Annotated in this window: 34 protein-coding genes; 19 read left to right on the top strand and 15 right to left on the bottom strand. The window is 68.3% G+C overall.

The features are described 5' to 3' along the window. The first annotated feature begins 102 nt into the window (after positions 1-102). The 5 genes from SYV04_RS41585 (at position 103) to SYV04_RS41565 (ending at position 12,225) form a co-directional block, all read left to right on the top strand. On the top strand, positions 103-1,491 hold the full coding sequence (locus SYV04_RS41585; RefSeq protein ID WP_321551663.1) for an ammonium transporter: 1,389 nt from the start codon (positions 103-105) through the stop codon (positions 1,489-1,491). 278 nt (positions 1,492-1,769) lie between these two features. After that, on the top strand, positions 1,770-4,037 hold the full coding sequence (locus tag SYV04_RS41580) for a M28 family metallopeptidase (RefSeq protein WP_321551662.1): 2,268 nt from the start codon (positions 1,770-1,772) through the stop codon (positions 4,035-4,037). Positions 4,038-4,132: 95 nt separating this feature from the next. Beyond that, complete coding sequence (locus SYV04_RS41575; protein ID WP_321551661.1) at positions 4,133-8,593, top strand: trifunctional serine/threonine-protein kinase/ATP-binding protein/sensor histidine kinase; 4,461 nt, start codon at positions 4,133-4,135, stop codon at positions 8,591-8,593. A gap of 72 nt (positions 8,594-8,665) precedes the next feature. Beyond that, positions 8,666-10,783, top strand: a complete 2,118-nt coding sequence (locus tag SYV04_RS41570) for a tetratricopeptide repeat protein (RefSeq protein WP_321551660.1) — start codon at positions 8,666-8,668, stop codon at positions 10,781-10,783. Beyond that, positions 10,771-12,225 (top strand): M48 family metallopeptidase, encoded by a 1,455-nt coding sequence (locus SYV04_RS41565; RefSeq protein WP_321551659.1) that lies wholly within the window; start codon positions 10,771-10,773, stop codon positions 12,223-12,225. The genes SYV04_RS41570 and SYV04_RS41565 overlap by 13 nt, the downstream gene beginning before the upstream one ends. Here SYV04_RS41565 and SYV04_RS41560 read toward each other — a convergent pair. Continuing rightward, positions 12,222-12,884 carry an oxidoreductase gene (locus SYV04_RS41560; RefSeq protein WP_321551658.1) on the bottom strand — a complete coding sequence of 221 codons (663 nt, stop codon included), beginning with the start codon at positions 12,882-12,884 and terminating at the stop codon, positions 12,222-12,224. The two genes, SYV04_RS41565 and SYV04_RS41560, sit on opposite strands and share 4 nt — an antisense overlap. A 22-nt stretch (positions 12,885-12,906) precedes the next feature. Continuing rightward, the gene (locus SYV04_RS41555; protein WP_321551657.1) at positions 12,907-14,691 is read right to left on the bottom strand and encodes a DUF885 domain-containing protein; all 1,785 of its coding nucleotides are present in this window, start codon (positions 14,689-14,691) and stop codon (positions 12,907-12,909) included. Between the two features lie 107 nt (positions 14,692-14,798). Here SYV04_RS41555 and SYV04_RS41550 point away from each other — a divergent pair, with 107 nt between their 5' ends. The 3 genes from SYV04_RS41550 to SYV04_RS41540 all read left to right on the top strand — a co-directional run bounded on the left by SYV04_RS41550 (position 14,799) and on the right by SYV04_RS41540 (position 24,314). Further along, positions 14,799-15,971 carry a dipeptidase gene (locus SYV04_RS41550; protein ID WP_321551656.1) on the top strand — a complete coding sequence of 391 codons (1,173 nt, stop codon included), beginning with the start codon at positions 14,799-14,801 and terminating at the stop codon, positions 15,969-15,971. A gap of 118 nt (positions 15,972-16,089) precedes the next feature. Next, positions 16,090-21,417, top strand: coding sequence for a trifunctional serine/threonine-protein kinase/ATP-binding protein/sensor histidine kinase (locus tag SYV04_RS41545; protein ID WP_321551655.1), 5,328 nt, complete (start codon positions 16,090-16,092; stop codon positions 21,415-21,417). A 113-nt stretch (positions 21,418-21,530) separates the two neighbouring features. Continuing rightward, the gene (locus tag SYV04_RS41540) at positions 21,531-24,314 is read left to right on the top strand and encodes a YncE family protein (RefSeq protein WP_422724027.1); all 2,784 of its coding nucleotides are present in this window, start codon (positions 21,531-21,533) and stop codon (positions 24,312-24,314) included. Positions 24,315-24,356: 42 nt separating this feature from the next. Here SYV04_RS41540 and SYV04_RS41535 read toward each other — a convergent pair whose 3' ends face one another. From SYV04_RS41535 to SYV04_RS41525, 3 genes are all read right to left on the bottom strand, one after another. Continuing rightward, positions 24,357-25,820: a glutamate synthase subunit beta gene (locus SYV04_RS41535; RefSeq protein WP_321551653.1), complete on the bottom strand. Its 1,464-nt coding sequence runs from the start codon at positions 25,818-25,820 to the stop codon at positions 24,357-24,359. Positions 25,821-25,822: 2 nt separating this feature from the next. After that, the gene (gene gltB, locus SYV04_RS41530; protein WP_422724026.1) at positions 25,823-30,388 is read right to left on the bottom strand and encodes a glutamate synthase large subunit; all 4,566 of its coding nucleotides are present in this window, start codon (positions 30,386-30,388) and stop codon (positions 25,823-25,825) included. 211 nt (positions 30,389-30,599) lie between these two features. Next, the gene (locus SYV04_RS41525) at positions 30,600-31,601 is read right to left on the bottom strand and encodes a WD40 repeat domain-containing protein (protein WP_321551652.1); all 1,002 of its coding nucleotides are present in this window, start codon (positions 31,599-31,601) and stop codon (positions 30,600-30,602) included. Between the two features lie 131 nt (positions 31,602-31,732). Here SYV04_RS41525 and SYV04_RS41520 point away from each other — a divergent pair, with 131 nt between their 5' ends. Then, positions 31,733-32,953, top strand: a complete 1,221-nt coding sequence (locus tag SYV04_RS41520) for an alanyl-tRNA editing protein (protein ID WP_321551651.1) — start codon at positions 31,733-31,735, stop codon at positions 32,951-32,953. 4 nt (positions 32,954-32,957) lie between these two features. On the opposite strand, the gene SYV04_RS41515 is transcribed toward SYV04_RS41520, so the two are convergent. Next, a complete protein-coding gene (locus tag SYV04_RS41515) occupies positions 32,958-33,854 on the bottom strand; it encodes an alpha/beta fold hydrolase (RefSeq protein WP_321551650.1) in 897 nt (298 codons plus the stop codon). Positions 33,855-34,039: 185 nt separating this feature from the next. On the opposite strand from SYV04_RS41515, the gene SYV04_RS41510 reads away from it, so the two are divergent. The 8 genes from SYV04_RS41510 (at position 34,040) to SYV04_RS41475 (ending at position 43,190) form a co-directional block, all read left to right on the top strand. After that, positions 34,040-34,375 carry a ribosomal maturation YjgA family protein gene (locus SYV04_RS41510; protein WP_321551649.1) on the top strand — a complete coding sequence of 112 codons (336 nt, stop codon included), beginning with the start codon at positions 34,040-34,042 and terminating at the stop codon, positions 34,373-34,375. Between the two features lie 63 nt (positions 34,376-34,438). Beyond that, the gene (locus SYV04_RS41505) at positions 34,439-34,924 is read left to right on the top strand and encodes a hypothetical protein (protein WP_321551648.1); all 486 of its coding nucleotides are present in this window, start codon (positions 34,439-34,441) and stop codon (positions 34,922-34,924) included. A gap of 12 nt (positions 34,925-34,936) precedes the next feature. Continuing rightward, complete coding sequence (locus SYV04_RS41500; RefSeq protein WP_321551647.1) at positions 34,937-36,283, top strand: Sir2 family NAD-dependent protein deacetylase; 1,347 nt, start codon at positions 34,937-34,939, stop codon at positions 36,281-36,283. Positions 36,284-36,879: 596 nt separating this feature from the next. Beyond that, positions 36,880-37,728 carry an FAD binding domain-containing protein gene (locus SYV04_RS41495; RefSeq protein ID WP_321551646.1) on the top strand — a complete coding sequence of 283 codons (849 nt, stop codon included), beginning with the start codon at positions 36,880-36,882 and terminating at the stop codon, positions 37,726-37,728. After that, positions 37,721-38,191: a (2Fe-2S)-binding protein gene (locus SYV04_RS41490; protein ID WP_321551645.1), complete on the top strand. Its 471-nt coding sequence runs from the start codon at positions 37,721-37,723 to the stop codon at positions 38,189-38,191. Before SYV04_RS41495 ends, SYV04_RS41490 begins: the two co-directional genes overlap by 8 nt. After that, positions 38,188-40,557: a xanthine dehydrogenase family protein molybdopterin-binding subunit gene (locus tag SYV04_RS41485; protein WP_321551644.1), complete on the top strand. Its 2,370-nt coding sequence runs from the start codon at positions 38,188-38,190 to the stop codon at positions 40,555-40,557. Before SYV04_RS41490 ends, SYV04_RS41485 begins: the two co-directional genes overlap by 4 nt. 34 nt (positions 40,558-40,591) lie before the next feature. After that, positions 40,592-41,887, top strand: coding sequence for a M20/M25/M40 family metallo-hydrolase (locus SYV04_RS41480; RefSeq protein ID WP_321551643.1), 1,296 nt, complete (start codon positions 40,592-40,594; stop codon positions 41,885-41,887). Positions 41,888-41,909: 22 nt separating this feature from the next. Further along, the gene (locus tag SYV04_RS41475) at positions 41,910-43,190 is read left to right on the top strand and encodes an MFS transporter (RefSeq protein ID WP_321551642.1); all 1,281 of its coding nucleotides are present in this window, start codon (positions 41,910-41,912) and stop codon (positions 43,188-43,190) included. Positions 43,191-43,201: 11 nt separating this feature from the next. Here the strand turns inward: SYV04_RS41475 and SYV04_RS41470 are convergent, their stop codons facing one another. From SYV04_RS41470 to SYV04_RS41430, 9 genes are all read right to left on the bottom strand, one after another. Beyond that, positions 43,202-43,819: a nucleoside deaminase gene (locus SYV04_RS41470; RefSeq protein ID WP_321551641.1), complete on the bottom strand. Its 618-nt coding sequence runs from the start codon at positions 43,817-43,819 to the stop codon at positions 43,202-43,204. 62 nt (positions 43,820-43,881) lie between these two features. After that, a complete protein-coding gene (locus SYV04_RS41465; RefSeq protein ID WP_321551640.1) occupies positions 43,882-45,306 on the bottom strand; it encodes an MATE family efflux transporter in 1,425 nt (474 codons plus the stop codon). Between the two features lie 264 nt (positions 45,307-45,570). Next, positions 45,571-46,845 carry a chymotrypsin family serine protease gene (locus SYV04_RS41460; RefSeq protein WP_321551639.1) on the bottom strand — a complete coding sequence of 425 codons (1,275 nt, stop codon included), beginning with the start codon at positions 46,843-46,845 and terminating at the stop codon, positions 45,571-45,573. A gap of 167 nt (positions 46,846-47,012) precedes the next feature. After that, entirely contained in the window at positions 47,013-48,113 is a 1,101-nt protein-coding gene (locus SYV04_RS41455) for a Hint domain-containing protein (RefSeq protein ID WP_321551638.1), read from the bottom strand. 71 nt (positions 48,114-48,184) lie between these two features. Then, positions 48,185-49,588 carry a hypothetical protein gene (locus SYV04_RS41450; RefSeq protein ID WP_321551637.1) on the bottom strand — a complete coding sequence of 468 codons (1,404 nt, stop codon included), beginning with the start codon at positions 49,586-49,588 and terminating at the stop codon, positions 48,185-48,187. Positions 49,589-49,711: 123 nt separating this feature from the next. Beyond that, positions 49,712-50,857, bottom strand: coding sequence for a hypothetical protein (locus SYV04_RS41445; protein ID WP_321551636.1), 1,146 nt, complete (start codon positions 50,855-50,857; stop codon positions 49,712-49,714). A gap of 247 nt (positions 50,858-51,104) precedes the next feature. Further along, the gene (locus tag SYV04_RS41440) at positions 51,105-51,974 is read right to left on the bottom strand and encodes a hypothetical protein (protein WP_321551635.1); all 870 of its coding nucleotides are present in this window, start codon (positions 51,972-51,974) and stop codon (positions 51,105-51,107) included. Between the two features lie 83 nt (positions 51,975-52,057). Continuing rightward, complete coding sequence (locus SYV04_RS41435) at positions 52,058-52,882, bottom strand: Hint domain-containing protein (RefSeq protein ID WP_321551634.1); 825 nt, start codon at positions 52,880-52,882, stop codon at positions 52,058-52,060. A gap of 249 nt (positions 52,883-53,131) precedes the next feature. Continuing rightward, positions 53,132-54,061, bottom strand: coding sequence for a Hint domain-containing protein (locus SYV04_RS41430; protein ID WP_321551633.1), 930 nt, complete (start codon positions 54,059-54,061; stop codon positions 53,132-53,134). 648 nt (positions 54,062-54,709) lie between these two features. On the opposite strand from SYV04_RS41430, the gene SYV04_RS41425 reads away from it, so the two are divergent. Together SYV04_RS41425 and SYV04_RS41420 are read left to right on the top strand one after the other, a co-directional pair. Beyond that, positions 54,710-56,062 (top strand): choice-of-anchor A family protein, encoded by a 1,353-nt coding sequence (locus tag SYV04_RS41425; protein ID WP_321551632.1) that lies wholly within the window; start codon positions 54,710-54,712, stop codon positions 56,060-56,062. 308 nt (positions 56,063-56,370) lie between these two features. Beyond that, positions 56,371-57,671 (top strand): serine/threonine-protein kinase (locus tag SYV04_RS41420; protein ID WP_321551631.1); only part of this gene is annotated, 1,301 nt, incomplete at its 3' end.

Genomic DNA, 57,671 nt, shown 5'->3' with positions numbered 1-57,671 from the left:
TTTTGTCCTTGTTTGGTGGGGTTTAGTATTATCAGCACTTGAAATAAGGCTATAGCGCTCCCATAATGCACCGCGTCGGCTCTTCCGCAGGAGGCGGGCAGCATGAAGAAGTGGGCGGCGATGGCAGTCCTGGTAGGTGTAGGTGTGTTGGGCATGCTGGTGACGCCTCAGGCCCAGGCGAAACAGGGCGGGCCCATCAACACGGCGGACACGGCGTGGATCCTCACCGCGACGGCGCTGGTGCTGCTGATGACGCCGGGCCTGTCGTTCTTCTACGGCGGCATGGTGCGGCTGAAGAACGTGGTCTCCACGCTGCTGCAGAGCTTCATGGCCATGGCGGTCATCAGCCTGCTCTGGGTGGTGGTGGGCTTCAGCCTCAGCTTCGGTGACAGCTTCCACGGGCTCATCGGCGATCCGCGCACCTTCTTCATGTTCAGCGGCGTGGGCGGCGAGACGCACCCGGATCTGGCGCCCACCATCCCGCTGCTGCTCTTCGCGCTGTTCCAGCTCAAGTTCGCCATCATCACCCCGGCGCTCATCACCGGCGCGTTCGCCGAGCGCGTGCGCTTCAAGGCGTACGTCGTCTTCATGGTGCTCTTCAGCCTCGTCATCTACGCGCCGCTGGCGCACTGGACGTGGCACCCGGAGGGCTTCCTGCGCCAGTGGGGCGTGCTGGACTTCGCGGGCGGCACGGTGGTGCATATGTCCGCGGGCTTCGCGGCGCTGGCCGGCGCGCTGGTGCTGGGGCGGCGGCAGGTCCACCGCGAGAATCTCAGCCACACCCCGGCCAACCTGCCGTTCGTGATGCTGGGCACGGGCATGCTGTGGTTTGGCTGGTTCGGGTTCAACGCGGGCTCGGCGCTCAGCGCCTCGTCCACGGCCACGCTCGCCTTCGCCACTACCAACACCGCCTCGGCCGCCGCCATGCTGGGGTGGATCGCCTTCGACTGGCTGCGCGGCCGCAAGCCGGGTGCCCTGGGCGCTTGCGTGGGCGCGGTGGTGGGCCTGGTGGCGGTGACTCCCGCGGCCGGCTTCATCACCGTGGGCCAGAGCATCATGGTGGGCCTGGTGGCCAGCTTCGTCAGCAACGCGGCCGCGCACTTCAAGAGCCGCACCGCGGTGGATGACACGCTGGATGTCTTCCCCTGCCACGGCCTGGGCGGCGTGGTGGGCATGGTGCTCACCGGCGTGCTGGCCAAGGACGTGGGCCTCCTCTACGGCGAGACGCGCACCTTCCTCATGCACATGCTGGCGCTGGTCGTCGTCTCCGCCTTCTCGTTCATCGGCTCCTACCTGCTCTACAAGCTGGTGGATCGCATCGTCCCGCTGCGTGTCACCGCCAAGCACGAGGAGGAGGGGCTCGACCGCAGCCAGCATGACGAGACGGTGGGGGAGACGGCTGTGTTGTCCGCGCCGCCTCCGGCCGCGGCTTCGGTGGCTACTTCCTCCGAGCCCGCCCGTCCTGAGGGATCGCTCCCGGTGCCGGCCTGAGGCCTCCCCGATGGCCAGTCCTAACCGGTTAGAAGTCGTCACCAGTTCTAACCGGTTAGAAGTCGTCACCAGTTCTAACCGGTTAGAAGTCGTCACCAGTCCTAACCGGTTAGGAGTCGTCACCCGTTCTAACCGGTTAGGAGTCAGATAAAGGGGCGGATTCCAGCCTTGCTGGAAGTCTCGGGCGAGACATGGCGGGGCACCCTGACTGAGGCTTTGATGCGCGCACCGTGACGGTGCATGCATCTTTCCAGGAGACGGACGTCAGGCGTTGGGTCGTGGCTGTGGTCACCCTCGTGGGGGTGTACGCGCTGGTCACCTGGTCGCGCCAGCCGCCGTCACCCGTTCCCGCCGACGCCCCACCCACCGTCTTCTCCGAGGCACGCGCGGCGCCGCTCCTGCGCCACCTGGCGGCGGACATCGGCTCCCGTCCCCAGGGCAGCTCCCGCGACGCCCAGTCGGCGGAGTACCTGGCGCAGCGCCTGCGGGAGATCCCCGGTCTGGAGGTGCAGGTCCAGGACGCGCAAGGCGCCCTCGTGGGGCCGGACCGGGCGGTGGCCTACCGGGTGCGCAACATCCTCGCGAGGCTGCCCGGCCGTGAGCCCGGCGCGGCGGTGCTGATCTCCGCCCACTACGACAGCCACGCGGATGCGCCCGGCGCTGGAGACAACGCCGTGGCCGTGGCCGCCGCGGTGGAGGTGGCCCGAGCGCTCGCCGCGGGGCCCCAGCCGCGCCATGACATCCTCTTCAACCTCAATGGAGGCGAGGAGTACGGGCTGGTCGGCGCCGACGCCTTCTTGCAGCACCCCTGGGCCCGCGAGGTCCAGGCGGTGATCAACCTCGATGCTGCGGGGCCAGGTGGCAAGTCGCTCCTCTTTCGCGCCACGCCCGATGCCGCCGGGCTGCTGAAGACCTACGCGAGCAGCGTGCCCCATCCCTTCGGCTCCGTGGTGGGGGAGGATCTATTTCGCGCGCAGCTCGTCCCGTCCGATACCGACTTCCGCGTCTACCGCGACCGCGGGCTGCGGGTCCTGGACTCGGCCTTCATCGAGGACGGCTACGCCTACCACACCCCGCTGGACACGCCCGAGCGGGTGACGCCCGGCAGCCTCCAGCACGTGGGGAGCAACACCCTGGCGCTCGCGCGCGCGCTGGCGGAGCAGCCGCCGCCTCCGAGCGCCCAGGCGGAGACCTCCATCTATTACGATCTGCTGGGCGGGGTGATGTTCGTCTACTCCGCGCGCACCGCGCTCGCGTTGGCGGGGCTCTCCACGCTGGGCGTGCTGGGAGCGCTGCTCGTCGCGTGGCGCCGCGGCGGAGTCTCCCCGAAGGCAGTGGGGTGGGGTGCGGCTGTCACCCTGGCAGGGCTCCTCGCGGGGCTGTGCCTGCCGGTGGCGCTCGCGCTGCTGGAGGCGTACCTGTTCAAGCGCCCCCACGGCTGGTATGCGACGCCATCCCTGGCCTGGCTCGGCTTCGGGACGCTCGCCCTCGTGGGCCCGCTGGCGGTGGCCTCCGCGTGGGTGCGGCGTGCCGAGCGGCGCGGAGTCCCCGGTGCGGCGCAGGCCCTGACCCTCTGGGCCGGAGGGCTGCTGGTGTGGGCGCTGCTCCAAGGGCTGTTGGTGGCGCTGGGCGCGGTCGTCGCCTACCTCGCGTGCTGGTGGCTGCTGCCCGGAGCGTTGGGGCTCGCCGCCGCGTGCCAGTGGCCACGCTGGCGCGCTGTGCTGGCGTGGGTCGCCTTCCTGCCCGGCGCGCTCCTCACCGCGCAGAGCGGGCTGCTGCTGCTGGAGCTCTTCATCCCCGTGGCCGGGCGCTCGGGGCCCGTCATTCCGTTCGATCCCGTCATCGCGCTCCTGATCGCGTTCATCGTCATCAGCGCGGCGCTCACGGGCCTGCCCGCGCTGCTTCCTCAGCGCCGCCTGGGACGCGCCGCGCTGGCGCTGTCCCTCGTGGCGGTGCTCGCCGCCGGGGTACTGGCGCTGCGCTCCCCCTACACCCCGGAGCGGCCCAAGCGGGTGACGCTCACGCACGCCGACGAGGAGGGCCAGTCCCGCCTCTGGGTGGATGGTGCGGACTTCCTCGAGCTGGAGGGACTGCTGCCCGGGCTGAGTACCTCTTCTCGGCACGGCACCGCGCAGCAGCATCGAATCTCCGAGAAGCCCACGGGCCGCCAGGCGCCCTCGCTGGAAGTCATCCCCGCGGGGGAAGGGCCAGAGGGAACACGCAGGGTGACGCTGCGGTGGCACGGAGAGTCCGGCGAGCGGCTCTCGCTCTTCATTCCGCGCAAGGCCCTGGCGGGCTGGTCGCTCACACCGCCCCTGCCCACGCTGCCCGAGGATGAGCGGACCTACACGATCCACGCGTTGATGAAGCCGGATGTCTCCTGGGAAGTCACCCTGTTGCTGCGAGGCGCGGCGCCCGTGAAGGTCCAGGTCCGCGAGCTCGCCGAGGGCGAGCGCACGCCCGCACTGGAGTCGGCCCGTGCCGCCCTGCCTTCCTGGGTGACGGCCGGAACGCGGATCGTCTCCCTGCGCTCCCTGTCGCTTTGAGCTCATAAGGGAGTTGCGCCGGCCGACCCTGGATTGCATCCCTTCTCACCCGAAGGGAAATACGGGATCATCCGTTCTTCACATCAATTCCAAACATGCAAGAATTACCCGGTGCCACCTCCCAAGACGGTCCGCACGCTCCCACGAGCCGGTTCCAGCTCCCGCAGCGGCTCTATGGGCGAGACCCTCACCTGGCCGTGCTGCAGCACGGCTTCGAGCGGGTGGCGCGAGGCGGTCGGCCCGAGCTGATCCTGGTCAGCGGCTACTCCGGCATCGGCAAGTCCTCGGTGGTGTACGCGCTGCGGAAGCCGGTGGCGGAGCGGGGAGGGAGCTTCCTCAGCGGCAAGTTCGAGCAGTTCCACCGGGACATTCCCTACGCCACCCTGGCTCAAGCCATTCGCGAGCTGACGCAGCAGTTGCTGGAGGGGAGTAGTGAGGAGGAGCTGGTGCGGTGGCGCGAGCGGCTGCGCGAGGCCTGGGGCGCGCAGGGCCAGGTGCTCGTGGACATGGTGCCGCAGCTGGAGCTCCTCGTGGGCAAACAGCCGGCGGTGCCGGAGCTGCCCCCCGGCGAGGCGCAGCACCGCTTCAACCGGCTGTTCCAGAAGTTCCTCGGCGTGTTCTCCACGCCCGGGCACCCGCTCGTGGTGTTCCTGGACGATCTGCAGTGGGCCGATCTGGCCAGCCTCCGGCTCTTGCAGCACCTGCTCACCCACCCGGACACGCCACCCCTGCTGATGGTGGGCGCGTACCGGGACAACGAGACGAGCCCCTCACACTGGCTGGTGCAGATCCTGGTGGCGCTGCGGAAGGGAGGGGTGCGGATGACGGATCTGCGCCTCGAGCCGCTGAGCCGGGAGCACGTCCAGCAGTTCGTCGCCGCCACGCTGCCCGGCGCCGCGGAGAGCACGCTGGGGCCTCTGTCGGCGCTGATCCACGAGAAGACCGGCGGCAACCCGTTCTTCCTCACCCAGTTCATGTGGACGCTGCACCAGGATGGGCTGTTGGCCCGAACGCCCGGGGGCGAGTGGCGGTGGGATGCCATGGGCGTCCGGGCGAAGGACTACTCGGACAACGTCGCGGAGTTCATGGCGAGCCGGCTGCGCCAGCTCCCCCTGCGGACCCAGCACCTGCTGCAGCTGGCCGCGTGTGTGGGCACCACCTTTCCGTTCCAGCTCCTGGTCATCCTCTCCGGGCAGGTGCCGGGTGAGGTGGAGGCGGGCCTCGAACAGGCGCTCCGGGAAGGCATGCTGATGCGCGAGCGCCCGGAGCAGTACCGGTTCCTGCACGATCGCATCCAGCACGCGGCCCACGATCTCATTCCCCCCAAGGAGCGTCAGGCCGTCCACCTGCGCATCGGCCGCCTGTTGCTGGCCAGCCTGACGCAGGAGCAGGTGCGCGAGCAGATCTTCGATGTGGTGGGGCAGTTCAACCTGGCGAGCGGGTTGATTCATGACGCTCAGGAGCGCCACCGCGTCGCGCGACTGAACGCCGAGGCGGGCTGGAAGGCGCGCTCCTCGACGGCGTTCCGCTCGGCCGCGGACTACTTCGCGGCGGCCTTCGAGCTCCTGCCGGGAGACCCCTGGCAGACGGACCCGGCGCTGGCCTTCAAGGTCCAGCTGGACCGGGCGCACAGCGAGTTCATGAGCGGCAACGCCGCCGAGACGCGCCGCCTGGTGCGGGAGCTCCTGCCCCGGGCCCGGACTCCCGTGGAGCTGGCGGCGGTCGTCCGTCTCGAGAGCGAGATCTACATCACCGCCAACGAGATCCCCGCGGCCGTCACCTGTCTGCTGGAGTGCCTGGCGCGGTTGGGCATGCCGATGTCGCCCCATCCCTCCCGGGAAGAGGTCATCGCCGCCAACGAGGAGGTGTGGGCCCTGATGGCGGGCCGGCCCATCGAGAGCCTCATCGCGCTGCCCCTCATGACCGATCCGGACATGAAGGCGGTGATGGACGTGCTCGGCGCGCTGTTCACTCCGGCCTACTTCACCGACGAGAACCTGCTGATCCTCCACCTGTGCCGCATGGTGTCGCTGAGCCTGCGCCACGGCAACACCGAGGCGGCCGTCAACGGGTATGCCTGGTATGGCCTGGTGCAGGGCTCCATCTTCAAGCGGTACGAGGAGGGGCATGCCTTCGGGGTGCTGGCGTGCGATCTGGTGGAGCGCCACGGTTTCTCCACTGCGCGGGGCCGGGCGCTCTACAGCCTGCAGCTGACCAACTACTGGATCAGCCCCATCTCCCTGTCGCTGGAGCTCGTCCGCACCGCCTTCCACCACGCGCTGCAGGGCGGCGACTTCCAGATCGCCTGCTACTGCAGCTGCCACATCGTCACGGACCGCCGCGTGCTGGGGCACCCCCTGGAGGAGGTCTACCAGGAGTCGTTGGCGAGCCTCGACTTCACGCGTCGGGCGGACTTCCAGGCCGTGGTGGACATCCTCCTTCATATCCAGTGCTACGTTCAGCAGCTGCGCGGGCTGTCGCGCTCGTTCGACACGCTGAGCAACGAGCACTTCGACGAGGAGGCCTTCGAGGCCAGGCTGACGCCCCAGCACATGAGCACCATGCGGTGCTGGTACTGGCTCATCAAGCTGCAGTCGCGCTTCATGTGCGGCGCCTATGCGCAGGCGCTGGAGGCTGGCGATCGGGCCGCCGAGCTCATCTGGGCTTCGCTCGGCCACATCCAGCTCCTGGACTTCCACCTCTACCGGGCCCTGGCGCTGGCGGCCTGCTACCCCGAGGCCGCGCCCGAGCAGCGGCAGCGCTACCTCGAGCAGATGCACCAGCACCACCGGCAGCTGGCGGAGTGGGCGCGCCACTGCGGCCCGAACTTCCATGCGCCCGAGCAGCTGGTCCTCGCGGAGATCTCCCGCGTCACCGGCCGCACGGAGGAGGCGCTACGGGCCTATGAGGAGGCGATCCAGGACGCGCGCACCCACGGCTTCATCCAGAACGTGGGCCTCGCCAGCGAGCTGGCGGCGAGGTTCTGGCGCGAGCGCCATGTGCCCACTCTCGCCGATACCTACGCCCGGCAGGCTCGGGAGGCCTATCTGAAGTGGGGCGCGCTGGGGAAGGTTCGCCACCTGGACTCCCAGTGGCCGAACCTGGCCTCGCTCACGGCCCTGCGGCAGCCGCTCACCGACACGGGCGCGTTCCAGGCCGACGCGCTGGCCGTGCTGAAGGCCCAGCAGACCCTCTCGGGGGAGCTGAGCCTGGAGGGGCTGGCCACGACGCTGGTGCGGGTGGCCACCGAGGGCGCGGGAGTGCAGCGGGGCGCCCTGTTGCTCGCCCAGGACGGCAAGCTCACGATCGCCGCGATGGGAGGGCCCGAGGGCGCCGCCGTGCCCCAGGCAGAGACGGCGCTGCCCTGGACCGTGCTCGCCTACGTGCAGCGCACCGGGGAGTCCGTGCTCATCGCGGACACCTCCCAGCCGCATCCCTTCTCGGCCGATCCCTGCTTCACGGGGGGCCGGATCCGCTCGGTGCTCTGCCTGCCGCTGATGCGCCAGGAGGCGCTCCAGGGCGTGCTGTACCTGGAGTGTACTTTCGCCCCCCACACCTTCAGCCCCGCCAGCCTGTCGCTGCTGGGAAACCTCGCCGCGCAGGCCTCCATCTCCCTGGAGAACGTCCGGCGGCATGCCGAGCTCCAGCGCTCCGAGGCCGCGCTGCGCCGCACCAACGACGAGTTCGCGCAGCGCCTGGAGGAGCACACCTGGGAGTTCACCCAGTTCCAGTCCCGGCTGTCGGACGTCATGCGGCAGGCGGGAACGGGCGAGCTGGCCGCCAACGTGCTCCACAACGTGGGCAACGTCCTCACCAGCGCCGTCCTCAACTTCCACATGCTGCGCGAGAAGCTGGGCGCCTCGCGCATGGGCCGGCTGAAGCAGATCACCGAGCTGCTCGAGCAGCACCAGGGCAACCTGGCGGACTTCCTGACCCGCGATCCGCGCGGCCCGCAGCTGACGACCTACCTCTTCAGCCTGGCCGATGAGCTGCTGCGCGAGCAGGAGGCGCTGAAGGAGAGCGCGGGCAAGCTGCACAAGCACCTGGAGCACATGCGCTCCATCCTGCAGATCCAGAAGTCCTATTCGCGCGACTCGCTGTTGCCCGAGGAGTGCGAGCTGTCCCAGCTCATCGAGGATGCGCTGAGCATCCAGCTGCCCGCGCTCGAGATCCAGGGCATCACCGTCACCCGAGAGCTGGGCGTGAAGTCCAAGGCGCGGCTGGACAAGCACCGGGTGCTGCAGATCCTCATCAATCTCATCACCAACGCGCGCAGCGCCATGAGCGAGCAGTCCGAGGGCCAGCGTCACCTGACCGTGCGGCTGGAGGCGCAAGGGAACACGGCGCGCATCCAGGTGGTGGACACCGGCAAGGGCATCTCCGAGGAGCACCGCGGGCGGCTGTTCTCGCAAGGCTTCACCACGCGCGAGGAAGGGCAGGGCCTGGGGCTCTACTCGAGCGCACAGACCGCGAAGTCGCTGGGAGGGCGCCTCTCGCTGGAGAGCGAGGGGCCGGGAAAGGGCGCCACGGCCACGCTGGAGCTCCCGCTCGCCTAGGGTGGCCCCCTTGGCAGGACCCGGCGGGGAGGCGAAGCTCTTGCCCCGTCGAAGGCTCTCACGGAGCGAGTGATGATCATCCAGGATCCGGCGGGTGTGCTGCAGCGCATCCCCGAGCTGAAGCCCTTGTGCGAGGACGCGGGGGTGCGCCGTGCCGTCGAGCGGGGAGATCCGTTCCGGCTCTACCGCGCGCTCTTCTGGGCTCGGTGGCTGGGGCGGCTGCGCTCACACCGCGCGGTGCTGGATGCGCTGCTGCGCCAGCGCCGGCTGTTCGCGCGGCCGCTCAAGGGCAGCCCCTCGCTGGGCACCGTCAACGGGTTTGGGATGACGCTGCTCGGCAGCGCGGAGCCCGATCCGGAGGATGGCACCTCCATCGCGACGCACTGCTTCGTGGCGCTGTTCGCCATTCCGCTGCTGCCGCTGGGCGCCTATGTGGTGCGGCCCTCCGAGGAGAACAAGGGGCTGCAACGCGGCTGGACCCTCTTCGCCCGCGTGCCGATGGGGGCCTTTCCCTGGCTCTACGGCCGGGCGGTGGCGCTGGGGGTGATGGCGCTGGTGGGGCTGGGGGCGGCGCGGGCGTTCCATGCCTCGCGCTACCAGGACGTGCGCGTGGTCAACGGGTTCCAGGAGCCCCTGCGCGTGGAGATTGGCGGGCTTACCCAGCTCGTGCCCGCGGGCGGCATGCACGTGCTCTCCGTACCCGTGGGAGCCCAGAAGGGCCGCGCGGTGAGCGAGGGCGGGGTGGAGGTGGACACGGTCGAGATCAACGTGGCCTCGGGCCACGATGTGCTCGCGTGGAACATCGCCGGAGCGGCGCCGATCTTCCGCGAGACGGTCACCTACCAGAAGGTGCTCAGCCAGGCGCCGTCCCCGTACAAGCCGACGTTCTTCTGCGGTGAGCGGGTGGTGGTGCTCGACAACGTGAACGACGCCTTCGTCCAGCCCCCATCCTCGGTGCAGATGTCGAAGCATCAGGCGAGCGTCAGCCGGACGCACGTGGACGTGGTGCGCGAGCGCCGCAACGCCCTCGAGCTGTGCATGGCGGTGCTCCAGATGGAGGAGCGGTTTGGCGATGCGCTGCCATTCACCGAGGCCGTCGCGCGTCTGGCGAACTGGGAGGACGGGCCGGCCACCCTCGCCGTCCAAGTCGCCTTCGCGAAGACGCCGGCCGAGGCGATCCGTGTGGCCCGGCGCGCGCTCGAGGCCCGACCGGACAGCGTGGAGCTGCACCGGACCTACCAGTGGGCGCGGGAGAACGCGGGTGAGCTGAGCGCGCTGCGGGAGGAGTACCGGCCGCGTGCCGAGGCCCAGCCCGACTCGGCCACCGCCCAGTACCTCTATCGGCGGCTGCTGCGCGGGCCCGAGGGCCTGAGCGCCATGGAGGAGCTTGCCCAGCGCTTCCCGGACGATCCGCACATCCTGCGGGCGGCGGTCTACAACCGTTGGCGTGCGGGTGACTGGGAGGGCACGGTGAAGGGGTGGGAGCAGCTGCGCGGCCTCGATCTCATGTCAGCGGTCGATCTGGCCAAGGCGGAGGCGACGGCCCTGGTGGCCCTGGGGAGGCGAGGCGAGGCGCTGAAGCTGCTGCGGGAGCTCTTCCAGGCGGAGTCCAGCGAGCAGGACTCCCTGGCGGAGCTCTACGCCCGGGTGGCTCACGTGGAGAAAGGAGAGAGCCCCGACACGCTCATCACGGCGCTCGAGGCGAGCAGTCAGCTCGAGGAGGGGGAGAAGCTCTGGGACCTGCGTGCGCGCTCGGAGCTGCCCCTGGTGGGGGCCCCGGAGGGGGTGGCCGCGCGTCTGGTGTACATGGTGAAACAGGATCCCCAGGCGGCCCTGAAGCTCGCCGAGCGCCTCAAGCGCACGGAGATTCGCTGGCTGAACCAGGGCACCTGGGGGCTCACGTACGGAGAGGCGGTGCGCACGGGCGCCACCGTCGTCGAGCAGGTGCTGGGGAGGACGACGGGGATGAACCCGGACAGCCAGGAGCTGTTCCGTCGCTTCGTCCGCGGGGAGGCGGTTCGCCTGGAGGAAGCCGAGCTGGATCCAGAGCTGCGCGCCGCGGCCTGCTTCGTGCGCTCGCGCAACGCCACGCTGCCGGCCGAGGAGCGCCAGAAGCTGGTGGAGCAGGCCCGGCGGGAGGATTGGTTCCAGGGGACGGTCACCGAGGCCATCGCCACATGGGCACCGTGAACTCACGGGGCGTCACCCGGCGCGCGCTCCTGACGCTGGTGCTGTGGGCGGGCTTCTGGGCCATGGGGGCGGCGGTGGTCGCAGCGCTGGCGTGGGTGCCCGTGGCCGAGAGCCGCTACACCGGGGGCCTGGGGTGCTCCGGGGCCCTGGCGGGCGCGGGCGCGCTCACGGTGCTGTGGGCGCTGCGGCCGCGCTGGTGGTTCCAGAAGCGGGGGTCGGACATGGCCTCCCTGTCCCCGGAGCGCCTCCCGGAGCTGTTCTCCCTGGTGGAGGAGGTGGCCCGGCGGGTGGGGACGCGGGCGCCGCGCAAGGTGTTCCTGGTGGACCAGGCCACCGCCTTCATCTCCATGGAGCGGCGCTGGTGGGGCCTGCGGCGCGAGGCGGTGGTGGGGGTGGGCCTGCCGCTGTTCAGCTTCCTGTCGCGCGAGGAGCTGGCCTCGGTGCTGGCGCACGAGTTCGGCCACCACGTGGGAGGCGACCTGACGCTGGGCCCGTGGGTGTACCGCACGAGGGTGGCCATCGCCTCGGCGGTGGAGAGCCTGGAGGACTCGGCGTTCTTCCTCGACGTGCCGTTCCGGCTCTACGGGCAGTTGTTCCTCCGGGTGTCGAGCGCCGTGTCGCGCCAGCAGGAGCTGGCCGCGGACGCGCTGGCGGCGCGGACCTGTGGCGTGGAGGCGACCGGAGAGGCGCTGCGCAAGGTGCATGTGCTGGCGCCGCTGTGGGGCGCCTACCTGGGGCATGAGGTCATCCCCATCGTGGAGCGCTCCGTGCGCGTGCCGCTGCTGGAGGGGTTTCGCGGCTTCCTCGCAGAGCAGTCCCGGCGCGCGGAGATCTCTCGGGATCTCGAGGAGGACGCCTTGCGCCCGCCGTCACCCTGGGACTCGCACCCGCCCGTGGAGGAGCGGCTGAAGTCCCTGGGGCACGCGGGGCAGCACGAGGCAGGGCGCTCGCCGCTGGAGGAGCTGAAGTCAGGGAGCTGCCTGGAGCTGTTCGGCGGAGAGGCCAGCGCGGAGGAGTCCTTCTACGAGCACATGACGCGAGGCGGGCTGGTGGCGCTGCGGTGGGAGGAGCTGGGCGAGAAGATCATCCTGCCGGAGATCGCCAAGCAGCTCACCGGCAGCAGCCTGGATCCGCGCCGCACGTCCCTGCGCTCGCTGCCGGCGATGCTGAAGGAAGGCGCGGCGCTGTGGGACAAGGTTCGGCCCTCGGGGCTCGACATCCTCTCTCCGGAGGCCAAGCGCCTGCGGGCGCGCCAGTTGTTGGTGCAGTGGCTGGCCGCGGCGCTCGCCGAGCGCGGCTTCGAGCCAGAGATACGCCCCGGGGCCAACCTCCGGGTGTACCGCGAGGACGGCTTCGTGGAGCCGGCCGTCGTGGTGGAGAAGCTGGCCTCCGGAGCGTGGTCGGACGAGCAGTACGAAGCCTGGAGCGGCCCGCTCGACTAACGGCCGGCCCCGCCGAGCGTCTGCAGCTCGCCCGAGGGCACCACCCGCACCCCGGCGGGGGCACTCTGCGCCAGGGCGAGCATGGCTTGCGCGACGGTGCGGGCCTCGATGGGGCGACCGCCGAAGGGGCGCAGCAGTGGGCCGAGCACCTTCGACACCAAGATGGCGGCGTGCTCACCGGTCCGCTTCTCGGCGCGATCGCCGAGCAGCAGGGAGGGTCGGAGGATGACGAGGGACTCGAAGCCCACGCCCTGGAGGGCCGCTTCCACCTCGCCCTTCACCCGGTTGTAGAACACGCGCGAGCGCGCATCGGCCCCAAGCGCCGTCACCACCAGGAAGCGCCGGGCGCCCGCCTTGCGCGCCGCCTGGGCGAAGGCCAGCACGGCGTCGTAATCGACGGCGCGGAAGGCCTCCTGGCTGCCCGCCTTCTTGATGGTGGTGCCAAGGCAGCAGAAGGCGTCGTCCGAGGCGGGCAGGGCCTCGGCCTCGAGCCGGGCGAAGTCCACGGTGCGCTGGGTGAGCTTGGGGTGCTCTTTGGGCAGCGGGCGGCGCCCGAGCGAGCACACCTCCCGGTACGTGGGGCTCTCCAGCAGCGCGTCGAGCAGCAAGCCGCCGACGAGCCCGCTCGCCCCGGCCACCAGCGCGGTCCGTGTCTCCATGTCGCCTCCTGTCTCCTGGACTCTACTTGGTGCCAGAGGCCTGGGGCTCGCTGAACATCAGCTGGCGGAGGATGGGGATGGGCGGGTAGCCGTAGGAGACGGCCTGGTCATGGAAGCGCTGGAGGGTGAAGTCCTTGCCCCACTTGGCGCGGGCCTCCTCGCGCAGCTCCAGGATCATCTTCTTGCCCAGCGCGTAGACGAGGTAGGTCGGATCCGAGGTGCCGCGCCGCGCCTCACGCTCGGCGTTGACGCGCGTCATATAGGCCTCCTCCTCGAAGAAGCGCACCGCCTGCTCGTACGTCATGCCCCGGGTGTGCAGGGACAGGCCCACCACGTAGCGGGCCAGGCGCTGCAGGTAGAGCGCCAGCTGGTTGAGCCGCAGCTTGTCCGCGTTGAGGCCGGAGCCGCCGCCGTAGCCCGCATCCAGCATCATCTGCTCGGTGTACAGGCCCCAGCCCTCGCTGAAGGAGCCCGAGCCCAGCATCCGCCGCACCTTCGAGTCCACGCGGCGGGTCCACAGGAACTGCACGTAGTGGCCCGGGTAGGCCTCGTGGATGGAGACGATCTGCAGCGCGTAGCGGTTGTAGAAGCTCATGTGCTGCTCGACCTGCTCGGGCGTCCACGAGGGCTCCGGCGGGGTGACGTAGTAGTAGGCCTCGGTGGCGCGGGTCTCGAAGGGGCCGGGGATGCTCATGCTGGCGAAGGAGAGGGCCCGGTTGAACACGGGCGTCTCGGCCACCTGGGCGCGGACCTCGCTGGGCACGGTGATGATCTGCTTGTCGATGAGGAACTGGCGGATCTCCTCCAGCATGGCGTTCGTGACGGGCACGAGCTCCGCGGGGGTGGGGTGCTCCTTGCCCAGCTCGCGGTAGACGTCCATGGCGTTCTTGCCGGGGGTGATGCGCGAGGCCACCGTCTGGAACTCGGCCTGCGTGCGCTTGAGCTCGGCGCGGCCCCAGGCCAGCAGCGAGTCGATGTCCTCGGTGACGCCCTCCTCGTACTGGAGCTTCTGGCGGTACACCGCCTCGCCGATGGCGAAGTCCCCGTTGGAGCGGGGCAGCAGGTCCTCCTTGAGGAAGCGGATGTAGCCGTCGATGGCGGCCAGGCAGCGCGCCTGCTCCTGCTTGAAGGCCTCCTGAAGGGCGGCGTCCTTCACGGGGGCGAAGGCCTGCGGCAGCGTCTCCGCGTAGAGGGTGCGCGTGCCCATGGCCTGGCCGATGGCGATCTCCGTCCAGAGCTTGGGCGGGTTCTTCAGCGTGGCCTGGCCGACGGCGAACACCTCGGGCACGCGCTTCATGCGGCTCACGGCCGAGCGCATGCGCTCCTCGAGCGGGGCGAAGTCGCGGTTGATGAGCTGGAAGACGCCGCCCGAGGCGGTGAAGAGGTAGGTGTTGGGGTTGCGCTCGAAGCCGCGCACCACCTCGGCATCGAGGATTCGGGCGCGCAGGTGGTTCTCGAGGATGTCGTAGTCGGCCTGGTCGAGCGCGGGGAGGGCGGAGCGGTCCACCTGCTGGGGCAGGGCGGCCAGCCGGGCCTTGAGGGCGGCGAGGTTCTCGGCGCGCTCCTCGACGGTGAAGCCGCGCAGCTCCCCGTCATACGTGTGGATGCCGGCGAAGGTGGCGAAGGTGGGGTTGCGCCGGAACTGGTCCTCGAAGTGCGCATCCACGAAGGCGCGCAGGGCCACCTGCGTGGGAGACAGCTCCGCGGAAGAGACGCCGGCCTGGGAAGGCGGGCGGGAAGAGGTACAGGCGGAGGACGACAGCAGCAGGAGCGCCGCGAGGGCAGACTTGACACGGAGTGTGGACATGGAGCCTCGGGGAAGAAAAGCGCCGGGAGCCTCGCGCATTCGTTCGGGGTCGACAAGGCAATGCCTTGCTGGGAGATAAGCTCCGCTGATCTGCCCTGGAGGGCCCGATGAAGAAGCGAATCATCCTCGGCGTCATCGCCTTTCTCGTGGTGGGGGCCCTCATCGGACTCGACGTGGCCGCCACGAGCGCGGGGCGGCGGATGAACAAGGTCTCCCGGAAGACGCCCTACACCCCGACGAAGCGTGGGGCCGCGCTGCACTCCGGGTTGTTCCTCGCGGATCTCCACGCGGACCCGCTGCTGTGGAACCGGGACCTGAACGAGCGGGGAGCGTGGGGGCAGGTGGACGTGCCCCGGCTCATCGAGGGCAACGTGGGCCTCCAGGTCTTCAGCGTCGTCACCAAGACGCCGAAGCACATGAACCCGGATCGCAATGACGACACCACGGACGAGGTCCGCCTGCTCTCCATCGCCCAGCGCTGGCCGGTGGGGGCCTGGTTCAGCCTCGAGTCGCGAGCGCTGCACCAGGCGGAGAAGCTCGAGGAGCTCGCGGAGGACTCGGACGGGAAGCTCACGTTCATCCGCACCCGCCAGGACCTGGAGCGCTTCCTGGCCGAGCGCGAGAAGGATCGGAAGAAGGTGGGCGCGCTCCTGTCGCTCGAGGGCATGCACGCGCTGGAGGGCCGCGTGGAGGCGGTGGATGAGCTCCACGAGGCGGGCTTTCGGATGTTGGGGTTCGCGCACTTCTTCGACAACGACATGAGCGGCTCGGCGCACGGGGTGAAGAAGGAAGGCCTCTCGGAGCGCGGGCGCGCGGTGGTGAAGCGCATGGAGGAGCGGGGAATGACAATCGATCTGGCGCACGCCTCGCGGAAGACAATCCAAGACGTGCTGGCGATCGCCACCCGGCCCGTCGTCGTCTCCCATACGGGCGTGAAGGGCACGTGCGACAACAACCGCAACCTCAGTGATGAGCAGCTCCGGGCGATCGCTCGCAATGGCGGCGTCATTGGGATTGGCTATTGGTCCACGGCGACGTGTGGGAACAGCGCCAAGGCCATCGCCCGGGCGGTCCGTTACGCGGTGTCGGTCGTGGGCGCCGACCATGTGGGATTGGGCTCGGACTTCGATGGCGCGGTCACGACGCCGTTCGATGTCGCGGGGCTGGCCGAGCTGACGGACGCGCTCATCGCGGAGGGATTGAGCGAAAAGGAGATCCGGATGATAGGCGGGGAGAACGTCCTGCGGGTACTCCGGGGAAACCTACCCTCCGGGTCCTGAGGAGCGGGCAGGCAGGTATACGACGTGTGAGTGTTGCACCCCGCCTTTCATATGGAGGCAGGGGAAGCGTACTGTTCACGCCTCTCCACTGATTTTCTGGCAGTAGGTCCTCGCAGTCATGATGGAAATTCCTGGGTACAAGCTCCTTGGGCTGTTTCAGATGACGAGCAGCAGCCTGTTGTTCCAGGCGCTGCGCGAAGCGGATCAGCTTCCAGTCATCGTCAAGACGCCCCGGACCGAGCACCTCGGCCCTCGCGAGCGCACCCGCTACCAGCGTGAGCACGACATTCTGCGGCGCTTGCAGGGCACGCCGGGGGTGCTTGCCTCGCGGGGCCATGAGCTGCTCCAGGAGCGGCCCGTCCTGTTGTTGGAAGACGTGGGAGGAAAAGCCCTCGCGGATCAGCTTGGCCAGCCCTTCGAACTCTCGCGTTTCCTGTCCATCGCCATCTCCCTGGCGGAGACGCTGGCGGAGATGCACCGCCGGGGTGTCATCCACAAGGATGTGAAGCCCGCCAACATCCTCCTCTCGGCGCAGGGGCAGGTGTGGCTGATCGACTTCGGCCTGGCCTCCTTGCAGCAGGTGGAGCACGTCGAGGAGGCCAACACGACCTTCGTGGAAGGCACGCTGGCCTACATGTCGCCGGAGCAGTCGGGGCGAATCAACCGAGCGGTGGATTACCGCACGGACTTCTATTCGTTGGGCGTGACGCTCTACCAGATGCTCACGGGGCAGCTTCCCTTTCGGGGGAAGGATCCGCTGGAGTGGCTCCACGCGCACATCTCTCAGCCGCCCGCGCCGCCCCAGCGGTGGGTGCCCTCGCTGCCGCCCATGGTGTCAGCGGTGGTGCTCAAGCTGCTCGCGAAGGAGGCGGAGGCCCGATACCAGAGCGCCGAGGGGCTGAAGGCCGATCTGGAGCGGTGCCAGGAGGCGCTGCGGCAGGGCGTGGTGGAAGACTTTCCCCTGGGCCAGCGGGACTTCCCGGCCCGCTTCCAACTGCCCCAGCACCTCTATGGCCGAGAGGTGGAGCGGGAGGCGCTGCTGGGGGCCTTCGAGCGGGTGGCGCGAGAGGGCAGGCCCGAGTGGGTGCTGGTACGTGGCTACTCGGGCATCGGCAAGTCGTCGATCGTCCACGAGCTGCACAAGCCGGTGCTGGAGCGCCGCGGCTTCTTCCTCAGCGGCAAGTTCAATCCCTTGCAGCGCGAGGTGCCCTACGCCACCCTGGCCCAGGCCATGCGCTCGCTGGTGCAGCAGGTGCTGGCGGGCAGGGACGCGGAAGTGGAGGCCTGGCGTCAGCGCCTGTTGGAAGCCTTTGAGGGCAACGGCCAGGTGCTGGTGAACCTGGTGCCACAGTTGGAGAAGGTGGTAGGCAAGCAACCGCCTGCTTCGGAGCTGCCGCCTGCCGAGACGCAGAACCGCTTCCACCGCCTCTTCTTGCGCTTCCTGGGAGTGTTCGCCACCGCCGAGCGCCCGCTGGTGCTCTTCCTGGATGACTTGCAGTGGGCGGACTTCGCCAGCCTCAAGTTGTTGCAATACCTGACCACCCACCCCGGTACCCCGCCGTTGCTGCTCATTGGCGCCTACCGGGACAACGAGGTGAACGCCTCGCATTCGCTGGCGCTGGTGCTGGAGGAGACGCGCAAGGCGGGCGCGCGGCTGGTGGACCTCCACCTCGGGCCGCTGGCCCCCGAGCAGACGCGGCAACTGGTGGCGGACGCCCTTCACGGCGCGGCGATGGAGCTCGTCGAGCCGTTGTCGGAGCTGCTCCAAACGAAGACGGGCGGCAACCCCTTCTTCCTGCTCCAGTTGTTCCAGACGCTCCACCAGGACGGGCTGGTGGAGCGAGGGCCGCGGGGGGGCTGGCGTTGGGACGCGGAGGCCGTGCGAGCCCGGGGCTACTCGGACAACGTGGTGGACTTCATGGCCAGCCGGCTGCGCAAGCTCCCGGAGGAGTCCGTGCAGTTGCTGCGCCTGGCCGCGTGCGTGGGCAATACCTTCGCGTTGGACGTCCTGGGCCTGCTGTCCCACCAGGACGGAGCCGAGGTGGAGCGCGGCCTGGAGCCAGCCCTTCAGGAGGGTATGGTGGTGCAGTCCAGCTCCCAGCACTACCGCTTCCTGCACGATCGCATCCAGCAGGCGGCCTATGCCTTCAGCGAGGAGGAGGAGCGAAAGGCCACCCACCTGCGGATCGGCAGGCTGCTGTGGACCCGGCTCTCCCCGGAGGAGCTGCACGAGCGCCTCTTCGACGTGGTGGGGCAGCTCAACGCGGGCGTGGAGTTGATCCAGGACGTGGAGGAGCGCTCCCGGCTGGGGCGGCTCAACGCCGAGGCGGGGCAGCGGGCGCAGGCTTCCACCGCGCACCGCACGGCGGTGGGCTACTTCACCATGGCCCTCTCGCTGCTGCCGGAGAACCTCTGGGAGACGGCTCCCGGGCTGGCCTTCAAGCTGCGCCTGGGGCAGGCCAGCAGTGAGCTGATGAGCGGAAATGGCCCCGAGGCCCGCCGCATCGTCGACGCGCTGCTCCCCCGGGCGCCCTCGCGCCAGGAGCTGGCGGCGGCCTACCGGCTCAAGAGCATCATCCTGGTCACGGCCCACCAGCCCGACGCCGCCGCCTTGTGCCTGCTGGAGGGGCTGGAGCACTTCGGGGAGCGCTTCTCCGCCAAGCCCTCCTGGGAGGACGTGGAGGTCGCGAGGAAGGAGCTGGAGACGCTGCTGGGAGATCGTCCGATCGAGAGCCTGATCGATCTGCCTCCCATGACGGATCCGGAGCTGAAGGCGCTCATGGGGTTGCTGGGGGCGCTGTTCGCGCCGGCCTTCTTCACCAGCGAGACGCTGCTGGCCGTACACCTGTGCCGGATGATCGTCCTGACGATCCGCCATGGCAGCACGCCCGAGTCCGCGTCCGCCTATGTCTGGTATGGCTTTGTCACGAGCTGCATCTTCCGTAACTACCATCGCGGAGAGGCCTTCGGCAGGCTGGCGTGTGAGTTCGTCGAGCGCAACGACAACACCGCCTATCGGGCCCGAGTCCTCTTCACGATGGGGCACCTGACGCTGTGGGTGCAGCCGCTGACGAGCGCGCGGGAGCTGTACCGCAAAGCCTTTCATCACGGGCTGCTGTCGGGAGACATCCAGATCGCGGGCTATTCCTCCATCTTCATCACATGGATCTACCTCGCCATGGGGTCGGAGCTGGCGGAAGTGGCTCAGGAGGCGGTCACCCGCGGAGAGTTCGCGCGCAAAGCGGGCTTCAGGGATGCATCGAACATCATCCGGTTCATCCTGTGCCTGGTGCAGCAGATGCGGGGGCTCACCCCGTCGTTCAACTCGCTGAGCATGGAGGGCGTCAGCGAGGCGGACCTGGAGGCCCTGCTCAGCGGCGGCATGGCCCCGCTGCGGTGCTCGTACTTCGTCATCAAGACGCGCTCGCGCTTCATGTGCGGCGCCTTCGAGGAGGCGCGCGAGGCGGCGGACAAGGCCAGACAGATGCGCTGGGCGGTGACGGGGCGCATCCAACTGCTGGACTATCACCACTACCGGGCCCTGGCGTTGGCGGCCTGCTACCACGACGCCCCGAAGGAGCGACAGGCGCAGGACCTGAAGGAGATCCAGGAGCATCACCAACAGCTGGCGGAGTGGGCGGCCAACGTCCCGGAGACCTTCCGCGCGGCCGAGAAGCTGGTGGCGGCGGAGCTGGAGCGCCTCCAGGGCCGGCTGGAAGCGGCCGTCTACGCGTACGAGGAGGCCATCCAGGTCTCTCGCCAGTACGGCCTCATCGACAACGTGGCCCTGGCGAGCGAGCTGGCCGCGCGCTTCTGGCAGGAGCACGAGGTCTCCTTCATCGCGCTGGCCTATGCCCGCCAGGCGCGCGAGGCCTATATCCAGTGGGGCGCGCAGGGCAAGGTGCGGCACCTGGACGAGGCGTGGCCGGACCTGACGCGGCTGGCGCTGACGGGGCAGGGCACCACCAGCTACGACACGGGCTCGCGGCTGTTGGACGCGCTCAGCGTGGTGAAGGCGCAGCAGGCCATCTCCAGTGAGATGAACCTGGAGAAGCTGGTGGCCACGCTGATTCGGGTGGCGATGGAGAGCGCGGGGGCCCAGCGGGGCGCGCTGTTGCTCCTGGAGGGAGACGCGCTGAGGGTGGCGGCGCTGGTGGATTTCTCCGTCGAGGCCGAGGGGAAGGAGGCGCCGCTGGACACGGAGGCCCAGGACCTGCCGTGGACGGTGCTTTCCTACGTGCGCCGCACGGGCGAGCACGTCCTCATCGAGGACATCTCCCGGCCGCACGACTTCTCCGCGGACGTCTTCATGTCCCCGGGAAGGGTGGGCTCCTTGCTGTGCCTGCCGCTGGAGCGAAAGGGCGCGTTCTACGGGTTGATGTACCTGGAGAACGCCCTCACCACGGAGGCGTTCAACCCCACCCGCATTCCCTTGCTGCAGCACCTGGCCTCGCAGGCCGTCATCTCCATGGACAATGCGAGGCTCTACGCGGAGGTGCGCCAGGCGGAGGCGGCCCTGCGTCAGGCCAACGAGGAGCTCGAGTCGCGCGTGGAGGAGCGGACGCGCGAGCTGCGAGAGGCCCAGTCGCGGCTGGTGGAGACGGCGCGCATGGTGGGCAAGACGGAGGTGGCCTCCAGCGTGCTGCACGACGTGGGCAACGCCCTGACCAGCCTGGTGGTGGACACGGACGAGCTGCGCCACACGGTGGCCACCTCGCGCACGGGCCGGGTCGAGCAGGTGGTGAAGCTCCTGGAGAACCACCGCGACAACCTGGCGGACTTCCTCACCCAGGATCCGCGAGGCCGGCAGTTGTTCACCTACCTCTCGGGGCTCGCGGGAGAGCTGGCCCAGGAGCGCGAGGCGCTGCGGCAGGGCATGGAGGACATGACCCGCAACGTCGATCGGGTGCGCTCCATCATCCAGATGCAGCAGGCGTACGCGAAGGCCACGCTGCTGGTCGAGGAGTGCGATCTGGCCGAGGTGCTGGAGGATGCCCTGCGCCTGCAGGCGGGAGCCCTGCAACACGCGGGGGTGAAGGTGCTCAAGGAGCTCTCACCGTTGCCGAGGATGCGGGTGGACCGGCACCGGCTGCTGCAGATCCTCCTCAACCTGCTGGCCAACGCGCGGCAGGCCATGGACACCGTGGAGCCGGGACAGCGCCAGGTGCGATTGCGGCTGTATGTCGAGGAGGGATGGATCCACTACCAGGTTGTCGACAATGGTAAGGGAATCGCGCCCGAGGTGCGGGAACAGCTCTTCACCCAGGGGTTCACCACGCGCAAGGAAGGCCACGGCATTGGCCTGCACTCCAGCGCGCTCGCGGCGAAGCTCATGGGAGCGCGGTTGACGTTGGAGAGCGCCGGGCAGGGACTGGGCGCCACCGCCACGCTCAAGCTTCCCATCGCTGAGCGTGAAACCAAGCCCGCACAGGCATTACTGGGTTAGCGCATTTTCCAAATAAAGCGGCTAGTTCAATTGTTGGAAAAATGATTCACTGCATTGAAGCCCGGTGAGCACGTCCCGGGCCGCTGAACGCTCCCTCAGTGCAGGAGATCCCCATGGTACGACAACGCGCTGCGTCTCTCTTTGGGAGAGGCTGGTTGTTCGCTGCGACACTGGCTGTTTGTTTTTGCGCGGCGTTGCCCGCGCGAGCCGAGTCTTCTTTTACCCTCTTCGAGAGTGGGCATGTCCGGCCTCTGGAATTGTCGCCGGACGGCAAGCTGCTCTTCGCGGTCAACACGCCTGACAATCGTTTGGAGATCTTCCGGGTTCACGCGGGAGGGCTGACCCACCGCGGCTCGGTCCCCGTGGGGCTCGAGCCGGTGGCGGTGGCGGCGCGGAGCAACACCGAGGTCTGGGTGGTGAACCACCTCTCGGACAGCGTGAGCATCGTGGAGCTGAACCCCGCTGGGACGGGCGGGAGCGTCACCCGCACGCTGCTGGTGGGCGACGAGCCGCGCGACATCGTCTTCGCGGGGCCGGGGCGCAGCCGGGCCTTCATCACCACGGCGCACCGGGGCCAGAACATCCCGTTCGATCCGCAGCTCACCACGCCGGGCGTCGGCCGAGCGGATGTCTGGGTTTTCAATGCCAACTCACTGGGTCAGTCGCTCGGGGGGCTGCCGCAGACGATCCTGACACTCTTCACGGATACGCCGCGCGCGCTGGCGGTGACGCCGGATGGCTCACGGGTCTACGTGGCGGGTTTCCATACCGGCAACCGGACCACGACGCTCTCCCACATCCTCATCCCCGATGGGGGCCAGACGAAGGGAGGCCTGCCGGCACCCAACAAGAGCATCGATGGGACGACGCAGCCCGAGGTGGGGCTCATCGTCAAGTACGACGGGGCGCACTGGGTGGACGAGCTGGGCAGGGCCTGGGACAGCTCGGTGAAGTTCTCGCTGCCGGACAAGGATGTCTTTGTCATCGACGCGATGGCCAATCCGCCGAGGCAGGTGGCGGGCTCGGCGGGGTCCTTCTCGGGGGTGGGCACCATCCTCTACAACATGGCGGTCAACCCGGTGAGCGGGAAGGTCTACGTGTCGAACACGGAGGCCTTCAACGAGAAGCGCTTCGAGGGCCCGGGCGAGTTCGCGGGTCACACGGTGCGGGGCCGGTTCCACGAGAACCGAATCACGGTGCTGAGCGGCTCAGGGGTGACGCCGCGTCACCTGAACAAGCACATCAACTACGACGCCTGCTGCGCGCCGGTCCCGAATCCGGAGAACCAGAAGAGCCTGGCGCTGCCCACGGGCATGGCCGTCACCAGCGACGGCGCGACGCTGTACGTGGCGGCGCTGAGCTCGGACAAGGTTGGCATCTTCAAGACGGCGGAGCTGGAGAACAACACCTTCGTCCCGAACACGGCCAACCACATCAAGCTGACCGGCGGCGGGCCGACGGGGCTGGTGCTGGATGAGCGCCGGCAGCGCCTGTACGTCATGACGCGGTTCGACAACGCGATCTCGGTGGTGGACACCCGGCGCCGCGCCGAGGTGGACCACGTGGCGATGTACAACCCCGAGCCCCAGCACGTGGTGAAGGGGCGCCGCTTCTTGTACGACGCGTCGCTGAGCTCGAGCCACGGCGACTCGTCCTGCGCGACGTGCCACGTGTTCGGCGACTTCGACAGCCTGGCGTGGGATCTCGGCAACCCGGACCAGGGCGTGGAGACGAACCCCGGGCCGTTCATCGGCAACACGATCATCAACCCCGACTTCCACCCGCTGAAGGGGCCCATGGTCACCCAGAGCTTGCGCGGCATGGCCAACCACGGGCCGATGCACTGGCGCGCGGACCGTACCGGCGGCAATGACGAGCCCAGCGCCCAGCCGGACAGCGGCTCGTTCAACGAGGAGGTCGCGTTCAAGAAGTTCAACGGGGCGTTCGCGGATCTGCTGGGCCGGAACGAGGGGCTGCCCGAGGCTGACATGCAGGCCTTCACGGACTTCATCCTGCGGGTGACGTACCCGCCGAACCCGATCCGGAACCTCGACAACTCGCTGACGCCGGATCAGCAGGAGGCCAAGGACTTTTTCTTCAACGTGCCCTCGAACATCGTCTTCCACATCACCTGTGAGGCGTGCCACGTCATCAACCCGACGGCGAACCCGGGCTCGGTGGCTCCGGGCTTCTTCGGCGCGGATGGGCGGAGCGCCTTCCCGTTCGCGGCGCAGGTCCTCAAGGTGCCGCACCTGCGCAACATGTACCAGAAGGTCGGCATGTTCGGCATGCCGCGCACGCCGATCTTCAACCCCATCGACAACGAGTTCACGGGGGACCAGGTGCGCGGCTTCGGCTTCATCCACGACGGCAGCGTGGACACGATGTTCCGCTTCAACAACGTGATGGCCTTCACGCAGGGGCCGGACAACCCGACGGGGTTGCCGCCCGACGCGGAGGGGCAGGCGATGCGCCGCAAGCTGGAGAGCTTCATGCTCGCGTTCGACACCAACCTGGCGCCGATCGTCGGCCAGCAGGTGACGCTCACGCGCACGAACGCGGCGGTGGCGAACCCGCGCATCAACCTCCTGCTGGCGCGTGCGAACGCAGGGGAGTGCGATCTGGTGGCGAAGACGCAGGTGGGCCACCGCGAGCAGGGCTTCTTCTATATCGGCGCGGGCAAGTTCGTGTCCGACCGCAAGCGGCTGCCGCCCATTCCGGAGTCGGCGCTGCGGCTGCTGGTGAGCGCGGGGCCACTGGAGCTGACGTACACCTGCGCGCCGCCGGGCTCGGGCGAGCGGATCGGCATCGACCGGGACGAGGACGGCTACCTCGACGGTGACGAGGTGGACGCCGGGAGCAATCCGGCGGACGCCGCGAGCACGCCGAGGCGGTAGTGCCGAAGCAGGGGCAGGCGAGACCTCGCCTGCCCCCGAGGCTCACCCGAAGGAGGCGTCCCGGCCCCGAGAGGGCAGCGCGGAGGACTTCCCGGAGAGCCAGGCATCGAGGGCCTTGGCGGCCTCGCGCCCGTCGGAGATGGCCCAGACGATGAGGCTGGCGCCCCTGCTGGCGTCGCCCGCGCAGAACACCCCATCGGCGGAGGTGGCGAAGTGCGCATCCACCTGCACCGCGCCCCGAGGCGTGAGTCGCACGCCCAGCTCTTCCTCGAGCCGCGCCGTCTCCGGCCCGGTGAAGCCCATGGCGAGGACGAGCAGGTCCACCTCGTACGTCACCTCGGTGCCGGGTACCTCCACCAGCTTCGGAGGCCCATCACCCTCGCGCCGCAGCTCCACCTGCACGGCCTGCAGTGCCTGGAGCTGGCCATCGCTCCCGGTGAGCTGCTTCGTCATCAGTCCGAACTCGCGCTTGCCGCCTTCCTCCTGGCTGGAGGAGGTGCGGAACACCACCGGCCAGCGCGGCCAGGGGTTGCCAGCGCCCCGCTTCACAGGAGGAGCGGGGAGCAGCTCCACCTGGGTGACGCTCTTGGCGCCCTGGCGCAGCGCCGTGCCCAGACAGTCCGAGCCGGTGTCGCCGCCGCCGAGGATGAGCACCCGCCGTCCCTCCGCGTTCAAGCGCGGGGTGCGTGTCGCCGTGCCGGCCACGACGCGGTTCTCCTGCTCCAGGTACTCCATGGCCTGGACCACGCCGCCCAGCTCGCGCCCAGGGACCTCCAGCTCGCGAGGCTTCCGAGCGCCCATGGCCAGCAACACCGCGTCATGCTGCTCGCGCAGCGCGCGGAAGCCGGGCTCCTTGCCCACGTCCACGCCGGTGCGGAACACCACCCCTTCGGCTTCCATCAAGGCCAGGCGCCGGTCCAGCACGCCCTTCTCCATCTTGAAGTCGGGGATGCCGTAGCGCAGCAGGCCGCCAATGCGGTCATCGCGCTCGTACACGGTGACGGAGTGGCCGGCCCGGTTGAGCTGGGCGGCCGCCGCGAGCCCCGCGGGCCCCGAGCCCACCACCGCCACGCGCTTGCCGGTGCGGTTCGTCGGAGGCTGCGGACGCACCCATCCCTCGGCGAAGGCGCGCTCGGCGATCTCCTTCTCCATCTGCTCGATGGTGACGGGATCCTGATCGATGGAGAGCACGCACGCGGCCTCGCACGGCGCGGGGCACAGCCGCCCGGTGAACTCCGGGAAGTTGTTGGTGGTGCTCAGCGCCAGGAAGGCGGCCTTCCACTGGTTGCGGTAGACGGCGTCGTTGAAGTCGGGGATGGGGTTGCCCAGGGGGCAGCCCTGCTGACAGAAGGGGACGCCGCAGTCCATGCACCGGCCCGCCTGCCGCTTGGCCTCCTCGGGCGCCAGGGGCAGGGCGAACTCGCGCGAGTCCTTCAGGCGCTCGACCTTCTCGCGCTTGGGGGCGCCGACGCGCTGCCACTCCATGAATCCGGTGGGCTTGCCCATGGTCAGCCCTCCGTCCCGGCGCGCTGGCGCCTCTCGGGTGCGGCGGTGGGAGGCCTCCGGGCCGTGCGGCGGGCCTGGAGCACGCGCTTGTAGTCGGTGGGCATCACCTTCACGAATTGGGGCACCATGAGCTGCCAGTGGTCGAGCACCCGCCGCGCCGCCATGCTGCCGGTGTGCTGGAAGTGGCGCTCGATCATCCCGTGGACCAGCCAGATCTCCGATTCGTCGACCAGGGACTCCAGCTCCACCATCTCCAGGTTGCAGCGCTCGCGGAAGGTGCGCTCCCGATCGAGCACGAAGGCCATGCCGCCGCTCATGCCCGCGGCGAAGTTGCGCCCGGTGCCGCCCAGCACCACCACCACGCCGCCCGTCATGTACTCGCAGCCGTGGTCTCCCACGCCCTCGACGACGGCCTGGGCGCCGCTGTTTCGCACCGCGAAGCGCTCACCGGCGAGGCCCCGCAGGTACACCTCGCCGGCGGTGGCGCCATAGAGCACGGTGTTGCCCACCAGCACGTTCTCCTCGGGGGTGAAGCGGCTGCCCTCGGGCGGGTAGACGATGATGCGCCCGCCGGAGAGCCCCTTGCCGAGGTAGTCGTTGGAGTCGCCCTCCAGCTCCAGCGTGACGCCGCTGGCGAGGAACGCGCCGAAGCTCTGCCCGGCCGAGCCCTGCAGCCGCACGCGGATCCGCCCATCCGGCAGGCCCCGAGCGCCATGGCGCCGGGCGATCTCTCCGGACAGCAGGGCACCGACGGCGCGGTGGGTGTTGCTCACCGGGCGGACCCACAGCGTGGGATCGCCGCCCTCGAGCGTGGCCTGCGCGTCGCGGATCAGCTCGTGGTCCAGGTGGTCCGAGACGTCCTTGTTCTGAGCGGTGTCACAGCGCCGGGGCTCGGTGAGGGGGGCGCGAGGCGGCTCCAGCAGGGCGGACAGGTCCACCCGCTTGGCCTTCCAGTGGTCCGAGGTGGGGCGCTGCCGCAGCAGCTCCACCTGGCCCACCAGCTCATCCAGCCGGCGGACGCCCAGCGCGGCCATGGAGCGCCGCAGCTCCTCGGCCACGAGGTGGAAGAAGTTCACCACGTGCTCGGGCTTGCCCTGGAAGCGCTCGCGCAGGGCGGGATCCTGGGTGGCGATGCCGACGGAGCAGGTGTTGAGGTGGCACTTGCGCAGCATGACGCAACCCACGGCCACGAGGCTGGCGGTGGCCATGCCGAACTCCTCGGCGCCCAGCAGCGTGGCGATGAGCACATCGCGCGCGGTGCGCAGGCCGCCGTCCACCTGCACGCGCAGCCGGCTGCGCAGCCCGTTGTGGACGAGCACCTGCTGCGCCTCGGCCAGGCCCAGCTCCCAGGGCAGGCCCGCGTGCTTGATGCTGGACAGGGGAGAGGCGCCCGTGCCGCCCTCGTACCCGGAGATGACCACGCCGCCGGCACCGGCCTTGGCCACGCCCGCGGCGATGGTGCCTACGCCCACCTCGCTCACCAGCTTCACGCTCACCCGCGCCGCCGGGTTCACCGACTGCAAGTCGTAGATGAGCTGCGCCAGATCCTCGATGGAGTAGATGTCGTGGTGGGGCGGGGGAGAGATGAGCGTCACGCCTGGGGTGGACCAGCGGACGCGGGCGATGCGCTCATCCACCTTGTGGCCCGGGAGCTGGCCGCCCTCGCCGGGCTTGGCGCCCTGGGCCATCTTGATCTGCAGCTCGGACGCGTTGACGAGGTACTCGGCGGTGACGCCGAAGCGGGCGCTGGCCACCTGCTTGATGGCGCTGCGGCGCAGGTCGCCGTTCTCGTCTGGCTGATAGCGGTGCCCCTCCTCGCCGCCCTCGCCGCTGTTGGAGCGCCCGCCAATGCGGTTCATCGCGATGGCCAGCGTCTCGTGGGCCTCGGCGCTGATGGAGCCGAAGGACATGGCGCCGGTGACGAAGCGCCGGACGATCTCGCTGGCCGGCTCTACCTCCTCCAGCGGTACGGGGGTGCGGCCCTCGGTGGGGACCTCCAGGAGCGCGCGCAGGTTGCACAGCTCGCGCGTCTCGTCATCCGCCAGCTTCGAGTACTCGGCGAAGATCGCCGGATCGTTCTCGCGTACCGCGGCCTGGAGCTTGGCCAGGGTGGCGGGGTTCCACTTGTGCCGCTCGCCCTTGCGGCGCCACTGGTACTGGCCGCCCACGGGCAGCAGGCCCTCCTCGAAGCTCGCGGCGGCCGCGAAGCCGCGCGCGTGGCGCTCCTCTACCTCGCGCCCCAGCTCACGCAGGCCCACGCCCTCGACGCGCGAGGCGGTGCCGGTGAAGTGCTTCTCGACGAGCCCGCGCTCCAGGCCCACGGCCTCGAAGAGCTGGGCGCCGCGGTAGGACTGCAGCGTGGAGATGCCCATCTTGGACATCACCTTGAGCAGGCCCTCCTCGACGGCGTGGATGAAGTGCTCCTGCACCTTCTCGTGGTGGACTTGAATCTCCCCGGCCTCGGCCATGGAGCGCAGGGTGTCCAGCGCGAGGTACGGGTTCACCGCGGAGGCGCCGTAGCCGAAGAGGCAGGCGAAGTGGTGGACCTCGCGGGCCTCGGCGGTCTCCACCACGAGGCCGGTGTACATGCGGATGCCGTCCCGCACCAGGCGTTGGTGGACGGCGGACAGCGCGAGCAAGGCCGGGATGGCCGCATGGCCCGAGTCCACCCCGCGATCACTCAGCACGAGGATGTTGGCGCCCGAGTCCACGGCCTCCACGGCCCGGGTACACAAGCGCTCCACCGCGTGCTCCAGCGCATCTTCGCCCCAGTCCAGGGGGTAGACGAGGGACAGCCCCCGGGTCTCGAAGATGCCCTCGCCACGGATGGCGGCCAGCCGCGCGAGCTGCCCGTTGGTGAGGATGGGGCCGGGCAGGGCCAGGCGGTGGCACTGCTCGGGGGTCTCTTCCAGGGTGTTGCCGTCGGGCCCCAGCTCGGTGCCCAGCGTCATGACCAGGGCCTCGCGGATCGGATCGATCGGCGGGTTGGTCACCTGCGCGAAGAGCTGGTGGAAGTAGGAGAACAGGCTGGGGGCGTGATCGCTGAGCACCGCCAGCGGGGTGTCCGTGCCCATGGAGCCCACGGGCTCCTTGCCCGTCTCGCCCATGGGCTGGAGCAGCAGCCGCAGGTCCTCGTCCGTGTAGCCGAAGGCGCGCTGCAGCCCGCGCAGCTCCTCGCCGGCCAGGCGCGCCGGGGCGGGCATGATGGGCAGGGCGTCGAAGGTGAAGACGTTGTGCTTGAGCCAGCGGCGGTAGGGCCACCGGTTGGCGATGTCCGTCTTGACCTCTTCGTCCTCGAGGATGCGGCCCTCGGAGGTGTCCACCAGCAGCATGCGGCCCGGGGTGAGGCGGCCCTTGCGGCGGACGCGCTCGGGGGGCACGTCGATGACGCCCATCTCCGAGGCGAGGATGACGCGGTCATCCTCGGTGATGAGGTAGCGGGCCGGGCGCAGGCCGTTGCGATCCAGGGTGGCGCCGATGAGCTGGCCGTCGGTGAAGGCGATGGCGGCGGGGCCGTCCCACGGCTCCAGCAGGGCCGAGGAGTACTCGTAGAAGGCGCGGCGCTCGTCGCTCATCGAGTCGTGGCCCTCCCACGCCTCGGGGATCATCATCATCATCGCGTGGGGCAGGGAGCGGCCGCCCAGGTGGAGCAGCTCCACCATGTTGTCGAACTGGGCCGAGTCGCTCTTGCCGGGGACGATGAGGGGGAAGAGCGACTCCAGGCCGCCACCGCCGCCGAGCCGGGCCGACTGGAGCAGCCCGCGGCGGGCGGTCATCCAGTTGCGGTTGCCGGACAGGGTGTTGATCTCCCCGTTGTGGGCGATGTAGCGGAACGGCTGGGCCAGCTCCCAGGTGGGGAAGGTGTTGGTGGAGAAGCGCGAGTGGACCAGCGCCAGCGCGCTCACCAGCTCCGGGTGGCGCAGGTCCGCGTAGAAGCGCGGCAGCTGGCGGGGCAGGAGCAGGCCCTTGTAGATGATCGTCTCGGCCGAGAAGCTGGCGACGTGGAAGCGGCTGAACGAGTCCACGCCGCGCTCGCGCACGCGGTTCTCGGCGAGCTTGCGGATGCGGTACAGCTTGCGCTCGAAGGCGCTGGGCACCACGCGGCGCCGGGCGACGAAGAGCTGGCGGATGACGGGAGCCACCTCGCGCGCCACGGGCCCGAGCTGCTCGGGATCCACCGGCACGTCTCGCCAGCCGAGCACGCGCTGGCCCTCCTCGGCGACGACCTCTTCGAGGATGGCCTCGCACGCGGAGCGCGCGTACGGCTCGGCGGGGAGGAAGGTCTGCGCCACGGCGTACTGGTGGCGAGGAGGGAGCTCGAAGCCGAGCCGGGGGGCTTCATGCTCGAAGAAGCGGTGCGGCAGTTGGATGAGGATTCCGGCGCCGTCTCCGGTCTCGGGATCCTTGCCGGCGGCGGCTCGGTGGCTCAGCCGGTTCAGAAGCTCCAGCGCATCCTCGACGATGCCGCGTGAGCGCTCTCCCTTGATATGGACCACGAAGCCTACGCCGCAGGCATCATGCTCCGTCTCGGGTTCATACAGCCCATACCGCCCCGGGACGTCCGACATCAGTTGGCTCCCTCTCTTCTTTCGCCGCAGCGAGACAACGCGTGAACCCCACGTGACGCATCACAGTAATGCGATGCGTCACGTGGGGTAAAGGAGCCTGTTCGGTTGGTGGTCAAGGGAATGGGCACGGCGAGCGTGGGAAGGAGGCTTGCACGCAACCCTTCCGAGGCGCGGGCTCATTCCGCCGGCGGAGGGGCCCGGCCCCTCGGTCTCAGGCCTCCGTGAGGAAGCGGACGACCTCGATGCCCTTCTCGGTGCCCACCGCGAAGCGGCGGCCGACGGGATCCAACGCCAGCGGCGGCTGGGGAGGGAGGTGGCGGATGATGCTGCTGCCCTGGCGGCCCGTGTCCAGGTCCGGCCAGCGCTCCATGACCAGGCCCGTGGAGGGGTCGACGAGCTTGGGGTGCCCGAGGAAGTCGAGCACGTACTTGCCCACGGCCATCAGCGTCCCGGCGGGGTGCTGCAGGGGGGCCAGCGAGAGCAGGCGGCGCTCCGTGAGCGAGTACACCCCGAGGCTCTCGGAATCCTGCCCCTGGGGAAGGGAGGAGGCGTCATCGGAGAACGGGTCGGAGCTGTTGAGGAACAGCGTGCCGTTGTCCCCGAAGGCGGCCGAGTGCAGCTCCGAGCCCCAGTCTCCGGTCTCCAGGGGCTCGGGGCGGTCCAGGGTCTCGGGCTGCTCGAGTGCGCGGGTCACGTCGAAGACGGACACCACGTCGATGGGGTGCCAAACCCAGCCGGCGCTGAGCAGGTAGCGGCCGTCGCGGCTGAACTGGAGGCGGGAGTGGAAGATGTCCACGCTGCTGTCGGCGCGGCGGGTGAGCCGCTCGCCGGTCTCGATGTCCTCGAGGTCGAGCCGGCAGTACTCGTCGGGACAGTGGGCGAGGAGCGTGCGGCCGCTGGGCAGGGTGTGCAGGGCGACGGGGTACTCGTAGGTGGTGGCGTGGTAGAAGCTGCGGTTGATCTCCCGCAGGATCTTGCCCTGCTTCAGCACCAGCCCCTTGGTCCCCAGCTTCTCGTAGAGGACGGCGTAGCGGCCGTCCGGGGACATCACCGCGGCATCGAAGCGGTAGGCGTAGCGGATGTGGGGATCGACGGTGCGTCCATCGAGGAAGGACGCGATGCCTCCCGAGACCCAGTCGATGAGGGAGTCCTCGTGCCAGCAGAGGGAGGCGGGAGGGTTTTGCGTCGGCAGGAAGAGGCGTTCGGCTTTCATGATCGTCACACGTGCTTTCAAAGGGATGCCCGGGTTTTCAGGGCTTGCCGGCGGTGACGCGGGGGGCGGAGAGCGCCTGACACCTTCCTCTCCGGGCGAGAGGCGCGGTCGGGCGCCGGAGGCGGTCCTTCATGTTATCCCTTCGGGACATGTCTCCCACCGAGCGGCTCTACTACTCCGATCCCTTCCTGCATCAGTTCTCCGGGCGAGTGCTCGCCCACGCGGCGTGGAATGGCGCCCCCTCCCTCGTGCTCGACCGGACGGCCTTCTACCCGGAGGCGGGAGGGCAGATGGCCGATCGCGGGGTGCTCGGGGGGTTGGCGGTGAAGGACGTGCAAGTGGACGACGCGGGCCTCGTCCACCACGTGCTGGAGCTGGCGGAGGGCAAGGGGCTGCCCGAGGTGGGCGCCGAGCTCGCGGGGCAGATCGACCGGGCCCGCCGACGGGTACATATGGCGCTGCACACGGGGCAGCACATGCTCTCGCGGGCGCTGGTGGACGTGGCCAACGCGCACACCGTCTCTTCGCGCCTGGGCGAGACGCTGTGTACCATCGACGTGGACCTGGACGCGCTCGACGAGCGGCAGGTGGCCGAGGCCGAGGCGCTCGTCAACGCCGTCATCGACGATGACATCCAGATCCGCTCCTTCTTCCCGACGCCGGAGGAGCTGGCGGCGCTGCCGCTGCGCCGGGCGCCCAAGGTGACCGACAACATCCGCGTGGTGCAGATCGGCGACTTCGATGTGTCGCCGTGTGGCGGCACGCACTGCACCCGCTCGGCGCAGGTGGGGTTGATCCGGGTGCTGGGGGTGGAGCGCTACAAGAGCAAGGGGCGGGTGTCGTTCTCCGCGGGCCCTCGCGCCCGGAGCGAGCTGTGGGAGGAGGCCGGCACGCTGCGTGGCCTGGGCCGGGCCTTCACGTGTGGCCCGGGCGAGGTACCCACCGTCATCGAGAAGCTCCGCCGTGAGCTCACCGAGGCGCGCGAGGCGCTGGGGGCGGCCCGGGCGAAGCTGGCGGATCAGACGGCCACGGAGCTGGCCGCCGCGCTGGAGCAGTCGCCGGAGCACCGGGTGGTGGCGGTGCTGGACGGAGCGGGCCCCGAGTCGCTGCGGGCGATCGCGGCGAGGCTGACGGCGCGCCCGGAGGCCGTGGTGTTTCTGGCTGGCCGCGCTCCCGAGGGGTTGGCGGTGCTGATCGCCCGCGGGAGCGGCTCCCCCTTCGGCTGTGGCGCCTTCCTCAAGCGCCTGGCGGAGGCGGGCGGCGGGCGAGGGGGAGGCCGGCCCGAGCACGCCGAGGGGCGCCTGCCGGCGGGGGCCGACTTCCCGGCGCTCGTGGCCTCGCTGCTGGGGTAGGGGCTCAGCCCTTCTTGGCGAAGAAGTCGCGGAGGTGCTGGATGACCTCCTGGGGCTTCTCCAGGGTGAGCCAGTGGCTGGCGCCGGGGACCTTGTGGAGGGTCAGGTTGGGTGCGAGCACCTCCAGGCCTCGCAGGCAGTCCTCGAGGAGGTAGGGATCCTTCTCGGCCCAGAGCATGAGCACGGGGAAGTTCACCTTCCATTTCTCCTGGGGCACGTCCTCCAGGAGGTTGCTGCCGCCCGGGAAGCCATTCCCATCCGGAGGGCCGATCCGCGCGGCCTGGTAGTACTGGTGCCCCGCCTTGAACACTCCGGGCTGCCTCCAGGCCGTGAGCCATTCGGCGAGGTCCTCCTCGGAGAGCCGGGCGCCGTGGTGGATCGCATCCTCGAAGAGGAGCTTGCGGGGGAGGGCGAAGTCGTTGGCGACCAGCTCCTCTGCGGCATGGGGGTTGTTGAGGATGCCCAGCATGTACTGGCTGGCCTTCTGCTGGTAGGGGTTCTCCTTCAGCTCGCGATCGAAGATGGCGGGGTGGGTGACGTCGATGCTGACGAAGCGGCGGATGTACTCCGGGTGGCGGATCGCGAAGCTCCAGCCCAGGAACGCGCCCCAGTCCTGGGCCACCAGGGTGAACTTGCGCAGGCCCAGGTGCTCGGCCAGCGCGCGCACGTCCGCGACGAGGTGCTGGATGCGGTACTGCTCGACATCTCTGGGACGGGACGTCAGGTTGTAGCCCCGCAGGTCTGGGGCGATGACCCGGTAGTCCTTCGAGAACTCCTTCAGCAGGGGCTTCCACACGCCCCAGTACTCGGGGAACCCGTGGAGGAACAGGATGGGCTCCCCTGTGCCGTGCGTCACGTAGTGCATCCGGATGCCGTTGATCTCTGCGTACGCGTGCTGCATGTCGTTCTCCACTCCAGTTGAGGGCTCTCCCGTGCATAACGGGGGTCCGGCACGCGCGGCCTGAATTCCGGACAGAACATAGAATACGGCAAATGCGACTTTTGGATGCTACTCCTGGGACTCCCCCTCCCGTCCGCCGGCGGTGGGCGGTCCTGCCGCTGTTGCTCTTGCTTCCCGTGCTGGGGATGGGATCACGCTCCGGAGCCGTCCCGCTGCCCTCCTTCATCGTTGCCTACGCGGGTGACACGCTCTGGACGGCCATGGTGTACGCGTGCCTCGTCTTCCTCTGGCCCCGCCTCTCGGTGCTCCAGGCGGTGGGGCTCGCGGTGGGCATCTCGTTCCTGGTGGAGTTCAGCCAGCTCTACCGGGCGCCCTGGATTGACGCGGTGCGGGCGCACCGGCTGGGCGCGCTGGTGCTGGGGCGAGGGTTCCTGGCCACGGATCTGCTCTGCTACACGGTGGGGGGTCTGCTGGCCGCGGGAGTGGATGGGCTGCTTACCCGGCGGAGGGCCCTGGAATGAACCTGCCCTGGGAGGGGGTTGGGGTATCCGCTATCCTCCCGCGTGAGAATGCAAGAGACCCCCATGAATCCCTCCACGGTGGCAGAGCAGGCGACCTCGGCGCCCGACAACCTCTTCAGCGCCTTTCGTGAGCGGCGCGCCTCCAACCGCCGTTGGATCTTCGTGGTGGTGGTGCCGCTGTTCGGGGCGCTGGCCGCGTGGGCGTCGATGCAGGGGCAGCCGGAGATGGTGCGGATCATCACCCCGAACGGCATTCGGGCGGTGAGTGTGGGGATGTCGCAGCAGGACGTGGTCGGGCAGCTCGGGCGTCCCATCGGCAAGGAGATGCGCGCGGGGGGCATGGAGTGCTTCCAGCACGGCATGTTCTCGCTCGTCGAGCCGGTGACCACGGTCTACACGGTCTGCTACCAGGGCGGAGTGCTGAAGGAAGTGTCCTCGCGCCGCTACTCGATGTGGCAGGCGGATCCGGACGGGACGTTCATCCCCGCGGGGATTCCCTTTGGGGACAGCCCCAGCCCCGAGAAGCCCGCGCCCGCCCCGGCTCCCTGAGGCGGGCCCGCCATGAACGAGCTGCACACCCGAGGCCTGGCGCTGCTTCGGGCGGGGCGTGAGCGCGAGGCGGCCACCTGCCTGCGGGAGGCGGTCTCCCATGCGCCCGAGGATGCACGCGCGCACTACCACCTGGCCATCGCGCACCGGCTCCTGGGGGAGCTGGAGGAAGCGCGGGTTTCGCTTAGGGCTTCGCTGGAGTTCGCGCCCACCTTGGTGCCGGCGTGCGCGCAGTTGGGGGGGCTCGCCCTGGTGGCGGGAGGCGTCGAGGAGGCCATCACCTGGCTCACCCGGGCGCTGACCCTGGAGCCTGGGCACCGCATCTCGCGGTACCAGATGGGCATCGCGCTGCGGTTCGCGGGGCATCGGAGCGAGGCGATCCGCTTCCTCCAGGCGAGCCTCGAGCCAGGGCCGGGCGCGCTGCGGCCGCTGTTGGCGCACCGGGTTCGGGGGCAGCTCGCGGATGCCCTGCGGGACGCGGCGGCGGGTCCACGGCCGCTGGCGCAATGTGCCGCGCCGCTCGTCACGGAGTTGCTGGACGAGGTGGCGCCAGAGCCCGAGGGCGCATCCTCTGCGGAGTTCGAGAGGGAGCTGGCGACGCGGAGAGTGACACCACACGAAGCCGCGCGACTGCTGGCCGGAGCCCGGTCCATTCTGGCGCTGACCGGCTCGGGACTCTCGGTGGGTAGTGGCTTGGCGACGCGCAAGGAGCTGTGGCAGCGCTGGGACCGCGACGCGGCGGTCTCGGTGTTCCGGTTCCGGGAAGCGCCGGGAGTGCTCTGGGAGGTGATCGCCGACTTCCTGGGAGAGGGGCCGCACCCCCCGGCCGCCGCGCACCTCGCGCTCGCGGCCTGCCCGAACTTGATGGGCATCGCCACGCAGAACGTCGACGGGCTGCACCAGGAGGCGCACCTGGCGGTGCAGGGGGCCCAGGTGCCGATGCCGCCGGTCATCGAGCTGCATGGCACGTTGCTGGAGACCCGGTGCCATGACTGTGACGATCGACCCGGACGGACCGCGGCCTCCTACGTAGGAGCGGGCCAGCCGCGTCCGCCGCGCTGTGAGCGGTGCGGCGGTGCGTTGCGGCCCGACGTGGTGCTCTTCGGGGAGCGGGTCGCGTCAGCGCGGATGCATCAAGCGCTCGAGCTCGTGCGGCGGTGTGACGCACTGCTGGTGGTGGGCACGGCCATGGACGTGGCGCCAGCGTCGGAGTTGCCACGACTGGCGCGCGCCAACGGAGTGCCTGTGATCGAACTCAAGCGAACGGCCTCCCGCCTGTCGCGAAGCCTCGACACGCTGCTGTTGCCGGGCGAGGCGGACGTGGTGCTACCCGAGCTGATCAAGGCCCTGCGGCGGTAGGTGGGCGCGTCACACCTCTCAGGAGGTGGGTGGACGTTCTCGAGCCAGCAGGGGCCAATAGCAACTGCCCTTCCACTCGTACCAATCCTTCAAGCACGGGGGCTTGAGGTCGTCGGCGCGGAACCAGCAGCCACCGTTGATTTCCACGTCATCATCGAGTCTCGGGTCGGTGCGAGGCGGTGGATAGAGTTCGGTCAAGAGAGGGCTGCGGTAGGGCTCAGTGCCAGGGGGAATGGCGTTATCCGTGCAGAGAACGTCGACGCAGGTCCGTGGGGAGACCCTCTGAAGGAGAGGGCCCGTCCGAACCTGTCAGACAACCGGACAGGTTTGGCGAGAGCGCGCCCTGAGAGGATGCTGGAGACCGAGGAGTCAAAGAGGCCCGTGAGCCGAGGGAGAGCGGGACGGCCGGCGCGGGAGGACCCGTCCGCTGACGGGGGGCCCCGCGCCGAGACGAGGGACCCGCGACCTGCGAGCCCGAGTGCGTGTCCGTGCCTTCCCCCGTGTCACGGAGTGACGTGATGCGGCAGGACCGTGTACACCACCTTGAAAGAGACCTGGGTACACTGCCTGTGAACCCAAGTCGGGGAAGGGGTGCGATGAGATACGCGGAACCTCAAACGGTGGAGGAGGGAGTCGCCCTCCTGGCCTCCACGGAGCATGCGCGCTGTCTCGCGGGAGGGGCCTCGCTGGTGGCGATGATGCACGCGGGACACGCCGCGCCCGCGATGCTGGTCAGCCTGCATCGGATTCAGGAACTGTCCGCCATCACCGAGACGCCAGAGGGGCTCTGGGTGGGAGCCATGGTGCGACACCGAACCGTGGCGGCCGACACGCGCCTGCGCGGGGCCATGAGGGTGGTGCGCAGCGCCGCGGAGCAACTGGCGCACCCAGCCATCCGCAACATGGCCACTGTGGGAGGCTCGGTCGGGTTGGCCGATCCCAACACGGAGATTCCCGTGGCCCTGGTCGCTGCCTCGGCCCAGGTGGAGGTGGCGGGCCCCAGCGGCCGGCGGCTCGTCCCCGTGGAGTCGCTCTTCGTGGATCGCTTCCAGACCTCCCTGGGCCGAGATGAGCTGATCACCCGGATCTTCATTCCCCGGGGCCCGGAGGGCGCGGTGGGACACCACCTCCGGTTCAGCCGCGTGTCCGGCGACTACCCCACGGTGTCCATCTCGCTGGTGCTCGCCATGGAGGGGGCCACGTGCCGCCAGGCGCGCGTGGCCGTGGGGTGCTGCGGGCCGGTGCCGCTCCATGTCGCCGCCGCCGACCAGCGGCTCGTGGGTACCCCGCTCGGGGAACAGGATATCGCCGAGGCGGGGCAGCTCCTGGCCCGTGCCGCCTCGCCTGTCGATGACGTTCGGGGTTCGGCCGAGTACCGGCGCCTGCTCATCCCGCGCCTGCTCGGCCGTGCCGTGTCCCTTGCCCGGGAGCCTGCCCATGGCTGACAAGATCCCTCTGTCCCTCACCATCAATGGGACGACCCACACGCTCGCGGTCCCTCCGGAGCGGACGCTGTTGGACGTGCTCCGGGAGGACCTTCGCGCGACGGGCACCCGGCGAGGCTGTGACCAGGGGAGCTGCGGGGCCTGCATGGTGCTGGTGGACGGCGAGCCGGTGTTCTCCTGCCTGTCCCTGGCCTTGCCCCTGCGGGACCGAGCGATCACCACGATCGAGGGAGTGGAGCAAGGCAACGCGCTCCACCCGGTGCAGCAGGCCCTGGTCCAGCACGGAGCGGTGCAGTGCGGCTTCTGCATGTCCGGCATCGTCATCACGGCGAAGGCACTGCTCGATCGCAATCCGCACCCCACGGTGGAGGAGGTCCGCCAGGCGCTGGGCAGCAACGTCTGCCGATGCTCGGGCTACGCGAAGGTCGTGGAGGCCATCGCCTCGGTGGGAGGGCGGCCATGAGTCAGCAGGGGAAACCGAAGCCAGGGCCGACCCCGGTGGGAGAGGTGCTGGGCCAGTCCGTGCCGAGGCTGGACGCGCGCGAGAAGGTCACCGGACGCGCGGTCTACACCGACGACATGACCCTGCCGGGCATGCTCCATGGCGCGCTGCTGGGCAGTCCCCATGCGCATGCCCGGATCCTCTCGTACGACACCTCGCGGGCCAAGGCGCTGCCCGGGGTGAAGGCCGTGCTCACGGCCGAGGATCTGCCTGACCACAAGATCGGCGCGGTCATCAAGGATCAACCGCTGCTCGCGCGCGGCAAGGTCCTCTACGCGGGCGAGCCGGTGGCGGCGGTGGCGGCGGTCGATCTCCAGACGGCCCGCCGGGCGCTCGAGGCGATCGATATCCAGTACGAGCCGCTGCCCTCGGTCTTCGATCCCGAGGAGGCGCTGCGCCCAGACGCGCCCGTGCTCCACGCCCAGCGTGACGCCTACTTCAGCCTCCAGGAGAACACCGAGGCCCGCGCCAAGGCGCCCAATGCCGCCTCACACATCCGGCTCATCGAGGGCGAGTCGGACAAGGTGTGGGAGCGGTGCGAGGTAATTGTCGAGGACGTGTACGAGACGCCCGCGCAGCAGCACGTCTACCTGGAGCCATGCGCGACGCTGGCCTCGGTGGATCGCGACACCGGCAAGGTGACGGTCTACACCTCGACCCAGTCCGTGTTCCGGACGCAGGCGGTCATCGCCGAGGCGCTGGGCATTCCCATGTCCCGGATCCGAGTCATCGCGCCCCGAGTGGGCGGAGGGTTCGGCGGAAAGACGGAGTCCACCAACCAGCCCATCACGGTGGCGCTGGCGAAGGCCACGGGCGCGCCGGTCAAGATGACGTTCTCGCGCACGGATGACATGCGGATGATGCGGTCGCGCCACGGGTGCCGCATCCACATGCGCACGGGCGCGACGCGGGACGGCCGCATCCTGGCTCGCCAGGTACGGATCTACTTCGACACGGGCGCCTACGCGGATGATGGGCCGTTCGTCGCGGGGGTGGGGGCCTGGTTCGCGCGCGGGCCGTATCGCATCCCGCACGTCGATATCGAGTGCTGGTGCGTGTACACCAACCGGCTCCGGGCGTCGGCGTTCCGAGGGTTCGGCAACCCGCAGATCCACTTCGCCAGCGAGGTGCAGATCGATCAGCTCGCAGAGCGGTTGGGCATGGACCCCATCGAGCTGCGGCTCCGCAACGCGCTCGAAACGGGGGAGCGGTGGTTGGGAGGCGTCCCCGTCGAGAGCGGCACGCTCAAGGCCTGCCTGGAGCGGGCGCGCGAGGTGTCGGACTGGAACCGGCGCCGGAGCCAGCAGGCCGCCCCTACCGGCAAGCGGCGCGGCATCGGGATCGCTGCGGTGGGGCACGTGTCGGCGCTGCTGGGCTCGAGCGCCACGGTGCGGCTCAACGAGGATGGGACGGTCACCGTCAACACGGGAGCCGTGGACATCGGCCAGGGCTCGGATACGGCGCTGGCCCAGTGCGCGGCCGCGGCCCTGGGGCTCTCGATGGAGCAGATCAACTTCACCAGTCCGGACACGGATGGCTCACCCTACGACTGGTGTACCGGAGGGACCCGCACCACGTTCACCGTGGGCCGGGTGGTCACCCAGGCGTGCGAGCAGGTCCAGCAGCAGCTCTTCGAGCAGGCCAGTGAGATGCTGGGCCGCCCGGAGCGGGAGCTCGAGCTGCGGCCCGGCGGCATCGTCGGAGTCAAAGGCAAGCCCGACGCCTCGGTGACGTTCGGCGCCATCGCAGCCCGCGCGCTTTACTTCAAGGGAGGGCCGATCATCGCCAGCTCCCGTTGGCTGTTCCCGCCGATCCCGATCGACACCAAGCGGACGACTGCCCAGGGGATGTCGTCGATGGGCAATGGCTACTTCGTGTTCGCCACGCAGGTGGTCGAGGTGGAGGTGGACGAGCTGACCGGCCACGTCCAGGTGCTCGAAGGGTGGAGCGTCCACGACGTGGGGCGCACGATCAACCCGGCGGCGGCGGAGGGGCAGGTGCAGGGCGGGTTCGTGCAGGGACTCGGCTTCGCGCTGACGGAGGAACTGGTGTGGCGGGAGGGCCAGCTGACCAACCCGAGCATGAGCGGCTACAAGGTCCTCGGGGCACCGGATGTTCCCGTCGCGCTCCACGCCGTCCTGCTGGAGCATCCCCACGGAGAGGCGCCATTCGGGGCGAAAGGGGTGGCCGAGACCAGCATCGTCGGAGTGGCCGCCGCCGTCTCCAATGCGATCCGGCATGCGACCGGAGCGCACGTACACCGGATTCCGGCCACCAGTGAACGGGTCCTGCGCGCGCTCATGGCGCGGGGCCGTGGTTCTCAGTGACTTCCGGCGGGGGCTTGGGCTCCAATCCGGCCCCATGAATACGCTCACCCTGCGCGAGGACCGCTTCCTGGATGTGCTCCGGCGTCTCATCGCCTTGACGCCGAAGCTGCAGAACAACCCGGCCGGCGGGCTGGTGCCGGAGGAGCGGCTCGCCGCGCAGGTGGTGCTGGACACGCTGGCGCCGCACATCCAGAGCGGCTTCATCCAGGCCGAGTCGCTGGCGGCCTCGGGAAAGGAGGCGCGGCCCAGCCTGGTGCTCACCGTGCGTGGCACAGGCGAGGGCGCGGTGGGCTTCGTGGGCGCGCACTTCGACGTCGTCCCCGCGGACGAGAAGGGCGAGGGCTGGGAGCGCAGCCCCTTCACGCTGTGGGAGGGGCCAGGAGGCGTCCTCTACGGGCGCGGGGTGACGGACTGCCTGGGCCACGTGGCGGTGCTGACGGATCTGCTGGCGCAGCTGGCCGAGAAGGGCGTGCGCCCACGCCGCACGCTGAAGGTGGTGCTCATCGCCAACGAGGAGTCCTCGTCGCTGCCGGGGTTGGGCCTGGACTACGTGGCCGAGCAGGGACGGCTGAAGGACCTGGCCGGGCAGCCGGTGTACTGGCTGGACAGCGCGAACTTCGGGCCCACGCTGGGAACCGGGGGCATCTCGCTGTGGGAGCTGAAGGTGACGGGCGTGGGCGGGCACTCGGGAATGCCGCAGAACTGCGTCAACGCTCTGGAGCTGGGCATGGCCGCCTCGCTGGAGCTGGCCCGCTGGTTCCAAGCGCGGTTCCCGCCCACGGAGGACGAGAAGAAGTATGGCTTCCTGTCCTCGTCCAGCCTCAAATCCACGGTGGTGGAGGGCTCCAACACCAAGGAGTCGAAGATTCCCGCCGATGTCACGCTCAAGGGTGACCTGCGCCTCACGCCCTTCTACGACATGGCGGAGGTGCGCAAGGCGGTGACGGACTTCGTGCAGGAGTTGGACGCGCGCTTGGATCGCGACGAGGCGCCCGCGGGCTTCCCTCGCACCCGCACAGCGGCGGGGAAGCGCGGCTCACTGTCGTTTCGCTTCCAGGGCAACGGCATGGAGGGCATCGCCTGCCGGCTGGACTCGCCGGGCCTCCAGGCGCTGAAAGACGCGATGCAGGCGGTGCGAGGCGTGGCGCCCACGCCGTTCTCGCTCACCGGCTCGCTGCCGCTCGTGCGAGACCTGCAGCGCCAGGGCTGCGATGTGCAGATCACGGGCTTCGGGGAGATGGCGTACTACCACGCGCCGAATGAGCAGGCTCGGCTGGAGGACTTCCGACAGGGCTTCTCCATCCTCCGCGAGCTGCTCGTGCGCCTGTGAGCCTGGGTCAAAGGGGGGGAGGGTGAAGTCTGATACCGGAGTGCGTCAGCGGCTGTATTCGATCTTCGGCGGCTCGGTGGGAAACCTCATCGAGTGGTACGACTTCTACATCTACTCGGCGTTCTCGCTGTACTTCGCGAAGGCGTTCTTCCCGAGCGACAACCCGCTGGTGGAGCAGCTCAACTCGGCGGGGGTGTTCGCGCTCGGCTTCCTGATCCGCCCGATGGGCGGCTGGGTGATGGGGCTCTACGCGGACCTGCACGGACGCCGCGCGGCGCTGTCGCTGTCGGTCACGCTGATGTGCCTGGGCTCCTTCATCATCGCCGTCTGCCCGACGTACGAGCGGATTGGCGTGCTGGCGCCCACGGTGCTGATCCTGGCGAGGCTGCTCCAGGGGCTCTCGCTGGGAGGAGAGTACGGCACCAGCGCCACATACCTCAGCGAGGTGGCCACCTCCCGGCACAGGGGCTTCTACAGCTCGTTCCAGTACGTCACGCTCATCATGGGACAGCTCCTGGCGACGGTGACGTTGCTGGTGCTGCAGCGGCTGGTGCTCAGCCATGAGCAGCTCCAGGAGTGGGGCTGGAGAATCCCGTTCCTGTGCGGCGCCGCGCTGGCGGTGGTGGGCTTCTACCTGCGCCGCAACATGGTGGAGACGGAGGCCTTCCAGGCGGAGACGGCGAAGAAGACGGAGCAGCGTCCCATGAGCGAGCTGCTGCGGCACCCGAAGGAGATCGCCCTGGTCGTCGGGCTGACGCTGGGAGGCACGCTCGCCTTCTACACGTACACCGTCTACATGCAGAAGTTCCTGGTGAACTCGGTGGGGCTGACACGGGACCAGGCCACGCTCATCTCCGTCTCGTCCCTGTTCCTCTACATGCTGTTGCAGCCGGTGTTCGGGCTGCTCTCGGACAAGGTGGGCCGAAAGCCCGTGCTGATGGGGTTCGGCGTGCTGGGCACGCTCTGTACCGTGCCCCTGCTGACGACGTTGACGCAGACCCGGGACGCGTTCACCGCGTTCCTGCTGGTGATGGCGGCGCTGGTCATCCTCTCGGGCTACACCTCGATCAACGCGGTGGTGAAGGCGGAGCTGTTCCCGGCGCGCATCCGGGCCCTGGGAGTAGGGCTGCCGTATGCGCTGACGGTGTCCATCTTCGGAGGGACGGCTGAGTACGTGGGCACGTGGCTCAAGCTGTCCGGGCGCGAGACGTGGTTCTTCTGGTACGTGTCGGGCGCCATTCTCTGCTCACTGCTCATCTACACCTTCATGCGAGACACGCGGCAGCACCACCGCTTCGAGTGAAGGTGGGTGATTCAGTCCTGCAGGCGTGAGCCGGTTCCGCGAGCGTTGTAGACGAGCGCGCCCGAGCGGCCATATTCGGCGAAGACCGCGATCGCTTCATCCCGCCGCACTCCAGAGGTGACGCGGATTCCACGGGCCTCGAGCTCTGCTTTCCAGTCCGTGGGCATGGGCCCTTCGTCGAAGCCCGTGAGCGCTTCGCACTCGGGACCATCGCCGGCGAGGAGCAGGTGCTTGATGCCGGACCAGACGAGCGCGCCGTAGCACATGGTGCATGGGCGCCAGTTGACGACGAGCTCGAGCTCGCGACCCCCAGCCGAGCCCAGGTCCCAGGCCCCGAGGCGGGTCTGGGCGAGCGAGATCGCCATGACCTCCGCATGCACGGAGGAGAGGCCCGAGCTCAACACGACGTTGACGCCGATGGAGATCAATTCTCCCGTCGCGGGGTCAACGACGAGCGCGGCGAACGGCCCGCCATTGCCCTCCTTGTAATTGCGAGCGGCGAGCTTGTTGACGAGGGCGGCGCGCTCCGCGGCGGTGGGCAAGCGCGCGTTGTACGTGGGCAGCTCTTTGACGAGCCAGTCGGGCAGCTGTGCGTTTACGCGTGTGGCGAAAGGGTGTGCGTCGTTCATCATCGCTCCTGCTGAAAGCGTACGGCCCATCCCTATCAGACAGCGCGGCCAGCCGCTCGCTCTCAAGCCTCCCCTGTCTCATGGCCGAACACCTCGGCGGGATTCTGCGCGGCCGGACCCGCCGGAGCCTTCTTGACGAGCGACCGCTTCCATCGGCCCGAGAAGTAGTACGCCATGCTGACGCTCAACGACACGACGAAGCTCAGCGCCAGCGCGTACCAGACCCCCTTCACGTTGCCCATGTGCCGAGAGAGCCAGTAGGCGACGGGGACGCGTATCACCCAGAGGCTGATGAGCGAGAACACAGTCGTCGTCAGGGTGTGGCCCGCACCGTTGATGATCCCGTTGCTGACGAAGAGGAGGCCGAAGAAGACGTAGGAGGCCCCGACGATGTGCAGGTACGAGACGCCCAACTCGAGGACCGAGGCGTCCGTGACGAAGATCCGCAGCAGTGCATCAGGGAACGCCACGGCCACCGCCGAGATGAGGAGCGTGGCTCCACCGCTGAAGAGGCAACCCCAGAGGAAGATCTCCTTGACGCGATGGTGGTGGCCCGCCCCCAGGTTCTGTCCCGCGAGGGTCGAGATCGCCATCCCGAACGTCATGGCGGGCATGAAGGCGATCTGATCGATCCGAGAGGCAGCACCAAAGGCGGCAGTGGCCTCTTCCCCAAAGCCGTTGACGATGCCGGTGACGAGCACCATGCCGATCGAGATGAAGGATTGCTGCACGGCCGAGGGCAGACCGATCCGCAGCATCGTCCCGGTCGTTGGCCCCAGGTGACTCAGGCGCGGCAAGGCCGGAGCCACGGGTGACTTCTTCGCTCGGAGCCAGACGACCAGGGCCACGAGCACTCCGATCTGGGAGATCAGCGTGGCCCACGCGGTGCCGTTCAGGCCGAGCTTCGGGAAGCCCAGCCAGCCGAGCATCAGCAGTGGGTCGAGGATCGTGGCGAAGAGGACCGAGACGAGCTGGAAGTAGAGGGGCGTCTTCGAGTCGCCCACACCTTGGAGGAGGCTCCGGAGCAGGAACAACCCGAAGCCGAAGGGCAGCGAGAGCAGGAAGATCCGCAGATAGCTCACGGACGCGTCGAAGATATCCGCGGGCGTGTCCATGGCGCGCAGGATGCTCGGGGCGAACAGCTCTCCCAGTGCGGTGAGGACGATCGCCAGGGAGTAGATGATCAAGGTGGAGCTATCGACGACCTTGCGCACCTCGTCCATCCGCCTGGCGCCATAGTTCTGCGACACGAGGATGCTGGTGGCCATCGTGAGTCCCATCCCGATGGCGAACAGGAAGAAGATGACGGGGAAGCTCACCGTCACCGTGGCCAGCGCCGGGGTGCCGAGGAACTGCCCCACCCAGATGGCGTTGATGAAGCTGTGGGCCGTCTGGAGGAAGCTCCCCAGGAGCATGGGGATGGAGAAGGCGACCATGTGCCGGGGGATGCTGCCGGTGGTCAGATCGCGTCCAAAGCCGGGTTTCATATGTCGCACCTGTCAGTTGAACAGCGGCCCGCACCCGATGGTGGACCATGGAAGGAACTGACAAGCAACATGTCGAACCGCGAGCACAGCGAGGGTGACGTCGTCTTTTTCGGGTTCAGGCGCCCCTCGGCACCTGTCCCCTAGGTAACGGACACGAGGGGTGCGCGACAAGGCCTTTCATCGCCGCGAGCGCTCAAGGGCAGGAGCGGTCCCACCCCAAAGCGCCCGCGGCTCTCTCTGGCGGAGAGGCTTGAGCGGCGATGGTCAGCAGCCCACGAAGCCCTGGCAGTAGGGGACGATGCCCAGCTCGTTCTGGACGGAGCCCAGCGGAGCGAAGGCGAAGTGCCACGGGTTGGAGCCCGCGCCCCACATCAGGCCCGTGAGCCAGGCGTTGTTTCCCGACAGGATGTACACGGGTGAGCCGCTGTCACCGCCGGCCCCATTCTGCTGGGGACTGGTGGCGATGTAGTTGCAGAAGTAGGTGTGCGCCCCGCCACCCGAGTTGACCGTGGCACACGCCCACTCGATGGTGCCACTGGTGGTGCCGCTGGTGCGGCCCGTCTTGTGGACGACCTGCCCTTGCGAGGGGTAGAGCACCTTGCCGGGCACATTCAGCCAACTGGAGATGCCCAGGTTGAAGGCGCCGGGCGTCATCGCCACGAGCGGGTTGACCGTCGTGCTGGTGCTGAAGAAGGCGCTGTCGCTGTAGCGGCAGATGCGCCCCGCCGGGCAGCTGCCTCCGCTGCTGTAATACGGGTCGGAGATCTCCGTGCCGGCATGGTCGGGGTAGACGGCCTGATAGGCGGGCGTGTACTCGACGCCACCCTGGGTCTGGGTGCAGTGCGAGTTGGTCACGAAGCCGAGCGTGCCGCCCTGGAGCGCAGCGAAGCCGAGGGTGCAGTATTTGCCCGGCGTTTCAATCTGGATCCCTCCGGTGATGGGCCGCCAGGCACCCTGCACGTTCGCCGGGAGGACGGGGCCCACCTCGACGATGTCGAAGGCGTCGCGCGCCACACCCAGCCGATCGATGGCCTTCTCGATGCCCGGCCGCGCCGCCGCGCGCTCGATGCCAATGGCGACGCGGTTCGTCTTCTCATCCACGTCCGTGAGCACGACGCCCGCCTGGGACAGAACGTCGGGGGTGATGCGCTCTTGCAGCGCCTTGAGCTGCGCGAAGGTGCGGGTCGCCGGCTCCATCACCATTCCCTCCGCCGGTACCTTCTCCTTCCCGAACACCGAGGTGATGGCGCGCTCGGCGGCGAGGGCTGCGGAGGCGGGCGCCGTGTGGACCATGCGCACGACGAGCCGGCCCTTCTCGTCGTAGTACATGCCCCCGAAGCCAGGGACGTCGGCCTCGACCTGCAGGAGCGCATCATCCAGCGTCCTGTTCCGCGCGGGACTGAAGGGCGCGTTCGTCCGCACATCCGCCTCACGGGAGACCGGCGCTACCGCTTCCTCCCGCTCGAGGGTTCCGTTACAGCCCACCAGCCCCAGCATGGCTCCAGATACCGCCACGCGAAGGATGCTCTGCTTCGACATATGCACTCTCCTCGGGAAACGAGTGATGCCCACGGCGCCAGCCTTGGGGGCTGGCCGGGCGGAGGCACTCTACCGTCGGAGTGGGTCATTTTTTCTGGTGGTGTCAGCGCTTGAACGTAGGACCTGCGACCGAGCGACTTGGGCTCAGCTCTCCAGGTCGGGGCAGGTCAGGGGATGAGCTCGGGGGGGATCTGCTTGTGGAGGACGATGCGGTTGAGATAGCCAATCTCATCATTCAGGAAGGCAGAAGAGCCGACCAGATAGCCCTCGGCGACGAGGATGTTGGAGACGAGATCCGAAGAGGTCGGGCGCAGGTTGTAGACCTTGCCGTAGTGGGTGGTCTTCTCAATGCTGACGAGGGGGTCGCGGGTGCCCTCCATCGTCAGGAGCTCATCGCCCACCTTCAACGTCTGAGCCGAAACCATGCGGCCCTCGCTATTGATGATGGCGTGCTCCTCGGTGACCCGCAGCAAGCCGCCGGAGGCAGTGCGCAGCTCGAGGATGGAGTGAGTGCTGTCCCGGAAGTCCGCGGTGTAGCTATAGGTCTGATTCTGCTGAAGCCGAACGGTGTCGAGAGTGGAGTTGGGCGTCAGGGTGACGAGGTCCTCTCGGAGGGACTTGACCGCATCGACGATGGGCATCGAGCCATCCGAGAAGAGCACCTTCTGCTCCGGAGTGAAGGAGGCGTTCTCGCAGTAGCCATTGAGGAAGAAGTTATAGCCGGTGGCAGGCTGGGTGCCGTTGCGGTCCAGGTAGAGCGTGCAGTTGGTCAGCGTGGGGTGAGGGAAGAGCTGGCGATTGCCGGTGCTGTAGATGTCGTAGCTGCTGCCGAAGATAGGATAGAGGGGGCGAGCCTTCTTCCGGGCTGCACTCCGCAACCACGACTTGAAGCCAGCGCCATCTGTGTACTGGTTGGTCGGGCCGGAGAGGAAGAGCTTGCTGACGAAGGAGAAGTTGACATCGTATGAGTCACTCTGGCCCGTGTAACAGTTCTGGCCCGACCAGTTGCTGCTGGGGTCGGCCTCCGTGTATTCGATGAGGTTACCGGCATTGTTTGCCGAAGGCATACCGGTGTCCCAACCCAGGCTGGGGTAGACGACGTGCAGCGTTAGCGCGCACCGGCGGGCCCAGTGGACGCGCGCCTCGGCTCCCGCAGCGTCCAGGCCGTCAGCGGTGCAGCGCTGCAACAGAATGGGCTGAGCACCGGCAAGCGCTGGCAGGACCAGCGACGCATAGAGCATGGCCTGAACAACAGATCTTGCTGCCATCTCACGACTCCTTCGTTGGAGGTAGAACGTGGGTTCTGACCGTCATGACGGGGCACGGCGAACACTGAGACTCAGGGCTCCTGAAACTCGCGGCTCCGGTAGTTGAGGCGCACGGCCTCGATCTGCCCGTGGAGCAGCGGATCCTGGAAGACGCAAGTCGCGGCGGGCTGGCCACAAACCTTTGGCACCATATTGGTGCGAATCGCGGAGATCAGCAGATCGCTCATCTCGTTGGTCCCGAAGGTCGCGTTCCGCACGTGGATGAAGCGCGAGAGCGCCAGCGGGGTAATCCAAGACGTAGTGGTGGCGGACACCGGATAGATGTCGACGCCGAACCCATCCACCTGAAGCAGAGGGGTCTCATTGTACGGGAAGGGACGCTGCGGAAGCACGCCACTGTTCAGGTAGATGTCTACATTCTGGCGCTGGGGCCAGCCCACCAGCGAGCCGGAGTTGCCTTGGCCCTGCTCATTGAGCCCCGAGTCGAGCGAGGTGAAATACCCCGCGAGCATCCGGTTCGGGTAGTCCTGGGAGGGGAAGTCATACGGGAAGTCTTGAGGATTCGAGGCATTGATCGCCGCCTGAGCGGCGAAGACCCCGGGCGTGCCGGTGAGGGCCTCGACGATGGGGGCATAGGCCGCCAGCTTCTCACGCAGGATCTCATCGCTGGGCAGGCTTCCCGTGCAGGCACTCTGCCACTTGCCCCGGATTGTCTCGAAGGTCTCCCCGAAGCTCAGGTTCACGAAACGAACGTTGTGCTCGTTCATGATGCGCACCAGCTCACTGGCCGCGTGCTCGGACTTGTCGAGCAGCGCCTCGTGACTCGCACCTGTGGCATCGCAGAACTCCGTGGGAGCGATTCCATGCAGGGTGGGCCGATCCAGCACCACGATGGGCTGGCGGGGGTTGGCCTCGATGAGCAGGGAGAAGACGATGCTCCCGTGCCCGAAGTTATCCAGGTTCAGGTAGCCGAAGGACTCGTAGAGCGGAGCACTGAGCGGCCTCAGCGACTCGGCGGGAATGAGATCAGGCTCAGCGAACGACTTGAGCGTGTTGGAAAGCGCTGGCGGCACGTTCCAGCTAAACAGGACTGCGCCAATGTCTCCCCCTGCTTGGGCCCTCAGGTACTCCTTGATACGGTTCTTGTAGCGGATGGCGCGCAGGGGCAACTTCGGGAACTCATCCACGATCAAGATGGCCTCGCCCGCATTGGGGGCCATGTTGAAGTCGTTGGGATTGTAGAGAAAGGGCCGCGACTGGCAGATCGAGCTTGACGGATTCTCGGTGCAGATCTGCTTGTGCCTGCTGATCTGACCGAGCGCATCCGTGATCTTCTGCTGCAGCGAGAGCACGCCGACTGACTCCGCGGCTGACTCGGCGGGCTGCTCATTCTGAGGAAGAAGGAAGTCTTCGCCACCACACCCGACGAGACCAAAGAAGGACACCAGGACTGCCCGCAGGGACGAACGAGACATGAGTGTTTCTCGCCTAGAAAGGGAGGCTACCATTGCCAAGTGTTCTGATAACATCTCAGAACCAGCAATAACTGGCAAGTCAGAAAAGACGGAAAATCAATCTAATCGTGAATGGAGATCAACTCACGGCGAGACGTACTGGCGACTCCAGTAGCCGAGACGCACGGCCTCGATTTGCCCGTGGAGCAAGGGATCCTGATAGACGCAGGCCTCGCTGGACTGACCACATGCCGCGGGCACCATCTGGCCGCGAATCTCAGAAATCAACGCATCATCCATCGTGCGACTCTCAAAGCTTGAGTATCGCAAGTGGATGAAGCGCGAGAGCGCCAGTGGCGCGATCCAGGAGGTGGCAGTGGAGGCGATCGGATAGATGTCGACACCGAACCCATCCACCTGAAGCAGAGGGGTCCGATTGTGAGGGAAGGGGCGCTGCGGAAGCACGCCACTGTTCAGGTAGATGTCTACATTCTGGCGCTCGGGCCAGCCCACCAGCGAGCCGGAGTCGCCTTGGCCCTGAGCGTCGAGCCCTGAGTCGAGCGAGGTGAAGAAGCCGGCGAGTACCCGATTCGGGTAGTCCTGGGAGGGGAAGTCATATGGGAAGTCTCGAGGATTCGAGGCATCGATCGCCGCTTGAGCGGCGAAGACCCCGGGCGTGCCGGTGAGGGCCTTGACGATGGGGGCATAGGCCGCCAGCTTCTCACGTAGGAGCTCATCGCTGGGCAGGCTCCCCGTACAGACGGTCTGCCAGCTGCCTTGAATCGTCTCGAGGGTTTCCCCGAAGCTTACGTTCACGAAGCGGACGTTGTGCTCGCGCATGATGCGCACCAGCTCACTGGCCGCGTGCTCGGACTTGTCGAACAGCGCCGGGTGACTCGCACCCGTGGCATCACAGAACTCCGCGAGAGCGATTCCATGCAAGGTGGGCCGATCCAGCACCACGATGGGTTGGCGGGGGTTGGCCTCGATGAGCAGGGAGAAGACGATGCTCCCGTGTCCGACGTTTTCGGCCCCTGGGGGGAAGGCTCTGTGAAGGGGCTCACTGAGCTTTCGGAGCGCCGCGGCGGGAATGAGATCAGGGGTAGCGAACTGCTTGAGCACGGAGAAGAGCGTGGCCTGCATGCTCCAGTCGAACTGGACTGGGCGGATGTCTCCTCCCGCCTCGGCTCTCAGGTACCCCTTGAGACGGTTCTGGTAACGAACGGTCCGGAGGGGCAGCTTCGAGAACTCATCCACGATCAGGATGGCCTCATCCGTGGCGTGAGCCATGTTGAACTGAGTGGCGGGATCGAAGCGAAAGGCCTGCGGCTGGCAGGACGGGGCTGTGGGCTCCCGAATGCAGGTGCTTCTTTGCTCCTCAATGGCAGTCAGAGCGCTACCCATCTGCTTCTCGAGCGAGGTCTCTCCTTCGCCCGGATCAGGAGGGTCGGGAATCGGGGGTGGTTCTTCACCACCGCACCCGGCGAGGCCGAGGAAGACCACCAGGACCGAGAGAACGCACGAGCGGGACATGAGCTCACTCGCCGAGCAGTGAGGAGGTGATGGCGACAGCGCGCTGGCGGCCAAACTTGACATTGAGGCGGAAGAACAGGGCGTCGTCGTAGACCTTCCGGACGTGGGCTGGCAGTTGGGGCGTGTAGCCCAGCTGCTGCATGACCTTCATGTCCGCGCTGGACAGGAAGTCCTCTCCCACCACATCGATGTATGCGGTGAGCACATCATAGAGATCCTCGCGGCGTCCTTTCTTGAAGCCTTCGGAGTCAGCGCTGAGCAGGGCGAACTGCTGGGCGAGCTGGCTGGCGGTGCTCATGAGCGGCTCATGGTTGCCCTGGCTCGAGGTCGCCTTCAGCACGTCGATCGAGAAATAGCGGGCCTCGGCCTGGAACTCACCGAAGGCCTCTTGCGCGAAGGTGAAGTCCGTCAGGGACTTCGAGGCAATGGCCACGCCGTGGGGGCTCTCGAGGATCTTCTTCACGTGGCGCTCGCGCTCGACGCGCTGGTTGTACAGCCCCTGGACGGCCTTCATCTCACGATAGCTGCCGAGGACTTGCTCCAGGTCTTGCTTGGAGAAGCCGCCGATACTGTCTTGCACGGCGGGGTTCGGCAGTTGCTCCAGCCGCTGCTGGGCGAGCTCCGTGGCCTTGCCATCCAGGCGAGCGCGCGCCTGCGCGGGGATGCCCGTGGCGTGCTCGACGCCGGGGTCTGGTGCCTTGGGGGATGCCGGGGAGGCCCCCGCGGGCCGGGCCTCGGCCTGGGACTTCGAGTGCTCCGCTGGGGGGCCAGAGGGCTGCTTGTCGGGCAGCCATAACAAGACGGCGCCAAGCGCAACGAGAGAGGCGACGACCGCCACCAGGATGCCGAGCCACTGCCGCTTGCTGGATGCCATGGGAGACCTTTGGGAAAAGAGCGCTGCCGACGAGGCGCTCCCCGAAGGGAATCGCGCTCGTCGGCAGCAGAACCCGAGCAGGACTACTTGCGGACAGCGATGGAGCCGACCTCGCGAGCCAGCTGGTTCTGCCAGGCCAGGTCGCCGACGAGGACGCCCTCGGCTGCGATGAAGTGTCCCGACTTGTCGGAGGCGCCGACCTCGAAGTTGAACACCTCGTCCTGGGTGAACTCGAAGTCGAGTCCCGTCACCTTCACGAGCGAGCCGTCGAGGGCTACGAACTCAGCGCCGACATCGACGGAGTGGGCAGCGACGACGCGGCCATCGCTCAGGAGCATGCCGTGGTGCTGGGTGACCTTGAGGATGTGGCCGTTGTCGAGCTTGAAGACGTGGAGAGCGGGACCCTCCTTGCCGCGGGTGAGCGCCTTGAGGGGCTTGATGCTCATGGAGGGGCTGCTGAGAGAGACGCCCTCGTTGAGAGACATGAGGCTCATGCCACTCTTGATGTCCTTGGCCTTGGTCCAGAGGGCGGCGCCGCGCTCATCCTGAGTGAGGATGGAGGTCTCGGCCTCGAAGCAACCGCACTTGCAGATGGCCTGGATGGTGTCGTAGCGGTCGATGACCGGGTAGTACCCGTTGGCGCGACCCCAGTTGTAAGCGTCCACGGTGATGAGGCCAATGAGGTAGGCGTAGTCCAGCTCCCCGTTGCAGAAGCTGACGGTGTTACCACCCACACAGCGCCCCGTGTTGTCGCTTACGTTCGCCAGGGTCTGGAACGTGGCCAGGGACATGGCGCTCTGAGCGGTCACCTCCTCGGGGGTGGTCGAGGGGTTGTTCTGCTCGTCAGGGTTTGCCATTTCGCCGCAGCCCACGGCCGAGAACGCCATGGTCAGAAGGACAGTGCTCATGATGCCGAAAGACTTCATTGAGGCCTCCGCTTTCTTGGTGTGCCCGCGATGAGTGGCTTGCCTGTGCAGAGGCTGCCACGACTTGGGCGGGGCATAGCTTCTCTAAAACCGGATTCTCCAGTCAAGACGGAAAGTGAAGAAAAATTAGCACAAGGGGTGTGTGAAGGAATCGGAGGCAAGGAGAGCCAGGGACTCTCCTCACCTCCCGGTACTTCTCAGCCGGCGAGGCGTCGGCTGAGCCTCAGCGGCTCAGGGAATGAGCTCTGGGGGCACTTGCTTGTGCATGATGATGCGGTTGATGTAGCCCACATCATCATTCTGGTAGGAGGAGGAGCCGACGAGATAGCCCTCGGCGATGACGATGTTGGAGACGAGGTCCGTCGAGACCGGGCGCAGGTTGTAGACCTTGCCGAAGTAGGTGGTCCTCTCGACGCTGGTGATGGGATCCGGAGTGCCATCCGCCTTCAGCAGTTCATCCCCCTCCTTCAGCGTCTGCGCCTGCACGATGCGGCCCTGGCTGTTGAGGACAGCGTGCTCCGTAGTGACGCGCAGCAATCCCCCAGAGGCGGTGCGCAGCTCGATGATGGGGTGAGTGCTGTCCCGGAACTCCGCGGTGTAGCTGTAGGTCTTGTTCTGCTGGAGCTGGATGTTGTCGAGCGAGGAATCTGGCGTCAGCGTGACGAGATCCTCGCGGCGATCCTCGAGCGCCTCAAGGATGGGCTTGTACCCATCCGTGAAGAGCAGAGCCTGGTCCGGGGTATAGCAGGAGGCCTCGCAGTAGCCGTTGATGTAGAAGGAGTGGGCGGTGGCCGGCTGGGTGCCGTTGCGGTCCAGATAGAGCCTGCAGTCCGCCAGCGTGGGGTGGGGGAAGAGCTGGAGGTTGCTGGGGCTGTAGATGTCGTACTGGCTGCCGAAGGTGGGGTAGAGCGGGCGGGGCTTCTTCCGGGTCGCCGGACGCAGCCACGACTTGAAGCCCGCGCCATCCGTGAACTGGTTGGTGATGCCGCTGAGGTAGATCTTGTTGACGAAGGAGCTGTTGACCTCGTAGGCGTCGGCCTGACCGGTGTAGCAGTTCTGCCCGGACCAGTTGGCGCCCAGGTCTGCCTCGATGTACTCCATGAGGTTGCCAGCGTTGTTGGACGACGGGATGCCCGTATCGAAGCCCTGCGCGGGGCTCATGACGTGCTGGTTCAAAGCACAACGGCGGGCCCAGTGGACACGGGACTCGGCGGCGGCATTGTCCAGGTTGTCGAGGCTGCAGCGCTGCTGGAGAATAGGCTGAGCACTGGCAACCGCTGGTACGAGAAGCGATGCGTAAAGCACGGCCTGAGCGACAGTTCTCCCTGTCATTTCACAACTCCTTGGCGGTGTATGGCGGCGGGTTGATGGGTGATGGGCCAGAAAACCCACGTCTCGTCAGCCCATCGCCCAACATGCCATACTAACAGTCTCTAATTTTTCACTCCAGGAAAACCAGATCGCCCCTATTTATCCTGGAAAGCTGTAATTCTTCCGTAAAACAGACATGACTTGCCCAGGCCGTGCGAAGTCTCCGCTGAGCCAGACACGGGACGCCGGCGCAGCGAGTGTCGGGTGCATGACAAAATGTGGTTGATCCGATTTTGACGTGGCCTGGAAGGACCGTTTAGTGACAGTATTCCTGTTATGCGTGCTTTCCGTGCGTTTGCCTTGGCCGCCGCTCTGCTGTCGCTCCCTGCCTGCGGTCTGGTGGGTTCTGGAGATGAATCGCAGGGGGCTGGCGCGAATAGCGGCCACCTCAACGATGCCGACGCTTGCCCGCCCGAATCCCCGGTCGTCACGGTCCGCTTGAATGACTACAACCTGTTCTTGCTCGGGGACTACAACCTGGGCACGGACGTGGAGGGCAAGGTCGCGGCGGCTGGCAACATCACCATGGACAACTTCTCGGTGGGCTGGAGGCTGCCGGCCACGGACATCGCCAACACGCTGGTGGCGGGCGGCAACCTGACGCTCACCAATGGCGGCGTTTGGGGTGACACGTGGCACGGAGGCAGCTACAGCGCCGACCCGTCAGTGGTCTACCCGCGCGGGACTGTGACGCAGGGCTCGCCCATCGACTTTACCGCCCGCGCAGCCCAACTGCTCAGCCTGTCCACACAGCTGGCCGGCCTGACGGCCAACGGCACCACGACGCGCGAGAATTGGGGCGGACTCATGCTGCGCGGCACGGATGCGCAGCGGAACGTCTTCGACGTGAACGCCAGTGACTTCACCGGCGCCGCGCTGTGGTCCATCGAAGCGCCGGCCGGCTCCTTCGTGGTGGTCAACATCCGCGGTTCCTCGGCCACCTTCGGCGGCTTCGCCACCCAGTTCGGCGGAGGCATCGACCAGCACGGCGTGCTCTACAACTTCGTGGACACCACCAGCATCACCGCCCAGGGCTTCGGCTTCTGGGGCACGGTGCTGGCGCCCCGCGCTGACATCCACTTCACCAACGGCAGCTTCGATGGCGGCATCTACGCCAGGTCGCTGACGGGCAACGCCGAGGGCCACCTCAACCTGCTGGATGAGCACAGCATCTGCCAGGCGCCGCCGACTCCTCCTCCGGGTACGCCCGACGGCGGCAATGACGGGGGGACGCCCGACGGCGGCAATGGCGGGGGGACGCCCGACGGCGGCAATGGTGGTGGTACGCCTGACGGCGGCAATGGTGGTCATGATGGCGGTTGCCCCAACGATGACCACGGCCACGGTGGTGGCGGCCACGGTGGTGGCGGCCACGGTGGTGGCGGCGGCGGTCACCACGATGGTGACGGTTGCCCCAACGGTGGCCACGGTGGTGGCGGCCACGGTGGTGGCGGCCACGGTGGTGGTGGCGGTCACCACGGTGGTGACGGTTGCCCCAACGATGACCACGGTCACGGCGGTGGCGGTGGAGGCCACGGCGGTGGAGGCCACGGCGGTGGAGGCCACGGTGGTGGTGGCGGTCACCACGATGGTGACGGTTGCCCCAACGATGGTCACGGCGGTGGAGGCCACGGCGGTGGAGGCCACGGCGGTGGCGGTGGAGGTGGAGGCCACGGTGGTGGCGGCCACGGCGGCGGCGGTGGTGGAGGCCATGGCGGCGGCGGCGGTGGCGGCCACGGCGGTGGAGGCCGCGGCGGCAACGGTGGTGGAGGCCGCGGCGGCAACGACTGAGGTTAGGGTCTCTCTGGCAGCCTCATAACGATAGGAGAAATGGAGGCCTATCGGCGGGGTGCTGCCCAGGGCCCAGCGGGGAAGGAGTGCTGTGGAGTGGCAGTACGTTCGCGGGCATGTGGGGGCGCCGGACAATCTCCCCACCCCTGAGGTAGGGTAGCTCCGAGCAACTGGAACTGCTCCTATCCCAGGCGGACTCACCGCGGATGATGCCCTTGCTGAAGCTGGAACCCTCCTGGCTGCCTCCAGGTACCCAGGTGGGGCCGTGGAAGGTGAAGGGCTATCACGCCGGAGGCTCGTTCGGAGCCGTGTTCCGCGCCGTGTTGGCGGGGCGGGAGCATCGCGGTGCAGTGGTCCTCAAGGTGGCCTGGTTTCCCTTCGACCCTCGCTTCCCCCGGGAGGCGAAGCTGCTCTCGCTCAGCCAGCACCCCAGCGTGCCGAAGTTGCTGGCGAGTGGAGAGTGGCAACACCCCAGCGGCGCCGTCTATCCGTACCTGGTCATGGAGTGGGTGGAGGGCCTGCCGCTCTACGAGTGGCCCGAGAGGAGCAATCCTTCCTCCCAGGAAACGAGCCGGGTGCTGGCGCAGGTCGCACGGGCACTGGAGGCCACGCATGCGGCAGGTGGGCTGCACCGCGATGTCAAAGGCGCCAATATCCTGGTGAGCTCCTCTTCGCACCGAGTCTTCCTCATCGACTACGGCGCGGGCACCTACGCGGGCGCACCCCCGGTGACGCGAGACGGCCTGCCACCGGGAACCGACAAATATCGCAGTCCCGAAACCTGGGAGTTCGAGCTGCATCGCCCCAGAAACGCCCCCGCCACCTATCAGGCCCAGCCGGCGGATGATGTGTTTGCCCTGGGAGTGAGCGCCTACCGTCTGGTCACGGGCCAGTATCTCCCGCCTGTGGACGTGCGCGAGGAGGCGGGTGGGGGCTTGCGCCTGAACTGGACTCCGCCCCGGCCGCCGCAAGAACTCAACCCCCGGGTGGCTCCGGAACTGGATGCCCTCATCCTCCGCATGCTCGCGGCGCGGCCCGACGAGCGTCCCTCCGCGGGCGAGCTGGCCAAAGCCCTGGAGACAGCCGCCAGGAATCCAGCTTCAGGCGCGGACCTGCCTCTTTTCGCTCGTAAGGAATGGGAGCATTCCGCGAAATGCGAGGAGGCTGACGGTCCCTCCGGATGGTCGCTTACACGGGCTCGTGTGCCGGCATGGATGCTTGCGTGCGCGGTGCTCGTGGGAAGCGTGGGCGCAGTGACAGTCGGATGGACACTGCGGCATGCGCGGGAAGACGCTGCTCAGCACACAACGAGCGAAGAGCTGGGGGGCCGCGATCCTATAGGGCTCGGCGACACCAGCCTGACGGGACCTGCGGCCCAAGGAGAGGAGCCTGCCGGCCAGGAGCGCTTGGGGCGGCCCTTGCCCGAGCAACCGCTCAAAGGCCAGCGGCGCGCGCCCCATTGTCGTCCTCCTGTGGAGTTCAGCGTAAGTCCTCGCCGTGCCCCGTCCCGACACGGAGCTGCCCCGTCCTTGGCCGCACGGAGGGAGAGGTGGTCAGCCCTGGGCCTTCGGCAGCGTGACGGTGCCCGGGTTCTCGATGGCAGCGAGCG

This window comes from Hyalangium ruber (assembly GCF_034259325.1).
In the GTDB taxonomy this organism is placed as follows: domain Bacteria; phylum Myxococcota; class Myxococcia; order Myxococcales; family Myxococcaceae; genus Hyalangium_A; species Hyalangium_A rubrum.
The sequence above is the reverse complement of the archived record's forward strand: the minus strand, read 5'-3'. Positions and strand labels throughout refer to the sequence as shown.

What these genes read in the sequence shown, in the direction of transcription:
- SYV04_RS41585 (WP_321551663.1), top strand. Translation starts at nt 103, where the DNA reads ATGAAGAAGTGGGCGGCGATGGCAGTCCTGGTAGGTGTAGGTGTGTTG.
- SYV04_RS41575 (WP_321551661.1), top strand. Translation starts at nt 4,133, where the DNA reads ATGCAAGAATTACCCGGTGCCACCTCCCAAGACGGTCCGCACGCTCCC.
- SYV04_RS41570 (WP_321551660.1), top strand. Translation starts at nt 8,666, where the DNA reads ATGATCATCCAGGATCCGGCGGGTGTGCTGCAGCGCATCCCCGAGCTG.
- SYV04_RS41565 (WP_321551659.1), top strand. Translation starts at nt 10,771, where the DNA reads ATGGGCACCGTGAACTCACGGGGCGTCACCCGGCGCGCGCTCCTGACG.
- SYV04_RS41560 (WP_321551658.1), bottom strand. Translation starts at nt 12,884, where the DNA reads ATGGAGACACGGACCGCGCTGGTGGCCGGGGCGAGCGGGCTCGTCGGC.
- SYV04_RS41555 (WP_321551657.1), bottom strand. Translation starts at nt 14,691, where the DNA reads ATGTCCACACTCCGTGTCAAGTCTGCCCTCGCGGCGCTCCTGCTGCTG.
- SYV04_RS41550 (WP_321551656.1), top strand. Translation starts at nt 14,799, where the DNA reads ATGAAGAAGCGAATCATCCTCGGCGTCATCGCCTTTCTCGTGGTGGGG.
- SYV04_RS41545 (WP_321551655.1), top strand. Translation starts at nt 16,090, where the DNA reads ATGATGGAAATTCCTGGGTACAAGCTCCTTGGGCTGTTTCAGATGACG.
- SYV04_RS41540 (WP_422724027.1), top strand. Translation starts at nt 21,531, where the DNA reads ATGGTACGACAACGCGCTGCGTCTCTCTTTGGGAGAGGCTGGTTGTTC.
- SYV04_RS41535 (WP_321551653.1), bottom strand. Translation starts at nt 25,820, where the DNA reads ATGGGCAAGCCCACCGGATTCATGGAGTGGCAGCGCGTCGGCGCCCCC.
- gltB (WP_422724026.1), bottom strand. Translation starts at nt 30,388, where the DNA reads ATGTCGGACGTCCCGGGGCGGTATGGGCTGTATGAACCCGAGACGGAG.
- SYV04_RS41525 (WP_321551652.1), bottom strand. Translation starts at nt 31,601, where the DNA reads ATGAAAGCCGAACGCCTCTTCCTGCCGACGCAAAACCCTCCCGCCTCC.
- SYV04_RS41520 (WP_321551651.1), top strand. Translation starts at nt 31,733, where the DNA reads ATGTTATCCCTTCGGGACATGTCTCCCACCGAGCGGCTCTACTACTCC.
- SYV04_RS41515 (WP_321551650.1), bottom strand. Translation starts at nt 33,854, where the DNA reads ATGCAGCACGCGTACGCAGAGATCAACGGCATCCGGATGCACTACGTG.
- SYV04_RS41510 (WP_321551649.1), top strand. Translation starts at nt 34,040, where the DNA reads ATGGGATCACGCTCCGGAGCCGTCCCGCTGCCCTCCTTCATCGTTGCC.
- SYV04_RS41505 (WP_321551648.1), top strand. Translation starts at nt 34,439, where the DNA reads ATGAATCCCTCCACGGTGGCAGAGCAGGCGACCTCGGCGCCCGACAAC.
- SYV04_RS41500 (WP_321551647.1), top strand. Translation starts at nt 34,937, where the DNA reads ATGAACGAGCTGCACACCCGAGGCCTGGCGCTGCTTCGGGCGGGGCGT.
- SYV04_RS41495 (WP_321551646.1), top strand. Translation starts at nt 36,880, where the DNA reads ATGAGATACGCGGAACCTCAAACGGTGGAGGAGGGAGTCGCCCTCCTG.
- SYV04_RS41490 (WP_321551645.1), top strand. Translation starts at nt 37,721, where the DNA reads ATGGCTGACAAGATCCCTCTGTCCCTCACCATCAATGGGACGACCCAC.
- SYV04_RS41485 (WP_321551644.1), top strand. Translation starts at nt 38,188, where the DNA reads ATGAGTCAGCAGGGGAAACCGAAGCCAGGGCCGACCCCGGTGGGAGAG.
- SYV04_RS41480 (WP_321551643.1), top strand. Translation starts at nt 40,592, where the DNA reads ATGAATACGCTCACCCTGCGCGAGGACCGCTTCCTGGATGTGCTCCGG.
- SYV04_RS41470 (WP_321551641.1), bottom strand. Translation starts at nt 43,819, where the DNA reads ATGAACGACGCACACCCTTTCGCCACACGCGTAAACGCACAGCTGCCC.
- SYV04_RS41465 (WP_321551640.1), bottom strand. Translation starts at nt 45,306, where the DNA reads ATGAAACCCGGCTTTGGACGCGATCTGACCACCGGCAGCATCCCCCGG.
- SYV04_RS41460 (WP_321551639.1), bottom strand. Translation starts at nt 46,845, where the DNA reads ATGTCGAAGCAGAGCATCCTTCGCGTGGCGGTATCTGGAGCCATGCTG.
- SYV04_RS41455 (WP_321551638.1), bottom strand. Translation starts at nt 48,113, where the DNA reads ATGGCAGCAAGATCTGTTGTTCAGGCCATGCTCTATGCGTCGCTGGTC.
- SYV04_RS41450 (WP_321551637.1), bottom strand. Translation starts at nt 49,588, where the DNA reads ATGTCTCGTTCGTCCCTGCGGGCAGTCCTGGTGTCCTTCTTTGGTCTC.
- SYV04_RS41445 (WP_321551636.1), bottom strand. Translation starts at nt 50,857, where the DNA reads ATGGCTCACGCCACGGATGAGGCCATCCTGATCGTGGATGAGTTCTCG.
- SYV04_RS41440 (WP_321551635.1), bottom strand. Translation starts at nt 51,974, where the DNA reads ATGGCATCCAGCAAGCGGCAGTGGCTCGGCATCCTGGTGGCGGTCGTC.
- SYV04_RS41435 (WP_321551634.1), bottom strand. Translation starts at nt 52,882, where the DNA reads ATGAGCACTGTCCTTCTGACCATGGCGTTCTCGGCCGTGGGCTGCGGC.
- SYV04_RS41430 (WP_321551633.1), bottom strand. Translation starts at nt 54,061, where the DNA reads ATGAGCCCCGCGCAGGGCTTCGATACGGGCATCCCGTCGTCCAACAAC.